Genomic DNA, 55,713 nt, shown 5'->3' with positions numbered 1-55,713 from the left:
CCCCGCTCGTCACCGGCATCGCGCTGGCGGCCACCGTGGGCTGCGGCTTCACCGCGCAGCTCGGCGCCATGCGGATCTCCGAGGAGGTCGACGCCCTCGAGGTGATGGCGATCCGCTCCCTGCCCTACCTGGTCGGGACCCGGGTGATCGCCGGGCTGATCGCGGTGATCCCGCTCTACGTCGCGGGCCTGCTGTCGTCGTACGCCGCCACCCGGCTGACGGTGACCCTGGCCTACGGGCAGAGCAGCGGCACCTACGACCACTACTTCACGCTGTTCCTGCCACCGGCCGACATCGCGTGGTCGTTCGTCAAGGTGCTGGTCTTCGCCGTCGTGGTGATCCTGGTGCACTGCTACTACGGCTACACCGCGACCGGCGGCCCGGTCGGGGTCGGCGTCGCCGTCGGCCGCGCCGTGCGGACCTCGATCGTCGCGATCAACGTCATCGACCTGCTGCTGTCGATGGCCATCTGGGGGACCACCACCACCGTCCGGCTGGCGGGCTGATGGCGCGCGTCGCGCTGCACCAGCGCACCGGCGTGGTGCGCACCTGCGGCATCGTCTTCCTCGCCCTCATCGTGGCGGTCCTCTGGCTGACCCACGCCGTGTTCACCAAGAGGTTCAGCAACGACGTGCCGGTGACGGTGGTCAGCGAGCGGGTCGGGCTCGCCCTGAGCAAGAACGCGGACGTCAAGCTGCGCGGCGTGATCGTCGGCCGGGTGGAGGCGATCGCGGTCGACGGGGGCGCCGCCGAGATCGACCTGCGGCTCGACCCGGACCTCGCCGCCACCATCCCGGCCCAGGTCGAGGCGTTCATCGTGCCGAAGACCCTGTTCGGGGAGAAGTACGTCGACCTGCGCCCGGTGTCGGGGGCCGGCGGCCGGGCCATCGCCGCCGGTGACCGGATCAGGCAGGGCACGATCCCGGCCGAGGTCGAGCGGCTGCTCGACGACGCGTACCCGCTGCTCACCGCCGTCCAGCCGGCCCAGCTCTCGGCGACGTTGACGGCGCTCTCCGAGGCGCTCGACGGCCAGGGCGCCGAGCTGGGCGCCTCCCTCGACGAGCTCGAGGCCTACCTCGTGAAGCTGGAGCCGCTCAGCGACGAGCTCGTGGAGGACATCGTCGCGCTCGGGCAGGCCTCGCAGATCTACGGCGACGCGATGCCCGAGATCGGCGACCTGCTCGCCGACGCCGTCGTCACCGGCGACACCGTGGTCGCCAAGCAGCAGCAGATCGCGAAGCTGTTCGCCGGCGTCGACCGGCTGGCCGACACCGCCGACGCGTTCCTCGACGAGTACGGCGACCAGGTGATCACCCTCGCCGACGAGTCGCAGGCGACCCTCGACCTGCTGGCGCGCTACGCGCCGACGCTGAGCTGCGTGCTGAACGGCATCGAGGGCCTGATGCCCCGTCTCGACGACGCCTTCCGCGACCGGCGCGCGCATGTCTCGATCGAGTTCGGCCCGCGCCTCGCGACCGGGTACGCCGCCGGCGAGGAGCCGAGGTATCCGGCGGTCGGCCGGGCCCCGGGCCCGGGCTGCCGGACCCTGCCGAGCCCGCCGTACGACGGCGACAAGCCCGCCCCGGGGGCGTCGGCGGACGTCCTGGCCCTGTTCGGCATCGCGGACCACCGGCGCAGCCTGGTCACCGCGCTGGTCGCCGGGGCGGCGGGTGTGGACCCGCGCGAGGTCCCCGACCTGGCCACCGACCTGGCGGCACCCGCCCTGGAGGGTGCGGAGGTGAGCGTCCGGTGAACCGTTGGGACCGGTCCAGCGTGGGGGCGCTGGTCAAGCTGCTGAGCTTCCTCGTCGCGACCGCCCTGATGACGACCGCCATCGCGATGGTGATCGGCAACGCCTCGTTCGACGAGCGCACCGAGTACCGCGCGGTGTTCTCCGACGCCACCAGCCTGGTGACCGGCGACGACGTCCGGATCGCGGGCGTCCGGGTCGGCCGGGTCACCGACATCGACGTCCGCGGCGGCACCCAGGCCGTGGTCGGCTTCTCGGTGGACTCCTCGCTCACCCTCACCGACGCGACGGTGGCCGCGCTGCGCTACCGCAACATGGTGGGCCAGCGCTACCTGGCGCTGAGCCCGGGCATCGAGGGTCGCGGGCGTCCGCTGCGCGCGGGCGGGACGATCCCGATCGCGCGGACCACCCCCGCCCTCGACCTGACGGCCCTGTTCGCCGGCTTCAAGCCGCTCTTCCGGGCCCTCGACCCGGAGCAGACCAACCAGCTCGCCTTCGAGCTGATCCAGGTCTTCCAGGGTGAGAGCGGGACGGTGACGTCCCTGCTCGACCGGACCGCGTCGCTGACCGGCACCCTCGCCGATCGCGACCGGCTGATCGGTGACCTGATCGGCAACCTCACCGCCGTCCTCACCACCTTCAACGACCGCGACACCGAGCTGTCCGACACCATCTCCACCCTGCAGCAGCTGATCAGCGGCCTGGCCGCGGACCGGGGGAAGCTGCTCGGCGGGCTCGACCCGATCGCGGACCTGGCCGGCTCCACGGCGGACCTCCTCGGCGACATCCGGGAGCCGCTGGCCGACGACCTCGCCGGGCTCGCGACGCTCAGCGCGAGCCTGGACACCCCCTCGGCGCGGACCCGACTCGACCAGACCGTGAAGGTGCTGCCCATCAAGCTCGACCGGCTCACCAGCGCCATGGCGTACGGCTCCTTCTTCAACTTCTACGTCTGCGAGATCGGCGTGCGCGGGTCGCTGCCGGCCCTGCCGACGGTCCAGGGCTGGCAGCAGCGCCGCGACTTCTTCACCACGACGCGCGTGAAGGTCCAAGGAGAGGGCGTGGAGCGATGCCGATGAAGCCCGTGCGCGACCGCAACCCCACCGTCGTGGGCGTCATCGGTGTCGCGATCCTGGTCCTGGGGCTGGCGCTCGCCCTCAACGTCAAGCGGCTGCCGCTCATCGGGGACGGCGAGACCTACCGCGCCCAGTTCACCGAGGTGGGCGGGCTGAAGAAGGGCGACGACGTCCGGATGGCCGGCGTCCGGGTCGGCAAGGTCACCGCGCTCGACCTCGACGGCGCCACCGTGACGGTGTCGTTCACGATGAGCAGCCACGCCGACGATCTCCGCTCGGACACCGAGGCCGCGATCCGGATCAAGACCCTGCTCGGGACGATGTACGTCGCCCTCGAGCCGAAGGGCACGGGACGCCTCGACGCCGGCGACACGATCCCGACCGCGCGGACGACCCCGCCGTACGACGTCGTGGCGGCGTTCTCCGACCTGGCGACCACCACCCAGCAGATCGACACCGACCAGCTGGCACACGCGATGGACGTGCTGGCCGACGCCAGCGAGCACACCCCGGAGGGCTTCCGCGGCACGGTCGACGGGATCACCCGGCTCTCGCGGAACCTGGTCAAGCGCGACGAGCAGATCGACGCCCTGCTGAAGAACCTGTCCGGGGTGGCCGACACCCTCGACGCCCGCAAGGGTGAGCTCGCCCGGCTGTTCCGCGACGGCGGCACGCTGTTCGCCGCGCTGACGGCGCGCCGCGACGCCGTCCACGACCTGCTCGTCGCCGTGCGCGACCTGAGCACGCAGCTGCGCGGCCTGGTGCGCGACACCAGCGCGGCGCTGAAGCCGACCCTGGTGCACCTCGACAGCGTGCTCGACGTCCTCGAGGCCAACGAGAAGAACATCGATGCCGCACTCGAGAAGCTGCCCGCCTTCTACGACGGGGTCAACAGCGCGACCGGCAACGGGCCGTGGATCGACGGCTTCATCTACAACCTGATGAGCATGTTGGGGGTGCCGGGCCTGTGAGTGCCGTCGAGTCGCGCAGCAGCCGCATCCGTCCCCGAGCGGTGATCGGGGTGGCGACCCTGTTCGCCGTGGTCGTGACGGTCGCGCTGGCCGGAGCCGGCGTGATCCGGCTGTGGCCCGGTGAGCGCCGGCAGCACCTGACCGTCGACTTCAGCCGTACGGTCTCGCTCTACCCGGGCTCGACCGTCCGGATCCTCGGCGTGACGGTCGGGACCGTCGACTCCGTCACCCCGAGGGGGACGAAGGTGCGGGTCAAGCTCTCCTGGGATGCGCGCTACCCCGTGCCCGAGGACGTGCACGCGATCATCGTCTCCCCGGCGATCGTCGGGGACCGGTTCGTGCAGCTGACGCCCGCCTATGAGGGCGGCAGGAAGCTGGCGGACGGCGCCTACCTCGACCAGGCGCGCACCGAGGTCCCCGTCGAGCTCGACGAGACCTATGCGGCCCTCGACCAGCTCGCCACGGCGCTGGGCCCGGACGGCGCCAACCGGGACGGGGCGCTGGCCCGGCTCGTGAGCAACGGGGCGCGCAACCTCGACGGCCAGGGCGCCGCGCTGAACGAGTCCATCACCGCGCTCTCCGAGCTCAGCAGCACCTTCGCCGACAACAAGGACGAGTTCTTCGACGCGATCACCAAGCTCGCCGGCTTCGTGCAGATGCTCGACGCCAACGACGCCGCGGTCCGCGAGTTCAACACCAGCCTGTCCGCCGTGTCCCAGGTCCTCGCCGGCGAGCGCGACGACCTCACGGCCGCGCTGTCGTCCCTCGCCGGGTCGCTCGGCGAGGTCGAGCGGTACGTCGCCCAGAACCGGACCTCGCTCAAGGGGACCGTCAAGGGCCTGTCGAAGGTGGCCGAGACCCTGGCCCGCAACAAGGAGCACCTGGCCGAGGTGCTGGTCGGCGGCCCCGACGCGATCACGCACCTGGTGTCCGCCTACAACCCCGCCACCGGGACCCTGGACACCCGCGGCCTGCTCAAGTCGCCGACCAGCGACGACTTCTCACTGCTCACCCAGCCCGCGGTGGTCGCGGCGTACTGCGGTCTCGCGGCCGAGCAGAACCCCGACCATGCCGACGCCTGCTACGCCGTCGGCAGCGTCCTCCAGCAGCTGGCCGCCGGCGCTGCCGGTACGTCGTCGCGGACTGCGGAGACCGGTGGCATCGACGCGCTGATGGGAGTCGCCCCGTGAACCGCGCCCGCGCCCTGGTCGCCGTACCGGCCGCCCTGTCCCTCGCCGTCACCCTCGCGGCCTGCTCGGGCTCCGTGGGCGACGTCCCGCTCCCCGGCGGCGCCGACGTCGGCGACCGGCCGTACTCGATCACCGTCGACTTCGAGAACGTGCTCGACCTGGTCCCGCAGAGCGCGGTCAAGGTGAACGACGTCTCGGTCGGTCGGGTCACCGACGTCTCCTTGCAGGGATGGCACGCGCGGGTGCGGCTGCTCATCAACGGCGACGTGACGCTGCCCGACGACGCCACGGCGAGCATCCGGCAGACCAGCATCCTCGGGGAGAAGTTCGTCTCCCTCGCCCCGCCACCGGACGGTGGGTCGGGGCGGCTCGGTGACGGCGACGCCATCCCGATCGCCAGCACCGGTCAGAACCCGGAGATCGAGCAGGTGCTGGGGGCGCTGTCGATGGTGCTCAACGGAGGCTCGGTGGCGAAGCTGTCGGCCATCACCAGCGAGCTCAACGACACCATCGAGGGCCGCGAGAGCGACCTGCGCATCCTGCTGCGTCGGCTCGACACGATCGTCGGGACGGCCGACGACTCCAAGCGCGACCTGGTCGAGGCGCTGCGCCAGATCGACCGTCTGGCCGCGGCCACCCGCGGCCAGACCACCGCGATCGAGTCCGCCCTCGACCGTCTCCCGGCCGCGCTGCGGGTCCTCGACTCCCAGCGCGACGACCTGGTCGCGATGATCTCGTCCCTCACCTCGTTGAGCGACGTGGCGACCGAGGTGATCGACAAGTCCCACGCGGCGACGGTCCGCGACCTGCAGCGCCTGGCGCCGATCGTGGCCCAGCTGGCCCGCAGCGGGGACGCCCTGGTCGACGCCCTGCGGGTGCTGCCGACGTTCCCCTTCCCCGACGCGGTGGTCGGCAACTCGCCCGAGCAGGCGGCACAGGCCGCGACGGGCGACTACCTGAACACGGTCCTGGACTTCACCACCGACTTCAAGAAGACCTTCGCCGCGATGACTCCGGCCGAGCGCGACGCGATGGTCGCCTGGCTGCAGTCCCAGGACGGCGTGGCGTCGGTCGTGGCCGGGAGCGCGGTCCAGTGAGGCCGACGTTGCGCACCCAGCTCGTCGTGCTGCTGGTGATCGCCGTCGCCGGGTCCACCTGGATCGGTGCCCGGTACGCCGACGTGGGCCGGCTCTTCGGGCGCAGCGGCTACACCGTGACGGTGCACCTCGCCGACTCGGGCGGCATCTTCGCCGGCGCCGACGCGACGTACCGCGGCGTGAGCATCGGCCGGGTGCGGACGATGACGCTCACCGCGGGGGGTGTCGACGCGCAGGTGGAGATCGAGCGCTCGGCGCGGATCCCCGTCGACACCGTCGCCGTGGTCGCCAACAAGTCGGCGGTCGGTGAGCAGTACCTCGACTTCCAGCCCAGCAGCGACGGCGGGCCGTTCCTGCGGGACGGCTCCGAGATCGCCCGCGGCGCGACGAAGATCCCGGTGCGCACCGACGCGCTGCTCACCAACCTGGACGCGCTTGTGGCGTCGGTGTCCACCGACGACCTGCGCACGGTGGTCGACGAGCTCGGCGTCGCCTTCACCGGCACCGGCCCCCAGCTGCGTCGGCTGATCGAGACCTCCTCGGAGGTGATCGCCACGGCGCAGGAGAAGTACGACGTCACGGCCCAGCTGATCCGTGACTCGCGGGTCGCGCTCCAGGCCCAGGTCGACCACGGCGACAACATCCGCACCTTCGTGCACAACCTCGCCCTGCTCTCCGAGGCGATCCGGTCCGCCGACCCCGACCTGCGACAGGTCATCGACAAGGGCGCGTCGGCCGCCCGCACGGTGGAGGCCGTGATCGCGGAGAACGCCAAGCCGTTGGGGCGCCTGGTCGAGAAGATGGTGACGACCAACCGCGTGGTGCGGGCGCACCTGCCCGGGATCCAAGGAGTGCTGGTGCTGGCGCCCTACGGGCTGGAGGGCGCGTACTCGATCCTCGCCAAGGACCCGGTGACCGGGAAGTACGCCGCCCGCTTCAGCCTCTCGATGCAGCCGAGCCCGGGCATCTGCACCAACAACACGCCGGTCCGTCCGCCGTTCGACACCTCGGCCGGCTCCCCGGAGCGGGCCGCGACGGCGGGCCGGTGCGCCACGCCGCGGATCGTGGCCACCTATGACGAGACGACGAAGCGGCTGCTGCCGGGGGCGGGCGTCCCCGAGTCGGCGGCGCAGGACGAGGGAGGTGAGTCGTGGCGATCGCTGGTGGTCGGGGCGGCGGTGCAGGAGTGAGCGCGCCGGACGAGCGTTGGGCCGCCGCGCGGCCGGTCGCGCTGGTGCTGGGCCTGGTGCTGGTCGCCGGCGTCGCCCTCGGGGTCTGGGCCCTGGTGCGTCCGGTGTCCACGCAGCAGGAGCAGGCCGACGCACGGGCCGACGCCGTCGCCGCGGCGTCCCGCTTCGCGTCCAGCGTCAACACCTATGACGTCACGGACGTGGCGGCGTACACCGACCGGGTCGCCTCCCTGCTGACCGAGCCGTTCGCCGAGCAGTTCCGGGCCTCGACCGACGGCCTGCTGGCCGCCTACGCCGAGACCGGCCTGAAGAGCCGGGGGAAGGTCCGTCAGGCCGCGGTCGACAGCATCGACTCCGACTCCGCCCAGGTGCTGGTCGCCGTCGACGCCGAGACGACGCCGGCGGGCCTGCTGGCCAACCCGCCGCGGTTGCGCTGGGAGGTGTCGCTGGTGCGGGAGAAGGGACGCTGGCTGGTCGACGACTTCCGTGCCGTCGAGGCCGCGTCGGCCACCCCGTCGGCCACCCCGACGCAGCCCGGCACCCCCGAGGACGAGGAGGCCGGCAAGTGAGCATCCGCCAGCCGAGACGAGCCACCGCCGCGCCCCGGCGCCGCCCCCGCGTCGCCGGCCAGGCCGTCGGCCAGGCCGTCGGCGTACGGACCGCGGACGAACCGCAGCCGACCCAGCCGACCCAGCCGGCCCAGCCGAGTTCGACCGGGGACGACGCCGTCCCGGCCGAGCCTGCCGCGGGCAGGGCCCGCCGCAGGCTGCAGGTGCCCCGACGCAGCTGGCGTTGGCTGGCCCCGCTGCTGGCGGCGAGCCTGGCCGGCGCCGCCTTCGGCACCGTGACCACGCTGGAGCGGGCCGAGCGCGATGCGCAGGTCGCCGACCAGGCGGCCGCCCAGGACGCGGCGGCCGCGGCCGCCGCCGGCGCGGCGGAGGAGATCCTCAGCTACGCCCACGACACCGTCGCCGAGGACCTCGAGGCCGCCCAGGAGCGGATGACCCCGGCCTTCGCCAAGGACTTCGCCGAGGTCGTCCCCACCGTGACCTCGCTGGCCGAGCAGCGCCAGCTGGTCGTGACGGCGACGGTGCGCGACGTCGCCGTCGTCGAGTGCGGCGAGGAGTGCTCCACCTCGACGGTGCGGGTGCTGCTCTTCGTCGACCAGGAGCGGACGGGGGAGGGCAAGCCCCTCGACCCGATCGAGGTCCGCACCGTGCTGACCATGACCCGCTCGGGCGACGGCTGGCTGGTCAGCGACTCGGTCTCCCTCTGATCCCGGCCCGGCCCTCCCAGCCCTCCGGGGGCCGGGGTCAGAGGTGAGTGCTCGAGACGAGGTGGCCGTGGACGATCGAGCGGTCCTCGGTCGTGGTCAGGTCGGCGCAGGTCACCAACGTGATCAGCGCCCGATCCGGGACCGCCCCGGGGCGCCCGGGCACCGGACGGATCACGCTGGTGTCGCTCGCCGGCACCTCGATGTCGGTGCCGTCGTCGTCGAGCACGTAGGTGTACAGGTGGGTGCGGGTCTCCACCGTGACCTCGTCGCCCGCGCGCAGCGAGGGGAAGTCGGCGAAGGGCTGCCCACGGGTGACCCGGTGGCCGGCGACGGCGAAGTTGCCGACCTGGCCGGGCCGCGCGGTGTCGGAGAAGTGGCCGACGCCGGAGGCGAGGTCGTCCTCGCTCACGCCCTGGATGACCGGCACCTCGAAGTCCTCGCCGAAGCGGGGGACCCGGAGCACGGCGAAGCCCTCGCCCAGGCGCAGTGGATCGCTCGTGGCGTCGCCGCCGCGGTCACCCCATTCGTCCTGGAGGGCCCCGACGACCCCGCGTTGGCGGTGCTCGGCAGCGACGTTGGTGCCCCACAGCTGCCAGCCCAGCCAGGCGAGCAGGCAGACGATGAGCACGCTGAGCAGCGTGGACAGGAGCCGCCCCGACGGACGCCGGGAGGTCGGGATGCGATCGGACATGGCCTCGTGGGGGAAATGGCGAAACCCGGCGGGGCGTCGGATGACGCCCCGCCGGGGTCGCGGGCTCAGTGGCTACTTGACGACCTTGACCTTGACGGTCTTGGTCGCGCCGGTGGAGTTGGCGTCCCCGGCGTAGGTGACGGTCAGCGACTGCTTGCCGGCCTTCTTGAACTTCTTGAGCTTGATCGTGGCGGTTCCGTTGGCGAGGGTGCCGGTGCCGACGGTCTTGCCCTTGAGGGTGACGGTGACGGCGCCCGTCGTGCCGGCAGGCGCGGCGACGGCGACGGTCAGCTTCGCCGCCTTCTTGGCCTTGACCTTCTTGGGTGCGACCTTCGCGGAGGTGATCGACGCCGTCGCCTTGCCGACGGTGACGCTCGTGGTCGCGGAGCTGGCGAGGAAGCCCCAGGCCTCCGGGTAGCGCACGGTCAGGTTGTGGGTGCCGACCGCGAGGTTCGCCGGGAGCGGCACCGTTCCGGTGCCGTTGGTGACGGCGCCTCGGGCCAGCACGGCGCCGTTCTCCACGACCTCGACCGGGCCGGTGGCCGCGCCGGAGACGTTCACGGCGACCTTCGAGGAGGAGCCGTAGACCGAGGGGGCGGTCGTGGCGCTCAGCGTGGTGGCCGTGGGCTCCTGGATCGGCACCGGGGCCTCGAGCAGGGTGTCGTCCGGCTGGTCGAGCACGCAGGTCATGTCGGTCTTGACGTTCTGGTAGTCCTTCACGCCGTCGCCGTTGTCGAGCCAGCCGCCCTTGATCAGCGCGTCGGCGGTGAACTGCTGGGGCATGTGCAAGGTGATCTCCTTGCCCGCGGCGTCGGCCGGGATGGGGATGGCGCGCACCGTGCCCGAGGTGGGGATCAGCCAGGGCTCGGGCGGGGTCCAGACGTCCTCGGCGGCGACGGGGATCGGGGCGTTGGTCACGCTGAGGCCGTCGATCGGGACCCAGGAGGGCGCTGCACCGTCGATCGACATGCCGAGCGTCGAGTCGTCGGAGGAGCCGTCGACCGCGTTCGCGACGTGGGTCAGCACCTTGTTGGCCAACCAGAGGTTGTTCGACATGTGCAGGGTGATCGTGGTGGGCGTGGCGGCGAGCGTCTGGCCCGCGTAGGCGACCGAGGGGATCGTGGACTGGGCCTGGACCTGGATCGGGTGGTGCCCCAGGGTCTCGGAGTCGGGGCCGATGGTGACGATCGGCTCGCAGTCGTAGGTGAACTGCTTGTCGATGGTGATCACGCTGTCCGCGGCATGGGCCGGCGCCGCGCCGAAGGAGGCGGCGGTGAGCGCCGCCGAGGCCAGACCGCCGGCGGTCAGGGCGGCAAGACGACGGGACGAAGCGATAAACATCAATGTTCCTCTCGGGGGTATAAACGTTGCTGTTTCTCGCTAGTGTTACAGGTCACACCATGTCGCGACAAGCAATTTGCGAGGTTTCGGTAACCCAAAGTTGCACATCGAGTTGCCCTTGCCCGGCCCTCTCCACCGACCACGGGGCCCGGGCCGCAGCGGCGCGCGCTCGTAGAATCGGGCCATGGGGGCCGAACATCTACCGACCGGAAGACACGGACTGACGCCCGAGGAGGTCCGGGAGGACCAGCGGCGCCGACTGCTCTCCGCGACGGCGCTGTGCATGACCGAGCAGGGCTATGCCGACACCTCGGTGGCCGACATCATCAAGCGGGCGGGGGTCTCCCGCAAGACCTTCTACGAGATCTTCACCGACAAGGCCGATGCCTTCTCCGCGGCGTACGAGACCGGGGTCGCGGCGCTGACCCATGACATCTCCGCTGCGATCGATCCCGACGCCAGCTGGCACGACCGCGTCGTGCGGTGCATGACCGCACTGGCCGAGTCGGCGGCCCGCAGCCCGGCCTTCACGACCCTGTGCATCATGGAGGTCTGGGCCGCCGGCGACGCGGCCCGCCGCCGCCACTTCGAGGTGCTGGTCGGGTTCCGGGCCCTCCTCGACGAGCTCTCGGACGAGGTCAGCGGGCCGGTCTTCAGCGGCATCGTGGGCGCGCTGTCGACCATGCTCTACCACGAGATCGAGGAGGGCCGCCTCGAGCAGCTCGCCGACATCGTGCCCGACATGGCGGCCTTCGTGGAGCTGCCCCTCGCGGCGGTCCGGGCCCGTGCGGCCGGGGAGCACCCTCAGCCGCGGGAGGCCGCTCCGCCTCCGGTAGCCACCACTCGGTAGCGCACGAACGACGGCACCGCGAGCGCCGTCACGACCACCAGGACGACGACGAGCACGCCGCCACCGGCAGCCGCGGTCGCCGTACCGACCATGGCGGCGCTCGCGCCGTGCGCGACGTCGGCGATCCGCGGGCCGCCGGCGACGACCACGATGAAGATGCCCTGCAGCCGGCCGCGGACCTCGTCGGCGGCCGCGCTCTGCAGCATCGAGGTGCGGAAGGCGGCCGAGGCCATGTCGGCGGCGCCGCCGACGACGAGCATGAGGACGGCGACCACCAGCCAGGCGTGGGCCGACCCCGGCAGGGAGTCCGCGCCGACGACGGCCAGGCCGAAGCCGACCATCGCCAGGCCCCACACGACGATGCACCACACCACCGCGCGGCCCTGGGCCGAGACCCGTGACACCCAGCCGGAGAACACGCCACCCAGGACGGCGCCGGCGGGGATGCCGGCGAACAGCAGCGCGAAGGCCAGGCCGCCCTCGTCGGGGCCGAGGAAGCTCTCGTGCGCGATCTCCGGGAACAGCGCCCGCGGCATGCCGAAGACCATCGCGATGACGTCGACGACGAAGGACATCATCAGCACCGGCTGCCCGCGCAGGTAGGCGATGCCCTCGACCACCGAGCGCAGCCCGGGCGTCCCGGCCCCCGCGCCCTCGACCGGGAGCGCGGGCAGCCGGACGACCGCCCACAGGGTGGCGAGCAGCGAGACCGCGTCGCCGGCGTAGAGCCAGGCGAAGCCGGTGAACGGGATCAGGATGCCCGCGATCAGCGGCCCGCCGATCGCACCCGCCTGCATCACCGTCATGTTGAGGGAGTTGGCCGCGGGCAGCATCTCCTCCCCGAGCAGCCGCGGCAGCACGGCCGAGCGGGTCGGCTGGTTGACCGCGAAGAACGCCTGCTGCACGGAGAACAGCCCGAGCAGCACCCACACGTTGCCCACCCCCAGCGCCGCCTGCAGCCAGAACAGCGCGGCGGTGCCGACCAGACCGCAGGTGGTGACGAGCAGCATCGTGCGGCGGTCGAAGTGGTCGGCGAGGGCCCCGCCCCACAGTCCGAACACGACGAGGGGCACCAGGCCGAACACCCCGGTCAGGCCGACGTACGCCGACGAGCCGGTCTCGGCGTAGATCTGGGCCGGGACCGCGACGACCGTGAGCTGGGCGCCGACGACGGTGACGATGTTGGCCGACCACAGCCGGCGGAAGTGCGGGTCCCGCAGCGGCCGGGTGTCGGCCAGCATCGCGCGAAGACTCACCGGAGAAGGCTACGGACCGCCCGCCGAGCCGGTGAACTCGGCACCGAAGTCGTGGAAGGCTGTCGTACCGAGCATCCCTCGTTCGTGGAGGGGGTTAGGGGCGGTCATCGGGGCCGTCCGCACCGACCGAGACCAGGAGATTCCCATGACGCAGTACCTGCTGGCCGTGCACGGCGACGAGGCCGGCTACGCGCAGATCACCGCCGAGCAGATGCAGCAGATGTTCGCGGACACCGAGCGCTTCAACCAGCAGCTCCAGGCGGACGGGGTCTGGGTGTTCGCGGGCGGCCTCGAGACCGTGGGCTCCGCGTCGGTCGTCGACGGCACCGGCGACGCGCCCGTCGTCACCGACGGTCCCTACCTGGAGACCAAGGAGCACATCGGCGGCTTCTGGATCATCGACGTGCCCGACCACGACGCCGCGATGAGGTACGCCGCCGCGGGCTCCAAGGCCTGCCAGGGCAAGGTCGAGGTCCGTCCCTTCCAGGCCGAATGAGCGGTCCCGACGCTCGCTCCGCTCGCACCTCGCCCACCGCCGAGGCTGTCGAACGGATCTTCCGTGACGAGTACGGCCGGCTGATCGCCTCGCTGGTACGCCGCTTCGGCGACATCGACCTCGCCGAGGACGCGGCGGGGGAGGCGCTGGTCACCGCGCTCGAGAAGTGGCCGGTGTCCGGCGTACCGCCCAACCCCGGTGCGTGGCTCACCACCACCGCCGGGAACCGGGCGATCGACCGCCTCCGCCGCGAGAAGCACCGGATGAGCAAGCACCAGGCGGCCGTCATGATCGAGGACGACACACCCCACGAGCCGACCGGCGTCATCGAGGACGACCGGCTCCGGCTGATCTTCACCTGCTGCCACCCGGCGCTCGCGCCGGAGGCACGCATCGCGCTCACCCTGCGCCTGCTCGGCGGGCTCACCGTCGCCGAGATCGCCAGCGCCTTCCTCGTCCAGGAGACGACGATGGCGCAGCGGATCACCCGCGCCAAGGCGAAGATCAAGGGCGCCAACATCCCCTACCGGGTGCCGGAGCAGGACGACCTGCCGGCGCGGGTCGGCGCCGTGCTCGCCGTCCTCCTGCTGATCTTCAACGAGGGCTACCTGTCCTCCGGCGACGGCGACCCGATCCGCGAGGAGCTCACCGGCGAGGCGATCCGGCTGGCCCGGACCCTCCACGAGCTGCTCCCCGACGACCTCGAGGTCACCGGACTGCTGGCGATGCTGCTGCTCACCGAGGCCCGCCGTACGGCTCGGGTGCGGGGTGGCGAGCTGGTCCCGCTCGAGGAGCAGGACCGGGGCGGCTGGGACCGGGCGCTCATCGCCGAGGGCCACGCGCTGGTCCGCAGCTGTCTGGCCGTCAACCGGCCCGGCCGCTACCAGATCCTGGCCGCGCTCAACGCCGTCCACACCGACGCCCCGACCGCCGCCGCGACCGACTGGTCCCAGGTGGTCGCGCTCTACGACCAGCTCGCGCGGATCGACCCGTCGCCGATCGTCGCGCTCAACCGCGCGGTCGCGATCGCCGAGCTGGACGGGCCCGAGGTGGCCCTGGCGATCGTCGAGCGACTGCCGCTCGACGGCTACCACGCCTGGCACGCCACCCGCGCCGAGCTGTTGCGCCGGCTGGGCCGCAGCGCCGAGTCCCGGGAGCAGTACGACGCCGCGCTGGCCGTGTGCGACAACGTGGCCGAGCGCGCGTTCCTGCTCAGGAAGCGGGGGCAACTGGCAGGCTGACCGCATGACGTGTGACCCGCTCGCCCTGCCCTCGTCCGCCGCCGACTGGCCCGCCTGGTTCCGGGCCCGCACGGCGTCGGAGCTGGCGCGGGCCACCGAGCTGGTCGACGCGCTGCGGTCCGCCCCGCCGGCCGACCCGGTCGCCGTACTGCGTCAGTGGGACCGGGCCGCCGGCCACCTCGGCAACGCGGCCGCCGCCGGCTCGCTGTTCGGCAACGTGCACCCCTTGGACGAGGTCCGCGACCTCGCCGACGCCGCGGAGCAGGAGGCGCAGCGGATCGGCACGGCCTGGGGTCTGGACCGGGAGCTGTACGACGTGTTCGCGACGATCGACGACGGCGCGGTCGCCCACGACCCGCTGGCCGCGCGAGTGCTGGCGAAGGTGCGCAACGACTTCCGGCGTTCCGGCGTCGACAAGGACGAGGCCACCCGGACTCGGATCGCCGAGATCCACGAGCGGCTCACCGAGCTCGACCAGGAGTTCAGCCGGGTGATCCGCGACGACGTCCGCACCGTGCGGGTCACGCCGGAGCAGCTGGCCGGGATGCCGGACGACTGGCTGGCCGCTCACCCCGTCGACGCCGAGGGGATGGTCACCGTCACCACCGACTACCCCGACTCGGTGCCGGTGCGGATGTTCGCCCGCGACCAGGACGTTCGCCGCCAGGTCACCGTCGCGTTCCTCGACCGGGGCTGGCCCACCACCGAGCCGTTGCTCACCGAGCTGTTCGCGCTGCGCCACGAGCTCGCCACGACCGTCGGGTACGCCGACTGGCCGTCGTACGACGCCGACGTGAAGATGATCGGACGATCGAACCCGGTTGCTGAGGAGGCGAGGAACGAGCCGTCGCGAAGCATCCCCGCGTTCATCGAGCGGATCGTCGCGGCGGCCGAGGAGCCGATGCGCCGCGACCTGGCCCAGCTGCTCGAGCGCTACCGCCGCGACTTCCCCGACGCCACCGAGGTCCCCGGCTACGACTACAACCACTACGCCGAGCTGGTCCGCGCCGAGAGGTACGACGTCGACTCCCAGCGGGTGCGCGCCTACTTCGACTTCGCCAAGGTGCGGACCGGCCTGCTCGAGGTCACCGGCCGGCTGTTCGGGCTGCGCTACGAGCAGGTCGACGTACCCGTGTGGCACGAGGACGTCACGTCGTACGACGTGTTCGCGACCCAGCCGGTGGTTGAGGTGCGAGGCGCCCCGGCGCCGAGCCTCGAAACCCGGATCGGTCGGATCCACCTCGACCTGCACCCGCGTGAGGGCAAGTACAAGCACGCCGCGCAGTTCACGCTCACCGACGGCGTCGCCGGCGAGCAGCTGCCCGAGGGCGTGCTGGTCTGCAACTTCTCCCGCGGCCTGATGGAGCACGACCACGTCGTCACGCTCTTCCACGAGTTCGGCCACCTGCTCCACCACGTGCTCGGCGGGCACGGCGCGTGGTACCGCTTCGCCGGCGTCGCCACCGAGTGGGACTTCGTCGAGGCCCCGAGCCAGATGCTCGAGGAGTGGGCCTGGCACGCCGACGTGCTGCGCACCTTCGCCACCGACGCCGCCGGCGAGCCGATCCCCGGCGACCTGGTCGCCGCGATGCGCGCCGCCGACGACTACGGCAAGGGCATCTACGCCCGCACCCAGATGTTCTACGCCGCCATGTCGTACTGGTTCCACGCCGACCGGGTCCACGGCGCGGACGCCCCCGACCTGACCTCGCGCATGGTCGAGCTGCAGCGCAGGTACGCCGCGCTGCCGTACCTCCCCGGCACCCACATGTTCGCCAGCTTCGGTCACCTCGGCGGCTACAGCTCGGGCTACTACACCTACATGTGGTCGCTGGTGATCGCCAAGGACATGTGGAGCGCCTTCGACGAGGCCGACCCGTTCGCGCCCGAGGTCGCCCAGCGCTACCGCGACCGGGTGCTGGTCCCCGGCGGTGCAGCCGACGCCGCCGACCTGGTCGCCGACTTCCTCGGTCGGCCGTTCTCGTTCGACGCGTACGCCGCTTGGCTGGACCGCTGACCCGTCCGCTTGTAACTAAGTGTTACAGCACGGTTTTCCACCACATGAGCCTCACTAGCCCCAAATTCGTGCTGTAACACTTAGTTACAAGCGAGCTCGCCCCTTGCGTGGCGGGTCGAGCCGACGTACGGTTGCGATATATCGCGATACGAACACGAACTGTTCCCGCGATATCCCCGAGACCCGATGGGGCTCACGAGGCCCCCGCAACTGAAGGAGGTCCCGTCATGGGACACCACGAGAACGCGTACGACGACCGCGACCCCTGGGGTCGCCCCGAGCCCCTTGGGTTCCAGCGCCGCAACCGCGGCGGGGGCCCCGGCCCCTGGGGTGGCTGGGGTGGCTGGGCGGGCTGGGACCAGTGGGGGGAGCCCGGCCGCGGCCGCGGCCGCCACGGTGGTCCGGGCTTCGGCCCGGGCGGTCCCGGTGGTCCCGGTGGACCGGGCATGCCGCCGCCGTGGCTCGCCGGCCTGTTCGGCATGGGCCGCCCCGAGCCGAGCCGTGGCCCGCGGGTGCGCCGCGGCGACGTCCGCTCGGCCATCCTCGACGTGCTCCGCGACGCCAACCAGCGCGAGGAGTCGCCCAACGGCTACCAGGTCATCCAGGCGATCACCGACCGCAGTGGCGGGGTCTGGAAGCCGAGCCCCGGCTCGGTCTACCCGACCGTCCAGCAGCTCCAGGACGAGGAGCTCGTCGAGATCGACGAGGCGCGTGGGCGCCGCGCCATGCGGCTGACCGCCAGGGGCGCGGTCTGGTGCGAGGAGCACGCCGCCGAGCTCGCCGCCGTCTGGGTGCCCTTCGACCGCACGCGGGAGAAGGCGCAGGCCGGTCCCGCCGACCAGGGCCACGCCGACCTCAAGGCCGAGATCGGCCAGGTCATGAGTGCGATCTGGCAGATCGTCACCGCCGGCTCCGACGCCCAGCGCCGGGCCGCGGTCGACGTCCTGGTCGAGGCCCGACGCAGCCTCTACGGCATCCTCGCCGACGGCCCGACCCGGGACGCCGACCCCGAGGACCCGGCCGACCCGACCGACCCGAGTGACCCGGCCGACCCGGCCGACGCCTGAGTCCACAACGACGAGACCCGCTGGAGCCGATCGGCTCCAGCGGGTCTCGTGCGTGCGGGCGGCGTCAGCCCACGTAGTACTCGTCCGCCACGTCGAGCGCCTCGTCGAGGATCGCGAGCCCCACGAGCAGCTCCTCCCGCGTGGTGGTGCACGGCGGCGCCACGTGGGTGCGGTTGAAGTGCACGAACGGCCACAGCCCCCGCTCCTTGCAGGCGGCGGTGAACCGGGCCATCGGCTCGGCGTCCGGACCGGCGGCGTTGAACGGCACCAGCGGCTCGCGGGTCGTGCGGTCGCGGACCAGCTCGATGGCCCAGAACATCCCCAGGCCGCGGACCTCGCCCACCGACGGGTGCTTCGCGGCGAGCTCGGCGAGCCGCGGCCCGATCACGTCGGCGCCCATCGTCCGCACGTGGTCCAAGACGCCGTCCGACATCACCTTGATCGACGCGACCGCGGCCGCGCAGGCCAGCGGGTGGCCGGAGTAGGTGAGGCCGCCGGGGTAGGCGCGCTCTCGGAAGGTGTCGAAGATCGGCTCCGAGATCACGACGCCGCCGAGCGGCACGTACCCGGAGTTCACGCCCTTCGCGAAGGTGATCAGGTCCGGTACGACGCCCCAGTGGTCGATCGCGAACCACTCGCCGCAGCGGCCGAAGCCGGCCATCACCTCGTCGGCGATCAGCACGATGCCGTGCCGGTCGCACAGCTCCCGTACGCCGGCCAGGTAGCCCGGCGGCGGCACCAGGATGCCGTTCGTCCCGACCACGGTCTCGAGGATGATCGCGGCGATCGTCGCGGGGCCCTCGACCATGATCGTGTCGGCGAGGTGCTGCAGGGCGCGGGCGCCCTCCTCCGCCTCGGACGTCGAGTGGAAGGCCGAGCGGTAGGCGTAGGGCCCCCAGAAGTGCACCGAGCCGGGGATCGACGGCTCCGAGGGCCAGCGGCGCGGGTCGCCGGTCAGCGCGATCGCGCCGGCGGTGGCGCCGTGGTAGCTGCGGTAGGTCGACAGCACCTTGTGCCTGCCGGTGTGCAGCCGCGCCATCCGGATCGCGTTCTCGTTGGCCTCGGCGCCGCCGTTGGTGAAGAAGACGTGGTTCAGGTCGCCGGGCGAGCGCTCGGCGATCAGGCGGGCTGCCTCGCCGCGTACGTCGTTGGCGAAGGCCGGTTGCACCATGCACAGGCGGGCGGCCTGCTCCTGGATCGCGGCGACCAGCGCCGGGTGCTGGTAGCCGAGGTTGAGGTTGACCAGCTGCGAGGAGAAGTCGAGGTACTTCTTGCCCTCGTAGTCCCAGAACCGGGACCCCTCGCCGCCGGCGACCGGCAGCGGGCTGATCTTGTCCTGGGCCGACCACGAGTGGAAGACGTGCGCGCGGTCGTCGGCGACGACGGTGGCGGCGAGCGAGTCGGCCGGCGAGTTGGCCGAGGAGCTGGCCGAGGAGCTGGTGGCGGGGTCGAGGAGGGTCATCGCGCTCACCGGTTCCGGGGGAAGCCGAGGTCGACCGTCGAGGTCGCCGGGTCGGGCCAGCGCGAGGTGACGACCTTCGCGCGGGTGAAGAACGCCAGGCCCTCGGGGCCGTACATGTGGTGCGAGCCGAACAGCGAGTTCTTCCAGCCACCGAAGGAGTGGTGCGCGACGGGGACCGGGATCGGCACGTTGACGCCGACCATCCCGACCTCGATGTCACGCTCGAACTGCCGGGCGGCGCCACCGTCGCGGGTGAACAGGGCGACGCCGTTGGCGTACTCGTTGCGGTTGACCAGCGCGATCGCCTCGTCGAAGGTGTCGACCCGGACGACCGACAGCACCGGGCCGAAGATCTCGTCGCGGTAGACCGACATCTCCTCCGAGACGTGGTCGATGAGGGAGGGGCCGAGGAAGAAGCCGGACGCGGGGAGCTCGGACCGGCGGCCGTCGAGGACGACGGTCGCGCCGGCCGCGGCGCCGGCGTCGACGTACCCGGCGACCCGGTCGCGGTGCGCCTCGGTGATCAGCGGGCCCATGCCGGTGCCGGCCACGGTGCCGTCGCCGATGACGATGTCGTTGGCACGAACGGTGATCTCCTTGATCAGCTGGTCGGCCACGTCGCCGACCGCGACCAGCACGGAGACGGCCATGCAGCGCTCGCCGGCCGAGCCGTACGCCGCCGAGACGGCCGCGTCCGCCGCCATGCCGAGGTCGGCGTCGGGCAGGACGACCATGTGGTTCTTGGCGCCGCCGAGGGCCTGGACCCGCTTGCCGGCGCGGGTGCCCGACTCGTAGACGGACTTCGCGACCGGGGTGGAGCCGACGAAGCTGACGGCCGCGACGTCCGGGTGGTCGATGAGGGCCTGGACGGCGGTCGGGTCGCCCTGGACGACGGTGAAGACGCCGTCGGGCAGGCCGGCCTGCTGCCACAGGTCGGCGAGCAGCAGGGACGCCGAGGGGTCGCGCTCGCTGGGCTTGAGGACGAAGGCGTTGCCGGCGGCGATCGCGGTGGTGCACATCCACAGCGGCACCATGACCGGGAAGTTGAAGGGCGTGATGCCGACGACCACGCCGAGCGCCTCGCGGACGGTGCGCACGTCGATGCCGGTGCTGACCTCGGCGGAGTAGCTGCCCTTGAGGTGCTCGGCGATGCCGACGGCGTAGTCGACGTTGTCGAGGCCGCGGGCGACCTCGCCGGCGGCGTCGTCGAGGACCTTGCCGTGCTCGGCGGTGATCGCGGCGGCGAGCTCGTCGGCGTGGGTGCGGACCAGCTCGCGGAAGGCGAACAGGACCTGCGTACGCCGGGCGAGGCTCGAGCGGCGCCACTCGGCCGCGGCGGCGCTCGCCGAGGCGACGGCGCGGTCGACCAGGGCGGTGTCGGCCAGCTGGAGCTGTCCGGTGACCTCGCCGGTGGCGGGGTTGAAGACGGGCTGGGTGCGGGCGTCGGGGACGGTCACCGCGGCGCCGTCGATCCAGTGGCTGATCGTGCTCATGATGTCGAACGTAGGTGCGACGACGCCCCCCGAGTAGCATCAACGTGTCGCGAGATGTCCCGTCGACGTTACAGAGTGGAAGGAAGCCGATGCTGCCCACGCTCGCCGAGGTGCTGGCCCTCCCGGAGGTCCAGCGCGGCGACCCGGCCGTGCTCGCCGGGGCGGGTCGGCTGCACCGGGCGATCCGCTGGGTGCACGTCGCGGAGCTGGCCGACATCGCCCCCCTGCTGCAGGGCGACGAGCTGCTGCTCAACACCGGCATCCTGCTGCCCTCGACCGATCGCGGGCTGCGCCAGTACGTCGCCGGGCTCGCCGAGGTGGGCCTCGCGGGCCTGGCCATCGAGCTCGGTCGCAGGTTCACCGACCGGCTGCCGGACGCCCTCGTGGAGGCCGCCGAGGAGCACGACCTGCCGCTGATCGCCTTCCGCCGGGAGACGTCGTTCGTCGCCGTCACCCAGGCGGTCCACCAGATCGTGGTCAACGCGCAGATGACCGAGCTGCAGGCCTCGGAGGAGGCGCACCGCGCCTTCACCCGGTTGACCCTCGGCCGGGCCCGGCCGCAGCAGGTCGTCGACCTGGTGGCCGAGATGGCCGACCGGCCGGTGGTCTTCGAGAACCTGGTGCACCACGTCATCGCCTACAACGCCGCCGGTCGGGACCACGACGCCGTGATCGGCGACTGGGAGCGGCGCTCACGCAGCGCCCGGATGCTCGGCACCGACACCGCCGTCGACGTCGGCCCGGAGCCCGGCCGGTTCGGCCGCCTCGTGCTGCTGGCCGACGGCAGCGACACCGCGACCACGCCCCGGCAGCGGATGCTGCTCGAGCGCGGCGCGACCGCGTTGGCGATGGGCCGCCTGATCGACCGCGACGCCCAGAACCTGGAGCTGCAGGCGCACCGGACCCTGCTCACCGAGCTCGCTGCCGGCGTCGACGTCCCCCACCTCGCCTCCCGGCTGACCTCGCTCGGGCTGCGGTGGAAGGGTCGGCACGTCACCGGGCTGGTCGTCCGGCTGCCGGGGCCGGGCAACGCCGACGAGCTGCGAGGGGTGGCCGCCGACCTCCTCGACGAGCTGCGCGTGCGCCGGACCAGCGGGCTGGTCGGGCTCGTCGACGACGAGCGGGTGGTCGCGCTGGTCGCGCACGCGCCGGGCAGCGCCGATGCGGTGACCGACCGGCTCGTGGAGCGCCTGGCCCGGACCGGGGCCCGCCTGGTCGTCGGCGTCGGCTCGCCCGTCGACGACGTCGCCGGGGCCGGCGGCAGCGTCCGCGAGGCCCTCGTCGTCGCCGACTCGGCCGCCCCCACCACCCCACCCCGCGCGGTCCGCCTCTACGACCTGCGCCTGCGCGGACTGCTCCACCTGCTCCGCAGCGACCCCCGCGTCCAGCAGTACGTCGAGCGCGAGCTCGGCACGCTCCTGGCCCACGACGCCCGGACCGGTGAGCAGCTCACGGCCACGCTGGCGGCGTACTGCCGCACGGGCGGCAACAAGGTCCGCACCGCCGAGCTGTGCCACATCTCGCGCCCGGCGCTGTACGCCCGGCTGCAGCGCATCGGCCAGGTCGTCGACATCGACCTGGCCGACCCGGAGAACGTGCTCGCCCTCCACGTCGCCCTGCTCGCGCGCGAGGTGATGTCCGATCAGCCCCGGCCGCAGTACTCGTAGCCGGCGCAGACCTCAGGCCAGCCGGATCGCCCGGTGCACCCAGGTGGCAGCGGTCCGCATCCCGACCAGCTCGTAGAGGCCGAGGGCGCCGGTGCGCGAGTCGGTGGACAGCGACGAGGAGGTCGCGCCGTGCTCGCGCCCCGCCGCGAACGCGGCGACCAGCAGCGCCTGGGCCAGACCGCGGCCGCGGTGCGCGCGGGCCACGGCCAGCTTGGAGACGTAGGTGTCGGTGCCGGCGTTCCAGGCGTGCGCGACGGCCACGACGGCGCCGTCGGGGCCGGTGACGACCGGGAGGTGCCAGGGCTCGGAGCCGGGACGCCCCCACACCTGGGCGCCGAAGTCCTCGAGGCTGGCCCGCTCGCGGACGGACCACTCGAGGAAGGCGTCCTCGGTGACGGTCCAGACCTGCTCGTGGTCGGCCGGCGTCGCCACGCGCAGCCGGTAGCCCTCGGGCAGCGGTCGCTCGGCGATCCGGGCGCCCTCGGGCAGCCGGAGCACCCAGCTGGTCCAGCGCACCTCGTAGCCGAGCGCGGTCAGCAGCCGGTCGCCGTCCGATCCCTCGGGCACCGGCATCCCGACGATCGTGACGCCCCGGCTGCGGGCCAGCTGCTGGATCCAGCCGGCCAGCCAGGTCCCGATCCCCCGCCCCCGGTACGACGGCGCCACGGCCGCGTCGTACCTCTCCTCGCCGAGATGCTCGGCGTAGGCCACGATCCGCTCGCCGTCGAGGACCGCGACCGAGCTCGCCCCCAGGTCGTACGACGGCCGGCCCCAGTCGGCGAGCAGGTCCGCCTCCTCGACCTCGACGGTGCCGGTGTCGTGCCGCTCCTGCTCGGCGACGACCGCGAAGACGGCCGCCGCGTCGGCGAGGGCGAGCGGGCGGGAGGTCAGCCCCGAGGGCAGCGAAATGGCGGACACCCGGGTGAGTCTGGACGACTCACCCGGGTGTCCGCGCGCGATTTATGCGGGAACGATCAGGCGTTCTTGATGGCCGAGATGTCGAACTCGAGCTTGATCTTCTCCGACACCAGCACGCCGCCGGTCTCGAGCGCGGCGTTCCAGGTCAGGCCCCAGTCCTTGCGGTTGATGGTGACATCGCCCTCGAACCCGACGCGGACGTTGCCGAACGGGTCCTTCGCGGAGCCGTTCTCCTCGAACTCGATGGTGACCGGCTTCGTGACGCCCTTGATGGTCAGGTCGCCGGTGATGGTCCACTCGTCGCCGTCACGCGAGACGTCGGTGGAGACGAACTTCCACTCCGGGAACGCGGCGGTGTCGAAGAAGTCGGGGGAGACCAGGTGGCCGTCGCGGTCCGCGGAGCCGGTGGACACGCTGGCCGGGTTGATGGAGACGGTGACCGACGAGGCCGCGGGGTTGGCGGTGTCGATGTGGGCGGTGGCGTTCCAGTCGGTGAACTGGCCGCGCACCTTGGTGACCACGGCGTGCCGGGCGACGAAGCCGAGGCGGCTGTGCGCGGTGTCGAGGGTGTAGTCGCCGGTGATGTCGGTGAGGGCGGTGGACTCGCTCATGGTGCTGGCTCCTGGGGTGGTGGTTTGTTTGAACTTTCAAAGACCGTAACCAATGGTGACACGGCAACCATTCCAGGGCAAGGCGTGATCCGGGTCACGCGCGGGTGGCCGGCCGGTGAAGTCCCGGCGGCGGCCCCCGGGTCCCGGGAAGTGCGCGCCGGGAAATGCAGGAAGCCGCTCCCCGGTTCGGGGAGCGGCTTCCTGAAGACGGACGAGCGTCAGGCTGCGTGCGCGTGAGCGGCCGCGGGCTGGCCGACCTCGACCCAGACGGCCTCCATTCGGGTGCGTCCGTCGGTGGCGGTCACGGGCAGCCAGCGCATCTCGAGATGCGGCGTGGTCATGTTCGTGTCGGTCATGGGTCACCTCCTGTTCACCTTGTGTTCACCAAGGTAGCACGTCCTCCACCCGGTCGTCCCGTTTCGCTCCATTTCCACTCCCGCGCTCCACTGTGGGGGACTGTGGCCGGTCGCGGAAGCCCCCTGCGCTCCACCTGTGCTTGGCGACAGCCGGGACGGCCGAATGCGCCGGTTCCTGCCCGATTCCGGGCAAGAACTTGAGATATGACTGCGATGGGTGCACGCTCGCCGGGTGCACGTCGATCCGCGGCTCCTGCGGCACGTCCAGGACAGCACCGGCCTGGGCCCCGCGGAGGCGACCCGCCTGGTCCAAGACGTCCTCGCCTTCCACGACGAGACGGTCGAGGGCTGGGTCCGGCGGCGGCACGCCGAGCTCAGGCTGCTCGGCGCGAGGAACGACGACATCTTCGCCCGGCTCCGCGAGGAGCTGCGGACCACGGTGGTCGCGGCTCCCGACCTGTCGGAACGCCAGCTCCGCCGGATCATCTACGGCTAGGTCCCCACCCGGGCCGGTCAGAAGGAACAGGGAGACACACATGTGCGGGATCGTCGGCTACATCGGCACCCAGCAGGCGGCGCCGCTGCTGCTGGAGGGACTGACCCGGCTCGAGCACCGCGGGTACGACTCCGCGGGCCTCGCCGTCCTCGGCGGCAGTGGGCTCAAGGTGGCCAAGCAGGCCGGCCGGGTCCGTGACCTCGCCGACGGGTTGCCCAAGCGGTTCGGCGGCAAGATCGGGATCGGCCACACCCGCTGGGCGACCCACGGCCCCGCCACCGACGCCAACGCACATCCCCACACCGACGAGGCCGGCCGGGTCGCGGTCGTGCACAACGGCATCATCGACAACGCCGCCGCGCTGCGCGCCGAGCTCACCGCCGAGGGCGTCGTCCTCGCCTCCGACACCGACACCGAGGTGCTCGCCCACCTGGTCGCCCGCTCGAGCGCGAAGACCCTCGAGCAGCGCATCGCCGAGGCGCTCGGCCGGATCGAGGGCACCTACGGCATCGCGGTCGCCCACGCCGACTTCCCCGACCGACTGGTCGTCGCCCGCAACGGCAGCCCGCTGATCATCGGCGTCGGCGACCACGAGATGCACGTCGCCTCCGACCTCGCGGCGCTCGTGCGGTACACGACCACGCTCGCCCACCTCGACGACGGTGAGATGGCCACGATCACCGCCGGCGGCTTCACGACGTACGCGCTGGGGAGCATCGAGGGCACCGGCCGCCCCGGTCTCACGGCCACCGACCGCCGCGCCAAGGAGGTCGACATCGACCCCGAGGCGTACGACGCCGGCGAGCACGACTCGTTCATGCACAAGGAGCTGCTCGAGCAGCCGGCGTGCGCCGAGGCCGTGCTGCGTGGTCGCCTCGACGAGCGCTTCGGCACCGGCCACCTCGGTGGCCTCAACCTCGACGCACGCGAGCTGCGCGCGATCCGCCGGGTCAAGATCCTGGGCTGCGGATCGGCGTACTACGTCGGCCAGATGGGCGCCTCGCTCATCGAGGAGCTGGCGCGGATCCCCGCCGACGCCGAGGCCGCGAGCGAGTTCCGCTATCGCAACCCGATCGTGGAGCCCGACACCCTCTACGTCGCCGTGAGCCAGTCCGGCGAGACCATCGACACGCTGCTGGCCGTGCAGGAGATCCAGCGCAAGGGCGGCCGGGTGATCGGGCTGGTCAACGTGGTCGGCTCGGCGATCGCGCGCCAGGTCGACGGCGGCATCTACCTGCACTCGGGCCCCGAGGTCGCCGTCGCCTCGACCAAGGCGCTGACCAACATGTTCCTCGCGTTCGGCATGCTCGCCGTCCAGCTCGGCCGGGTCCGCGACCTGTCCATCGCCGACGGCAAGCGGCTGATCGCCGGCCTGACCCGGATCCCCGAGCAGATCGACCAGGTGCTCGCCACCGAGGCCGACCTGGCCCTGGTCGCCAAGCGGCTCGCGGAGGCGGAGAGCCTGTTCTTCATCGGCCGGGTCCGCGGCTTCCCGGTCGCGCGCGAGGGCGCGCAGAAGTTCAAGGAGATCACCTACCGCCACGCGGAGGCCTACCAGACCAGCGAGCTCAAGCACGGCCCGCTCGCGTTGATCTCGCCCGAGGTGCCGACGGTCGCCATCGTCCCCGACGACGAGCTGGTCGAGCGCAACGTCGCGGCGCTGCACGAGATCGCGGCCCGGGGCGGCCCGCTCGTCGTGATCACCCACGAGAGCGTGGATCTCGGCGACCTCGAGGGCATCGTGGCCGGGCGGATCGACGTCCCCCGCAACGAGCGCGAGCTCGACCCGATCCTGCTGACCATCCCGCTGCAGGTGCTCGCCTACCACGCCGCCCTGGAGCTGGGTCACGACATCGACAAGCCGCGCAACCTGGCGAAGTCCGTCACCGTGGAGTGAGCGCACCCCATGCGAACTGGTCGTTGATTCGCCGTTTCAGCGACCAGTTCGCATGGGGCTCGGTGCAGGGTCAGGGGATCTCGACCGTCACCCGGACAGGGGAGTGGTCGGAGAGCTGGATTCCGCCGCCGATGGGCTGCTCCATCCGCCAACTGGTGACGCGGGCCGCCGGCGGCGCGAAGATCCGGTCCACGTGCTCACCCCAGCGCCAGGACTGCGGGGGCGGGTTGCGCCAGCCGTTCCACGAGTTGAGGTAGGGCAACGTGGCCCACGTTTCAGCGACGTCGTAGGCGTCGTCATGGAGGGCGGAGTTCAGCACCTCGCGGGGCGCGTCCCTTTTGTTGTTTCGGGTGGAGTTGAAGTCGCCTGCGACCAAGATCGGGAGGCCGCCGGCATAGGCGCTGACGGCGGCCCAGAACAGGTCCATCTCGTCCCGGCGCATGGCGTCGGAGCCGGAACCGTTGTTCCAGCCGGGGTTGACCAGGTGGATGCTTGCGAGAACAACCTCCTTCTGCGTAGTGGAGTCCTTGACCTTCGCCCAGCAGCCTCCGTGGGTCACGTTCGGGAACCGCAGGCCGCCAGGGGTGCCGGTGACCGTGAACTTGTCGTCACGAACGAACAGCGTCTGATTGCGCCAGTCCTTGCCGTAACCGTCCCCGACCTTGCAGGCGCGGCTGTATTCAGGGCTCGGCTCCAGGTTGTCGTACTCGACGTTGGGAGCCTCCTGGATCGCGACCGCGTCCGGGTGCAGCTCGTTGATCCGGTCCCGGATGAGGGACTCGCGGACGTCCCATCCGTCGCACACGTTGGCACACACGTTCCAGGTCATCATGTCCGCCGTGACCGCGCCGCCGGTCCGTCCGAGCGGCGTCGTGTACTTGCAGCCCGCGGTGCCGAACGCCCCCACGCCCCGCGGACCGGAGGGGCGGACCTGGAAGCAGTAGATCCGCCCCGGGTCGAAGCCGCCGAGGGTCAGACTGGCAACGCCGCTGCCGGTTCCCCGCACGGTGACCCGCTTCGTGTTCTTCGCGCCCTGGATCGGGTTCTCGTTGCCGAGGTAGTCGAAGTCGTAGGACGTCGCGCCGGGAACCTCGTTCCAGCGGAACGTCAGCGCCACCGTCGCCCCCTGGGCCTGCTGCCGGTCGACCCATACCGGCTGCACCTGGGCGAGCTGCGCCGTCGTACGGCACCGGTTCTTGGACCACTTGCCCTTGCGCTTGCCGTTGTAGGCACGCACCTTCACGCAGTAGTCGGTGCCCTGCGCGAGCCCCTTGATCGTCAGCGACGTGAGGCGGGTGCGGTCCTTGTGGGCCTTGCCGCCGGGGGCCTTCCACTTCACCTTGTACGACGTCGCGCGGGACGCGCGCTTCCACTTCACCTTGAACGACGCGGTCGTGCCGTCGACGCGAGGCTTGGTGAGCTTGACGCCCTTCACCCTCGCCGGCTTGGGCGCGGCGCTCGCGGGCTCGGCGAACCCGGCGACGAGGCCGGTGGTGCACAGGAGGACGGCGATCGCCGCGAGCAGCAGCCGCCGCAGGCGGCGGGGAGTGGTGTCGGGTGTCATGGGGAGCTTTCTCGTCGCGGAGCATGACCGTATGCCGAGGTGACAGCGGTTGACGACCTTGCGGCATTACAGGCCGTCCTTACCAGATTGCGGGTCGTTCAATCCGCCGTGACCCAGCGCACCGCGACGAGGATCACGCCCTGCGCGCTTGACGGCACTAGTCTTGACGGGTGAGTGACCTTGCCAGTGACGCCGCGGACCAGCCCGCCACCTTCGCCGACCTCGGTCTCGGTGACCGCATCCTCAAGGCCCTCAAGGACATCGGCTACGAGTCGCCGTCCGCGATCCAGGCCGAGACCATCCCGCACCTGCTCGAGGGTCGCGACGTGATGGGCCTGGCCCAGACCGGCACCGGCAAGACCGCGGCGTTCGCGCTGCCGATCCTCGACCAGCTCGACCTGTCGCAGAAGACGCCGCAGGCGCTGGTCCTCGCGCCGACCCGCGAGCTCGCGCTCCAGGTGTGCGAGGCGTTCGAGAAGTACGCCGCCAACCTGCGCGGCGTCCACGTGCTCCCCGTCTACGGCGGCCAGGGGTACGGCGTCCAGCTGTCTGCCCTGCGGCGCGGTGTCCACGTCGTCGTCGGTACCCCGGGCCGGATCATGGACCACCTGGAGAAGGGCACGCTCGACCTCACCGAGCTGCGCTTCCTGGTCCTCGACGAGGCCGACGAGATGCTCAACATGGGCTTCGCGGAGGACGTCGAGACGATCCTCGCCGACACCCCGGCCGGCAAGCAGGTGGCGCTGTTCTCGGCGACCATGCCGAAGCAGATCAAGTCGCTGTCGGCGCAGTACCTGAAGAACCCGGTCGAGATCGCGATCGAGCGCAAGACCCGGACCGCCGAGAACATCAAGCAGCGCTACCTGATGGTCAGCTACCCGCAGAAGGTCGACGCGCTGACCCGGATCCTCGAGGTCGAGAACTTCGAGGGCGCGATCGTCTTCGTGCGCACCAAGAACGAGACCGAGACGCTGGCCGAGAAGCTGCGTGCCCGTGGCTACAGCGCCGCCGCGATCAACGGCGACATCGTCCAGGCGCAGCGCGAGCGGACCGTCAACCAGCTCAAGGACGGCAAGCTCGACATCCTGGTCGCCACCGACGTCGCGGCCCGCGGCATCGACGTGCCCCGGATCAGCCACGTCTTCAACTACGACATCCCCACCGACACCGAGGCCTACGTGCACCGGATCGGCCGCACCGGCCGCGCCGGGCGCAGCGGTGACGCGGTCTCCTTCATCACCCCGCGCGAGCGCTACCTCCTCAAGCACATCGAGAAGGCCACCCGCTCCACGCTGGAGCAGATGCAGCTGCCCAACGTCGAGGCGATCAACGAGTCGCGGCTCAGCCGCTTCGACGACCGGATCACCGCGGCGCTCGAGTCGCCGCAGATCGACTTCTTCCGCGACGTCGTCGGTCACTACGTCCGCGAGCACGACGTGCCCGAGGCCGACGTCGCCGCCGCGCTCGCCATCGCACTGCAGGGCGACACCCCGCTGCTGCTCGAGGAGGAGCCGGAGCCGGAGCGTCGTCCCCGTCGCGAGTACGACGACCGGGGCGACCGCGGTGACCGGGGCGAGCGCCGGGGTGGCGACCGCGACCGGGGCGAGCGGGGCGGTCGCGACCGGGCGCCGCGCTCGGGCGGCAGCTTCGCGTCGTACAAGATCCAGGTCGGCAAGCGGCACCGCGTCGAGCCGCGCCAGATCGTCGGCGCCCTCGCCAACGAGGGTGGCCTCGACCGCCGCGACTTCGGCAAGATCACGATCCGGCCCGACTACTCGATCGTCGAGCTGCCCGCGCAGCTGACCGCCGACCAGTGGGAGCGGCTCAAGGCGACCCGGATCAGCGGCAAGCTGATCGAGCTGGCCAAGGACTTCGGCCCGCCGAGCCGCTCGCGCAAGCCCCGCGACTGACCTACCCTCGATCCCCATGGGGGGTGGGCTTCGCTGGGCGGTGGCCGCTGCACTGGCAGCGGGCGCGCTGCTGCTGAGCGCCTGCGGCAGCACGCCGGCGCCGGCTGCCGAGCCGGCCGTCACCACCTCGGCGACGCCCACGCCGAGCCCGCGCGGGGTCGAGCCCTCGCGCTCGGGCGCCCGGGTCGACGTACCGACGCCCGAGATCATGGCGGCGCTGGCCCGGCGGGCCGAGCGGATCGCGAAGAGGCTGCCGCCGGTGATCGTGCCCACCGAGGTCGACCCGGCGTCGAACCGCGGCCTCGGGTACCGCGAGCTGATCGAGTTCGGCTTCCCCGCCGACCAGTGGCCCTACCTCGACGCGCTGTGGCAGCGCGAGTCCGGCTGGAACCACCTCGCCGAGAACCGCAGCTCCGGCGCCTACGGCATCCCGCAGTCGCTGCCCGGCGCCAAGATGGCGGTCGTCGGCAGCGACTGGCGCACCAACCCCGAGACCCAGATCCGGTGGGGCCTGGCCTACATCGCCGCGCGCTACGGCAACGTGCAGAAGGCGTGGGAGCACTCCGAGCGCACCGGCTGGTACTGAGCTCGATGGCGCGAGCGCGTCGCTCGTTCCTCGCGCCGCGCTGCCGCGCACGCAGTTGCCTCGATGAGATGGTCACGTTCGCGTGGCGGCAAGACGGGCGGCTCGCGGAAAGTCTCGGCTCCTCCGCTCCGGTCGCTCGTTCCTCGCTCTCTGCGCTCCGTCGCCCTCGCTTCCCGCGACGGCCGCCCTGCCGTGGTCAGGAGAGCCGGGCGAGGGCCGCGTCCTGCACGCACGCCGCGGCCGCCATCATCCCGGCGGCTGCGGCGACGAGCACCGACGCCATCGGCATCGGGAGCCCGGGCCCCTGGGCGAGGTCGCCGGCGGCGTAGACGCCCGGGACGCTGGTGCGGCCGAACGCGTCGACCACCACGGCCCCCACGTCCGACAGCTCCAACCCGAGCTGGCCGACGAAGGGCGCTGCCTGCTTCCACTCGGTCTTCACGAGCAGCCCGCCCAGCGCGAGCTCCGCGCCCCCGGCCAGGGCCACGACGAGTCCCGCACACTCCTCGCGTACGGCGACCAGCGGGTCCGTGACGACCCTGGCGCCCAGTGCGGCCAGGTGGCCGGCGGTGGCCTCGTCGAGCGCCTCGCCGTTGGTCAGCACCACCCGGTCCTCGGCGATCGGCTGGAGCATCGACGCCATCGCGGCGACGTGCGGCGCGGAGCCGAGGATGCCGACCCGGGTGCCGGCGTACTCGTGGCCGTGGCAGAACGGGCAGTGCGCCACGAGGGCCCCGAAGCTCTCGGCGATCCCCGGGACGTCGGGGAGGGTGTCGCGGACGCCGGTGGCGAGCAGCACCCGCCGCGCACGGACCGGCTCCTCGCGCTCGACCTCGAGGAGGAAGTCGCCGAGCCCGCCGGTGATCCGGGTGACGCCGGCGCCGACGGCGTCGAGGAAGCGCACGTCGTCGTACGCCTCGGCGTCCTTGCGGGCCGCGAGCCGCAGCTCGGCCGGCGGGGCGCCGTCGTGGCCGAGGAAGTTGTGCATGTGGCCGGTCGGGTCGTTGCGGTAGCGGTCGGTGCCGATGACGACGGTCGAGCGGTGCATCCGGCCGAGGGTCTGGGCGGCCTGGAGACCGGCGGACCCGGCACCGACCACGGCGACGTCGTACGGCTTCGAGGAGGGGTGGGAGTTGATCATGCGCCCAGCCTGTGACTTCATGTGAACATGAAGTCAAGTACCCGGAACATCCGGTGGTCCGTGGGAGAGCTGGCCGCACGCTTCGAGCTCGAGACCCACGTGCTGCGGCACTGGGAGGACAAGGGGCTGCTGCACCCGGAGCGCGACTCCGCGGGCCGCCGGGTCTACGGCGAGGACGACGCCTACCGGGTCGCCGCGATCCTCGCCAGCAAGGCGTCGGGGATGAGCCTGGACCAGATCCGCACCCTCGTCGACGCCTCGGTGGAGGGTCGCCGGGACGCGCTGCGCGCCCATCTCGACGAGCTCGACCGGCGCCAGGCCGAGCTGGAGCGGTCGCGGCACATGACGAAGCACGCGCTGGAGTGCCGCGCCCACGACATCACCACCTGCCCGGGCTTCCAGGCCCACGTCTCCGACATCGTGGACGGTACGACGCAGGGCATCCGCTTCCTCGCCGGACACTGAGTCGTGGCCCCGCGGCGAGCGGGGAGTGACGGAGCCGGCTGGTAGAACCTTTCCCATGCGGCGGACCTCGGCAGCCCTCATCACCTTGCTCGTGCTGGGCGGTGCCCTCAGCGCGTGCTCGGGCAGCGACGCGACCGACGAGGCCGACGCCGCGGCGCGGAAGCTGGAGAAGGCGCTGGTCGCGGCCGCCACGACGAAGGACGGTCCGAACCCGTTCGCCGGCCTCGCCTTCAGCAGCGAGACCCCCGACGAGGTGCTCGAGGACTACCGCTCGATCGTCGCCGGCATGGACGGCCTCGCGCCGGCGGTGACGATCGGCGAGGCCTCCGAGAGCAAGGACCTCTACACCGCCCAGGTCACCTGGTCCTGGCCCGTCGTCGAGGGCGAGAAGCCCTGGATCTACGAGACCACCGCCGAGTTCCACCCCGCCAGCACCCTCGACGAGGGGGCGACCCAGGTCGTCTTCAGGCCCGACCTCGTCGCGCCCGACCTCGCCGACGGCGAGGTCCTCGACGCGGTCACCGAGGCCACCGACCGCGGCGACATCACCGGCGCCGGCGGCGCGGTGCTGGTGACCGAGCGGGCCGTGGTCCGGGTCGGCATCGACCGTTCGAAGGTCGACGCCGCGAGGGCCGCCGACTCCGCCCGCGCCCTGGCCCAGCTGGTCGGGATCGACGTGAAGCCCTACGTGAAGGCCGTCACCGGGGCGGGCCCGCGCGCCTTCGTCGAGGCGATCACCTACCGCGTCGGCGAGGAGCCCGCCGGGTTCGACGCGGCCCTGGCCGCCATCGAGGGCGGTCACACGGTCGACGCCGAGCTCGCCCTGGCGCCCAGCCGCGACTTCGCCGCTCCGATCCTGGGCCGGGTCGGCCCGGTGACCGCCGAGATGGTCGAGAAGGACCCGGAGAAGTACCGCTCCGGCGACATCGCCGGCGTCTCCGGTCTCCAGGCACGCTACGACGACCAGCTGCGCGGCAGCGTCGGCCGAGTGGTCTACGCGGTCCCCACCGCCGACAAGGCGGCCGATGACGCCCGCCGCGAGCTCTACCGGCACGACGCCGCCCCGGGCCGGCCGCTCGCGATCACGCTCGACGAGCGCCTGCAGGGCCTGGCCGAGCGGGTCCTGGCGAACACCGCGCCGGGCGCCGCGCTCGTCGCGCTGCGCCCCAGCGACGGCGCGATCCTCGCCGCTGCCAACGACGCGGCCACCGGCGGGCAGAACTACGCTACCTTCGGGCAGTTCGCGCCGGGCTCGACGTTCAAGATCGTCACCTCGCTGGCCCTGCTCCGCGCCGGGCTCACGCCCGAGAGCCCGGTCGAGTGCACGCCGACGGTGAGCGTCAACGGCAAGGAGTTCAAGAACTACTCCGACTACCCGTCCTCCGCGCTCGGACGGATCCCCCTGCGCGAGGCGGTCGCCCAGTCGTGCAACACCGCGCTCATCGGGCAGCGCGAAGCGCTCGGGAAGGGCGACCTGGCGTCGGCGGCCGCCACGCTGGGCCTCGGCATCGACCACGACCTCGGCTTCCCGGCGTACTTCGGCGAGGTCCCCGACCCCGCCAGCGAGACCGAGGCCGCGGCGTCCCTGATCGGTCAGGGCAAGGTGCTCGCCTCGCCGATGGCGATGGCCACCGTGATCGGCAGCGTCCAGGCCGGCAAGACCGTCGTCCCGCGTCTCGTCGAGCAGGTCGACGTCTCCGTCCCGTCCGAGGCGACGCCGCTCGCCGCCGGCGAGGCCGAGGCGCTGCGGGCCATCCTGCGCCAGGTCGTCACCGAGGGCAGCGGGCGCGGTCTGGCCGACGTCCCCGGACCCCCGGTGATCGCCAAGACCGGGACCGCCGAGTACGCCGACGGCGGCGCCGTCCGTACCCACGCCTGGATGGTCGCGGCCCAGGGCGACCTGGCCGTCGCGGTCTTCGTGCAGACCGGCGAGTCCGGCTCGCAGACCGCCGGACCGCTCCTCGAGGCCTTCCTCCGCGGCGCCCGGTGACCGTTCCTGGTCGTTCCTGACCGATCGGGCTATGCACGCGGGACCAAGGTCCCAGGAGTCGGGGGACGACCGGAGGAAAACTCTGCGGGAGGGCTTGTCCCTCGCCACGGGCGCGCTAGAGTTGTGTCAGTCGTACTTCGGAGGGAGCACCGATACGACTGAGCCCCTCGTTGACCCCATGCAATGAGGGGCTCTCTCCTTTTTCGCAGCCGGCCGCCTCAGGGCTTCTGGCGGCCGGCGTGCAGTGCCACAGTGGGCGCATGACCTTCCGCGAACGCCTTGCCCACCTGCTCCCGGAGTCGCGTCGCCAGCTGTACGTCGGCGGCGCCTGGGTCCCCTCGGGCAGCGGTGCCCGGATCGACGTGCTCGACCCCGCCGACGGCTCGGTGCTGACCGACGTCGCCGACGGGACGCTCGACGACGCCCGCGCGGCGCTGGACGCGGCCGCCGGCGTCCAGGAGTCGTGGGCGGCGACCCCGCCGCGCGAGCGCGGCGAGATCCTGCGGCGGGCGTTCGAGCTGGTGACCGAGCACGCCGACGACCTCGCACTCGTGATGAGCCTGGAGATGGGCAAGCCGATCGCCGAGGCGAAGGGCGAGGTGACCTACGGTGCGGAGTTCCTGCGCTGGTTCTCCGAGGAGGCGGTCCGGATCCACGGCCGCTGGATGCAGAACCCGGCGGGCGGCAGCCGGCTGCTGACGGTGCGCAAGCCGGTCGGTCCCTGCCTGTTCATCACCCCGTGGAACTTCCCGCTCGCGATGGGCACCCGCAAGATCGGCCCGGCCGTCGCGGCCGGGTGCACGATGGTGGTCAAGCCGGCGTCGCAGACCCCGCTGACCATGCTGCTGCTCGCGGCCCTGCTGGCCGAGGCGGGCCTGCCGGCCGGCGTACTCAACGTCGTGACGACGTCCGACTCCGGCGGGCTGAGCAAGACCCTGCAGGCGGACCCGCGGCTGCGGAAGGTGAGCTTCACCGGCTCGACCGCCGTCGGCAGGTCGCTCGTCGAGCAGTCGGCGGGACAGCTGCAGCGGATGTCGATGGAGCTCGGCGGCAACGCCCCCTTCCTCGTCTTCGCCGACGCCGACCTCGACGCTGCCGTCGACGGCGCGATGATCGCCAAGATGCGCAACATGGGCGAGGCGTGCACCTCGGCCAACCGGTTCCTCGTCGAGGTGCCGGTCGCGGACGAGTTCGGTGCCCGGCTCGCCGAGCGGATGGGTGGCCTGCGGGTCGGCCGCGGCCAGGACGTCGGCGTCCAGGTCGGTCCGCTCATCGACGCGAAGGCCGTCGCCTCGGTCTCCGCGCTCGTCGACGACGCGGTCGACCGCGGCGCCCGCCTGCTTGCGGGCGGCAAGGCACCCGGCGGCGACGGCTTCTTCTACCCGCCGACCGTGCTGGCCGACGTGCCGCCCGACGCGGAGGCGGTCCGCAACGAGATCTTCGGCCCGGTCGCCCCGATCACGCCGTTCACCAGCGAGGACGAGGCGATCCGGCTGGCCAACTCCACCGAGTACGGCCTCGTCGCGTACGCCTTCACCCGTGACCTCGCCCGCACCATCCGGCTCGCCGAGCGCCTCGAGACCGGCATGCTCGGCATCAACACCGGCCTGGTCTCCAACCCGGCGGCCCCTTTCGGCGGCGTGAAGGCCAGCGGGTTCGGCCGCGAGGGTGGGTTCGAGGGGATCGAGGAGTACCTCGACACGACGTACGTCGCCCTGCCGGTGACCTGAGCCGCTCTCAGCCGATGTCGAGGTCGTCGAGGACCTCGACGTGGTGGCGGTACCCGAAGGCCTCGTAGCCGATGACCGTCACCCAGGGGGCGAACGAGAGGACCAGCAGGCACCAGACGAGGCCGGTGCCGCCCATCGCCATCAGCACCGCCGCGGCGATCACGACCGCGGTCAGCGCCAGCAGCACGACGTGGAAGACGTCGAAGGTCCGCGTCATCACGGCGTACCCGGCGTAGAAGACGAGGGTGGCGGCGACCACGGGAACGGCGACGGTGAGCAGCGTGCCGGTCTGCGTGAGGTGGGCCTCGCCGTCGAGGTAGTAGGCGGCGACGTGGAGGCCCGCGCCGATGGCGACGATGGCGCCGAAGAGCGGGATGTGGCCGTAGCCGAACGCGAAGGACCGCTCCCGGTGGGCGTGCAGGACCTCGGCGGACGGGACCGCGAAGTAGCCCCACCACAGGCCGAAGGTGAGGGCCGTGCCGGCGAGGGCGAGCAGCCCGATGTCCGCGGTGATCCCTTCCTCGGCCAGGACGTTGATGGAGGCCATCGTGCCGATCATCCCTTCGCCGAGGGCGATGATGACCATCAGGCCGTAGCGCTCGGCGATGTGGTGGGCGTGCCACGGTGTGCCGCCGCGTTGCCGCTCGGCGTACGCCGGGCCGCCGATCTCGACCAGGAACGGGATGACGATGAGGGCGAAGGTGGTGCCGACCGGCAGGTCGACGAGCGCCAGCGCGCACCACAGCACCTGGGCGACGGCGATCGAGACGATGTAGGTGCGGCACGCGCCGCGGCGACTCGGGTCGTGCTGTCCGGCGCGCCACCACTGCACCAGCATCGCCACACGCATCACCACGTAGCCCCAGACCATGACGTCGTTGTCGAGCGTCTCGCCGTGGTCGTAGACGGAGGTGAACATGGGGTGCAGGCCGAGCGCGAACACCAGCACGCCGACCATCTGCACCATCGTGGTCAGCCGGTACACCCAGTCGTCGGTGTCGTAGGCGGAGGCGAACCAGGTGAAGTTGACCCACGCCCAGGAGACGCCGAAGGTGGCGAAGCAGAAGGCGACGATGCCGGCGCCCACGTGGTCCTCCGCCAGCGCGTGGGCGAGCTCGTTGGCCGCCGTGCCGAACGCGACGACGAAGGTCAGGTCGAACAGCAGCTCCAGGGGCGTCGCGGTGCGGTGCTGCTCATGGGGATCGCGGCCGGTCATGCGACGGGTGCGGTGGCGGACCGCGGACTCGCGGCCGTGGTCCTCGGCCTGCGCTGCGTGCTGCTCCGACATGCGCGGCAGTCTAGGAGCAGTCTCCTCGGGCACGCGGAGGCGACGAGCGCCGTCCCAGCAGGGCCAGCACGTGCAGCCCGGCGGGCGCCTCGACAGCCACCGGCAGCGGTGGCGCGAACCGGTCGTCGCCGGCGAGCGCGATCTGCAGCGCGGAGGGGAGCAGGGCGACGGCGAGCGGTTCGGGCAGCGGTGCTCCGCACCCGGTGGCCTGGCCCACGTCCCAGCCGTGGACGGCGATCTCGAGCGCCGCGATCCGGGCGATCGCGTCGATGGCGAGCGGGCGCCCGCCGACCTCGACCGTCGGCCGGTCGGCCCGCAGCCACGCGGCGAGCAGAGCACAGGCCTTGTGCTGGAGGGCCTGGACCCGGGCCTCGAGGGGCGTCGGGGCGGCGCTGCTCAGCCCGACCGCGCCGTCCGCGGCCTCCGCGAACGCGTCGAGGGCGTCCTCCATGTGGGCCAGCAGGTCGGCGAGGTTCCAGCCGGCGCAGGGCGTCGGACGGTCGACGTCGGCGCAGGTGATCGTGCCGAGCGCGTCGCGGGTGTAGTCGAGCGCGCGCTGCAGCAGGTCCAGGCCCGCGACCATCCCGTCCGGAGCGGTGGCGGCGGTCATCGCGGACCGGCCTCAGGCCGGGACGTAGTCGGCGGGCAACCGCTCCGGCAGCCCGAACCGCGCGAACAGCCGGGCGTCGAAGAACGCCGTCACGTGCTCCACGCGCAGGTCGTCGGCCGCGCCGGTCAGCTGCAGGACCTGCAGGTGGAACGGCTCGAAGTGCCCGTCGGGCTGGCGCATGTAGAGGCCGAAGGCCGGCTGCCCGTTGGCGATCGTCTCCACCATCGGCATGTCGTTGCAGCCGCCGGGGCACTTGGTGCCGATGAGCTGGCCGATCGCGTCGATGCCGCGGTAGTGGTTGAGGAAGGGCGGCATGTCCCAGGTGGCGTCGTACTTGAGCAGCTGGACGATCTGGTCGATGTCCTTGCGCCAGAACGCCTGCAGGTAGGCGTCGAGCAGGGTGCGCTGCGCCTGGTCGAGGTCGGGTTCGACGGTGTCGGGGGACAGGCCGCGCTCGGCGAGCTGGGCGTGGGCGCGTTGCAGGGCGGAGTTCACGGCAGCCGTCGTCGTGTCGAGCGCGGTCGCGGTCTCGGCCGCCGACCAGCGCAGCACGTCGCGCAGGATGAGCACCGCGCGCTGGCGGGCCGGCAGGTGCTGCAGCGCGGCCACGAAGGCGAGCCGGATCGTGTCGCGCTCGGCGACCTCGACCGCCGCGTCGGGGATCGGCTCGAGCCAGGGCACCTCGTGGTCCTCGAGCAGCTCGTCGGAGGGCGCGGAGTCCGCCGTGCCGAGACCGGTCGGCAGCGGCCGCCGCGGCTTGGCCTCGAGGTTGGTCAGGCACACGTTGGTGGCGATCTTGTAGAGCCAGGTGCGCACCGAGCTGCGGCCCTGGAAGCTCGCCGAGGCCTTCCAGGCGCGCAGGAAGGTCTCCTGCACGAGGTCCTCGGCCTCGTGCACCGACCCGCTCATCCGGTAGCAGTGCGCCATCAGCTCGCGCTGGTAGCGCCCCGTCAGGGTGTCGAAGTCGGCCAGCTCGTCACTCGCCGCCGCTGCCTGCTCGGTCGTCTGCCCGGTCGTCGTCGCCTCGGTCACCGTTGCGCTTCCCATCGCTACCCCCGTGGTCTCGCCAGTCTGCCTGATGGGGGTGACCGGGGTCGACGGGAAAACTCATCGGTCGGCGTGCAGGATCTCCAGGACCTTCTCGGCGGCGGGTACGGCGAGCGCCCGGTCGGCCGGCACCAGCCCGATCCGGGTGCGCCGGTCGAGCAGGTCGGCGACGTCGGCCGCGCCCTCGTGGGTGACGCCGAAGAACAGCTCGGCCCAGAGGGTCGACAAGGTGTCGGCGACCGGTGCGAGCAGCTCCTGCTGCGTCCAGCCGCTGGCCTCGACCGCGGCGGTGAGGACGAGGTCCGCGTCGGCGCCGTACCGCCGGACCAGGCGGCCCGCGCCCCGATGGCCGGCCTTGGCGGCCCGGTCGGCGAGCGCCTCGCGCGGCGCGGCGCCGGCGAGCGGGAGGCTCGCGGTGATGCACGGCCCGGCGGTGAGCCGGGCGTGGGCGACGGCCGCGTCGACGGCGTCCTCGGCCATCCGCCGGTAGGTCGTGAGCTTGCCGCCGACGATGGTGACGACACCGGTCGGCGAGATGAGCACGGCGTGCTTGCGCGAGAGGTCGGCCGTCGCGTCGTCGCCGCCGTCGAGCAGGGGACGCAGGCCGGCGAAGGCGCCGACCACGTCGGTGCGGCGCAGTGGGCGAGCGAACGACGCGGAGACCACGTCGAGCAGGAAGCCGATCTCGACCTCGGTCGGCTCGGCCACGTCGGGGACCGGGCCCTCGACCGGCTCGTCGGTGAGGCCGACGTAGAACTGCCCGTCGGGCTGGGGCAGGACGAGCACGAAGCGGTTGGTCTCGCCGGGGATCGGAGCGAACACGGCGACGTCGAGGCCGGGCAGGGTGCCGGCTCGCAGCACCAGGTGGGTGCCGCGCGAGGGGCGCAGCCGGACGTCGTCGACCAGGTCGCCGGCCCACACGCCGGCCGCGTTGATGACGCTGCGGGTGGTGACGCTGACGGTCTCGCCGGTGAGCTCGTCGCGCAGGTCCACCGCGCGGCCGGTGGCCGCGACGACCCGGGCGTGGGTGCGCACGTGGGCACCGCGCTCTGCCGCGGTCCGCGCGATCGTGGTGACCAGCCGGGCGTCGTCCTCGAGCTGGCCGTCCCAGCCGAGGTAGGCGCCGCGCAGCCCGTCGGTGCGCAGCGGCGGCGCGATCCGGCGGGTCTCGGCGGCGCTCAGCCGGCGCGGCCGGGGAAGGGTGTCGCCACTGGTCCCGGCGGCCCGGCGGAGCAGGTCGCCGCCCAGGAAGCCGGCCCCGGCGAGGGCGCCCATCGGACGGCTGACGCCGGCCGCCAGCGGGATGATCGAGGGCAGCGGCCGGGTCAGGTGCGGCGCGGTGGTCTCCATCAGGATCCCGCGCTCGACGGCGCTCTCGTGGGCGATGCCGACCTGGCCGGAGGCGAGGTAGCGCAGGCCACCGTGCACGAGCTTCGAGGAGAACCGCGACGTACCGAAGGCCAGGTCGTGGGCGTCGACGGCCAGGACCGTCAACCCGCGCGAGACCGCGTCGAGGGCGACGCCGGCGCCGGTGACGCCGAGGCCGACCACGAGGACGTCGACCTCGGTGGGGACGGCGGCCAGGCCGGGCGTGATCCGGGTGGGGGAGGCGGTCATGGCGCGAGGCTCCGGGAGATGAGGGCGTGCAGCTCGTCGTCGAGCGCGGACTGGTCGACCGCGTCGTCGACCATGGTGTGGGCGGAGAGGACGAAGCCGTGTGCGGCGAGGACCAGGCCGCGGGCCACGGCCTGCGGGTCGCCGTCGGTGATCGTGCCGGCCTCCTGCCCGGCCGCGATCGCGGCGGCGAGCACCTGGAGGATCAGCTCCTGCGAGCGGCCGCGGCGCGAGAGCAGGTAGGGCAGGATCAGCTCGGGGTCGAGCTCGACGATCCGGGTGAACAGCTCGTTCTCGCGCAGCGCGTTGACGGTCGTGACCACGGCGTCGGCGATCGCGTCGGGCGTGGGTGACGCGGCGACATCGACCCCGGAGGCGACGAGCGTCCCCCACTCGCGGGTCATCAGGTCGCCGAGCAGCGCCGGCATGTCCGACCACGCGCGGTAGATCGTCATCCGCGAGACGCCGGCCCGACGGGCGACCTCGGTGAGCGTCGTACGCCGCCAGCCCACGTCGAGGATGCACTCGCGGGCCGCGTCGAGGTAGGTGTCCCGCGGATCGGTGTTGTGACGATGTGACGTCATGTGTAACACTGTAACACATGACGACCGAGCGTCCCTCCGTCCTGCAGCCCGAGATGCCCCCGACCCGCTGGGGCGACCCGGCCCACGAGACCGGCCTCCCGGACGGAGTCCGCGACCTCGTCGGGCTGGCGTTCCCGATCCAGGACACTCCTGCTCGTGCCGACGTCGCCGTTCCCGCGCCGCGGCTCGGCGACGCCCAGCTCGCCGGGCTGCGCGCGATCGTCGGCGACGACCACGTCGTCCTCGACGACGCGCTGCGCCGCCAGCGCACCCGCGGCAAGTCCACCCCCGACCTGCTCCGCCAGCGCGCCGGGGACCTGGGCGACGCGCCCGACGTCGTCGTCCGCCCGGCCGGCCACGACGAGGTCGTCGCGGTGCTGGCCTACGCGCAGGAGCAGCGGATCGCCGTCGTCCCCTTCGGCGGCGGTACGGCGGTCACCGGCGGTCTCGTCGCCGACCCGGCCGGGCTCGGCGGCGTCCTCTCCCTCGACCTGGGCCGGATGCGCGGCCTGCTCGCGCTCGACCCGGTCTCCTCGACCGCGACCCTCGAGCCCGGCCTGCGCGGCCCCGAGGCCGAGGCGCTGCTCGCGGCGCACGGGATGATGCTCGGCCACTTCCCGCAGTCCTTCGAGTACGCCACGATCGGCGGCTTCGCCGCGACCCGGTCGAGCGGCCAGTCCAGCGCCGGGTACGGCCGCTTCGACGCGATGGTCGTCGGCCTGCGGGTCGCCACCCCCGTCGGCGAGGTGCGCCTCGGCAGCGCCCCGGCCAACGCGTCCGGCCCCGACCTCCGCGAGCTCTTCCTCGGCTCCGAGGGCGCCTTCGGCGTGATCACCGAGGTCACGCTCCGGGTCCGCCCGCTGCCCGAGGTCAAGGAGTACGAGGGCTGGCGCTGGGCGAGCTTCGCCGACGGGGCCGACGCGATGCGCGCGCTCGCCCAGTCCGACCTGCTGCCCACCGTCATCCGGCTCTCGGACGAGAACGAGACCGCGATCAACCTCGCGGACCCGGAGTCCATCGGCGGCGAGGGGAACGCCGGCTGCCTGATGATCGTCGGCCACGAGGGCACGCCGGCCGCGGTCGCCGCCAAGAGGGCTGCGGTCACCGAGGCGCTGACCGCGCTCGGCGGTACCCCCCAGGGCTCGGGTCCGGGCGAGGCGTGGGCGCACGGCCGCTTCAACGCGCCGTACCTGCGCGACAGCCTGCTCGACGTCGGCGTCCTCGTCGAGACCCTCGAGACCGCCACCTTCTGGAGCAACCGCGAGAACCTCTACGCGCGGGTCAAGGCTGCGCTCGAGGAGAGCCTGGGTGAGGGCACGATGGTGCTCTGCCACATCTCGCACGTGTACCCGACCGGCTGCTCGCTCTACTTCACCGTCGCCGCCCCGGCGGGCGACGACCCGCTCGGGCGTTGGCTGCCCGCCAAGGCCGCGGCCTGCGAGGCGATCGTCGCCGCCGGCGCCGCGATCACCCACCACCACGCGGTCGGCACCGACCACAAGCCGTACCTCACCGCGGAGATCGGTGAGATCGGCGTCGAGGTGCTGCGCGCGGTGAAGAGGGCCGTCGACCCCGCCGGCATCCTCAACCCCGGGGTGCTGATCCCGTGACGCCGGGCAGCCGCAGGGCGTTCGCCTTCCTCGTGAACCCGGCCTCCGGCGGGGGCGCGGCGCCCAAGGTCGTCGTTCCGCTCGCCCGGGCGCTGCGCGAGGCCGGTGCCGAGGTCGAGGTCACCTACACGGCCTCGGCGGCGGAGACGCCTGCGCTGGTCGAGGCGGCAGTCGCCCGCGGCGCCGTCGTGGTGTCGGTCGGCGGCGACGGGATGCTCTCGTCGGTCGCCGGCGCGGTGGCCGAGCGCGAAGGCGTGCTCGCCGTCGTCCCGGCCGGTCGCGGCAACGACTTCGCCCGGATGCTCGAGGTGCCCACCGACACCGCCGCCCAGGCGCGACTCCTGCTGGACGGCGCCCCGCGGCGCATCGACCTCCTCCGGGTGACCGGGGGCGACGGCACGACGTCCGTCGTGGCGGGGTCGGTCTATGCCGGCGTCGACGCCCGCGCCGCCGAGATCGTCGACCGCTCGCGCTGGCTGCCCTCGAAGCTGCAGTACCCCTACGCCGCCGTCCGCGCCCTCGCGACCTACCGCCCCGTCGAGTGCGTGCTCGAGGTGGACGGCGTCCGCAGCACCCACCAGGCCGCGACCGTCGTCATCGCCAACTCGCGCTTCTACGGCAAGGGCATGGCGATCGCGCCGGCCGCCTCCCTCGACGACGGCCTGCTCGACGTCATCGTCATCGAGGCGGCCTCCCACCTCGACCTGATCCGCGCCCTCCCCAAGGTGTACGACGGCAGCCACGTCGACCTCGCCGAGGTGACCGTGCGGACCGGCCGCCGGGTCAGGCTCTCCGGGCAGCACCGTGGGGGCGGCGCCGTACCCGTGGGTGCCGACGGCGAGGCCCTCGGAGCCCTCCCTGCCGACGATGCGGCGCCGCTGACCGTCGAGCTGCTGCCCGCCGCGGGTCGGGTGCTGGCCTGAAATGAGTTTCACCGGCCGGCCGGTGAAACTGGCGCTTGGACGAGGAAACTTCCTCGTCCAAGCGCCAGTTTTGTCGTCCAACCCCCCGGCAGTTCCACCAGCCGGCCGGTGAAACTGTCTCGGGCGCCGCCCGGCTCAGGAAGGAGCCGGCAGCGACCGCGCGATGATCTCCTTCATGATCTCGCTGGTGCCGGCGTAGATCTGCGAGACCCGGAGGTCGGCCCAGACGCGGGCGATGGGGTACTCGTTCATGTAGCCGTAGCCGCCGTGCAGCTGCAGGCACTTGTCGGCGACCTTCTGGGCGCGCTCGGAGCACCACAGCTTGGCCATCGCGACGGTGGGGATGTCGAGCTTGCCCTCGATGTGGAGGCCGATGCACTCGTCGACGAAGGAGCGGGCGACGCGGGCCTCGGTGGCGACCTCGGCCATCTTGAACTTGGTGTTCTGGAAGCCCCAGATCGGCCGGTTGAAGGCGTGCCGGTCGTGCACGTAGCGCAGGGTCTCCTCAAGGCAGAACTCCATGGCGGCCACGTTGGCGAGGGCGACGATCAGTCGTTCCTGCGGCAGCTGCTCCATCAGCTGGATGAAGCCCTGGCCCTCCTCGGTGCCGAGCAGGTTGGTGACCGGGACCCGGACGTCGACGAAGCTGAGCTCGGAGGTGTCCTGGCCCTTCATGCCGACCTTGTCGAGCACCCGGCCCCGCGAGAAGCCCGGGGTGTCGGTCGGCACGATGATCAGCGAGATGCCGGCGGCGGCCTCCTCGGGGTTGGTCTTGGCGACCACGATCACCACGTCGGCCTGGGCGCCGTTGGTGATGAAGGTCTTGGCGCCGTTGACGACGTACTCGTCGCCCTCGCGGATCGCCTTGGTCTTCACGTTCTGCAGGTCCGAGCCGGTGCCGGGCTCGGTCATCGCGATGGCGCCGACCGCCTCGCCGCTGGCGAGCTTGGGCAGCCAGGCGTGCTTCTGCTCCTCGGTGCCGTAGTTGAGGATGTAGTGGGCGACGATGCCGTTGTGGAGCGAGGCGCCCCACGAGCTGTCGCCGACGCGGGCCTGCTCCTCGATGAGGATCGCCTCGTGGGCGAACGTGCCGCCCCCGCCGCCGTACTCCTCGGGGACCGAGAGGCACAGCAGGCCGACCTCGCCGGCCTTGTTCCACAGGTCGCGGTCGACCTGCTTGTTGGCGATGTAGGTCTCGATGTTGGGCTTGATCTCCTTCTCGCAGAAGGTCCGGGCGAGATCGCGGACGTCGTCGAGGTCGGAGTCCATCCAGGGTGAGCGGCGCATGGGTACAGGGTGTATCACGTCGGGCCCTGCGGATACAAGGTGTATCCGGAAGTCCGCGCGCGATAGCGTCGGCGCCATGGTCGACGTGGCGGACGTGGCGAAGTGGGTCGACTCGACCGTGCGCCGGCGCAGCGCCAAGGAGGCGCTCGAGGGCGACGCGCGCCGGGCCCAGGTCGTCCAGGCCGCCGTCGACGCGATCGAGGAGGGTGGCGCGCAGGTCGGGATGGGCCAGATCGCCGAGCGCGCCGGCATCCCGCGACCCAACGTCTACCGCCACTTCGCGAGCAAGGAGCAGCTCGACGCGGAGGTCGCCCGGTTCGCCGCGGCCGAGCTGCTGCGCCGGGTGCGGCCCCACCTGTCGACACCGGGTACGCCGGTCGAGATCGTCCGCGGTCTGATCGCGCCGTGCGTCGCCTGGGCCGCCGAGCACCCGCACCTGTTCCGCTTCCTCGCCGCCCAGCAGCAGACCAAGGCGCTGCACCGCGCGCGCGTGGGCCGGACCCGGCTGCTGAGCGAGATCGCGGACGCCGCCCGCGCGTACCTCAGCGAGACGCCGCTGTCCGCCGACCCGCCCGAGGGCGTCCTCGTCGGGGTGATGGGCATGGTCGACGCAAGCATCATCTGGTGGTTCGACCACCACGACGAGACCCAGGACCAGCTCGTCGACCGCCTCACCCGCCAGGTCGTCGCGGTGCTGGTCGACACCCTGGCGCAGTACGGCCTCGTCGTCCCCGACGGCCTCGTGTTCCGGCCGGTCCCCGCGAGGTCGGAGGACTGAGCCGGGAATACCCGCGCCGGCGGCCGCCTTGTGGCACCATCATTTCAAGTTTGAAATAATGGAGCGACCATGACGACCTGCCCCACCCGCGCCCGACGCGCACCCCGCGTCGGCGCCGCCACCGGCATCGCTGATCCCGCCGGCCCCGCCGATCTCGCCGACGTCCCCGCGGCCGCGGTGCGCACCCGGGTCGTCGTCCCGCTGCGCTTCCCGGACGGCTACGAGACGACCGCCGACGTCGTCACCTTCGAGGGGCTGGTCGACGGCAAGGAGCACCTGCTGCTCGGTCTCGGCGCGTGGCGCGAGCGCCTCGACGACCTGGTCCACGGCGGCCCGGCACCGCTGGTCCGCCCGCACAGCGAGTGCCTGACCGGCGACGTGTTCGGCTCGCAGCGATGCGACTGCGGACCCCAGCTGCGCGAGGCCGTGGAGCGGATCGCCGACGAGGGCGGCTTCCTGCTCTACCTGCGCCAGGAGGGCCGTGGCATCGGCCTGTACGCCAAGCTCGACGCCTACGCCCTGCAGGACGCCGGACTCGACACCTACGAGGCCAACGTCGCGCTCGGCCGCGGCGAGGACGAGCGCGACTACCGCGCGGCCGCCCAGATGCTCCGTGCGATCGGCGCCGACCGGATCCGGTTGCTCAGCAACAACCCCGACAAGGCCCGCCAGCTCGGGGAGTACGGCGTCGCGGTCGGCGAGCGGGTCCCGACCGGGGTGCACCTGTCGGCGGCCAACGAGCGCTACCTCACCGTGAAGCGCGACCACACCGCCCACACCCTCGACCTCGACGGGCTCTCGGCATGAACCGCCCCACTCCGTTCTCCGCTCTCCCGCTCCGCTCCTCCGCGAACAACGGACCGGGGACCCGATGAGCGAGATCCGCTGGCTCGACGAGGAGGAGATGGCGGCCTGGCTGCCGCTCGTCCGGCTGGTCCACGAGCTCCCGCAGGCGATCGACCGGCGGCTGCGTGAGGAGGCCGGCATCACGCATACCTACTACGCGATGCTCGCCAACCTCTCCGCAGCGCCGGACCGGATGCTGACGATGGGCGAGCTGGCGCGGCTGACCGTGACCAGTCCCTCGCGGCTCACCCACGCGATCGCCGTCCTCGAGGAGCGCGGCTGGGTCACCAAGGCGCACTGCCCCAGCGACCGCCGCAGCCAGTTCGCGGTCCTCACCGACGACGGCCAGGCGCTCCTCGACCGGATCGCCCCCCACCACCTCGCCCAGGTCCGCTCACTGGTCTTCGACCGGCTCACCCCGGCGCAGGTGCGCAGCCTCGCCGAGATCGCCACCGCCCTCGTCGACCCCGTCGAGGCCTTCGGCGAGGCCTGACCCACGCCGCCGGGGTCAGCCGAACGACCAGACCAGGATCTCGGTCGGCACCCCCGCCGTCACCTCGTACGACGGCCCGTCGCTCACGCACAGCGCGTCGCCCGCCGACAGCGGCTCGGCCAGCGACGAGCGGAGCAGCGCGCCCGTCGTCAGGAAGGCGTGCACCCGCGGCGCGGCGGGCAGGGCGACGGTCTCGCCGGCGCCGAGGCGGACCACGTCGAGACTCGCGCCGGCGACACCGACCGTCAGCGGCCCGCCGGGGCCGACCAGGCGGACCAGCCCGGCGCCGGGTCCGGCCGCCACCGATGCCCGCGCGTAGCCGGGTGGGGCGTCGGGGTCGTCGGGCCGCAGCCAGACCTGCACGAACCGCGCCGGCCCGTCGGGGCCGGCGACCTCCGCGTGCCGCACGCCGGCGCCCGCCGACAGCACTGCGCAGTCCCCGGCCGCCAGGGTCTCCTCGGCGCCCGTGGCGTCACGGTGCACGACCGCGCCGGACACCACCCAGGTGATGATCTCCAGCCCCTCGTGCGGGTGCTCCTCGAACCCGGTTCCGCGCCCGAGGACGTGGTCGTCGTGGCACACCATCGGGCCGAAGGACAGGCGGTCGGGGTCGAGGTGCGGACCGAAGGAGAACCCGTGGCGGCTCAGCCGCCCGGGCTCCCGTTCGAGGAACCGGTCCGTTCCCCTGCGGATCTCCACGTTCACGTGACAGATTGTGCCGGGAGGGAATCGAGGAGCTCCCGGCGCTCCGGCCGTCGCGCGTGGGCGTGTCGTCGGCCGGCACAGGAAGCGGTCGTGGAAAGGTCCTGTTTGCGATGGTCGGGCCGACGGGGGACAGGGTGGGAGATCTCGCCGGCCGTTTTCCGGCCGACTTCCGCTTCGGCACCAGCACGGCGTCGTACCAGATCGAGGGCGCGGTCGACGAGGACGGACGCGGCCGGTCGATCTGGGACACGTTCAGCGCCGAGCCCGGCCGGATCGTCGACGGCTCGAGCGGCGCGGTCGCCTGCGACCACTACCACCGCTGGCCCGAGGACATCGCCCTCATGCGCGGCCTCGGCGCCTCCGGCTACCGGTTCTCGATCGCCTGGCCGCGGATCCAGCCGACCGGTTCCGGCCCGGTCAACCAGGCCGGTCTCGACTTCTACGACCGCCTCGTTGACGGCCTGCTCGAGGCCGGGATCAAGCCGATGGCGACCCTTTACCACTGGGACCTCCCGCAGGGCCTCGAGGACGACGGCGGCTGGCTCAACCGCGCGACCATCGACCGGTTCGCCGACTACGCCGCGATCGTCGGCGAGCGTCTCGCCGACCGGGTCACCGACTGGGTGCCGGTCAACGAGCCCAACGTCGTGACCCTGATGGGGTACGCCGTCGCGATGCACGCCCCGGGCAAGGCGCTCATGTTCGACGCGCTCCCCGCCGGCCACCACCTGCTCGTCGCCCACGGCCGCGCCGCGATCGCGCTGCGCGCCGCGGGCGCCACCAGCGTCGGCTGCGCCAACAACCACGCCCCCATCTGGCCGGCCAGCGACGACCCCGCCGACGTGGGTACCGCGAAGCTCTTCGACACGCTGTGGAACGCCCACTACCTGGAGGGCATGCTGCTCGGCCGCTACGCCGACGACCTGATGACGCTGCTCGAGCCGCACGTGCGCGACGGCGACTTCGCGACGATGCGCCAGCCGCTCGACTTCTACGGCGTCAACTACTACAACCCGATGCGGATCGCGGCGGCCGACGAGAGCGCCGAGCTGCCGTTCGAGTTCCGCGAGGTGCTCGGCTACCCGATGACCGACTTCGGCTGGCCGGTCGTGCCGGACGCGCTGCGCGAGTGGCTGATCACCCTCCGCGCGCGGTTCCGGGCCGCCGTCCCCCCGATCGTGATCACCGAGTCCGGCTGCTCCTACAACGTCGGACCCGACGAGCACGGCGTCGTCGACGACCACCTGCGCATCGACTACCACGCGCTGCACCTGGGCGCGGTGGCCGAGGCGATCGAGCGCGGCGTCGACGTCCGCGGCTACTACGCCTGGTCGCTCATCGACAACTTCGAGTGGTCCGAGGGCTACACCCAGCGGTTCGGCCTCGTGCACGTCGACTTCGAGACCCAGAAGCGCACCCCCAAGCGCTCCTACAGCTGGTACGCCGACCTCGTGGCCGAGCACGCCCGGCGGTCGGCCGGAGCCTAGGGAGTACTAGCCTCTCGAGGCATGCGCGCAGTCCAGGTCGTCACCACCACGGGTCCCGCCGACGTCGTCGTCCGGGAGGTGCCGGATCCGACGCCCGGACCCGAGGACGTGCTGGTCGAGGTGCACACCGTCGGGGTGTCGTTCCCTGACCTGCTGCTCAGCCGCGGCCAGTACCAGCTGCGTCCCGAGCCGCCGTTCACCCTCGGCGTCGACTACGCCGGCGTCGTCGTGTCCGGCCCGGGCTTCGAGCCGGGGCAGCGGGTCGTGGGTGTCGGGGGGTACGGCGGCGCCGGCGAGCTGGTCGCCGGGCCGCGCCAGTCGATCTTCGCGCTGCCCGACGGGGTCACGTTCGACGAGGCCGTCGCCCTGCCGATGAACTACCTCACCGCGCTGTTCGCGCTCGACGAGCGGGCCGGCCTGCGTCCCGGCGAGACCGTTCTCGTCCACGGCGCGGCCGGTGGCGTCGGCACCGCCACGATCCAGGTGGCCAAGGGCCTGGGCGCGCGCACCATCGCGGTCACCAGCACGGCGGAGAAGGCGGCGTACGCGCGGGCGGGGGGTGCCGACGAGGCCGTGCTGTTCGACGGCTTCAAGGACGCCGTCATGGAGCTGACCGGAGGCAAGGGCGTCGACGTCGTGCTCGACGTCGTGGGCGGCGACGCGTTCACCGACTCGCTGCGGGTCCTCGCCCCGCAGGGCCGGCTGATGGTCGTCGGGTTCGCCGCCGGTGCCGGCATCCCCGAGGTCAAGGTCAACCGGCTCCTGCTCAACAACATCGACGTCCGCGGCGTCGGCTGGGGCGCCTACGCCTTCACCCGCCCCGACTACCTCCAGCAGCAGTGGGCCCAGCTGGTCCCGATGATCGAGTCGGGCGTGGTCAAGCCGCCGATCGGCAAGGTGTACCCGATGGCGGAGTTCGGCCGGGCCCTGGCCGACATGGACGAGCGCGCCGCGTTCGGCAAGCTCGTGGTGCGCCTGCGCGACTGAGCGGTCAGCAGCGGACCAGGTCGACCGTCCACCACAGCTGCTCGCCGACCGACTCGACGCCGAGGCCGACCAGCCGCAGCCGGCAGTCGAGCAGCACCGCGCGGTGCGGCGGGCTGTCCAGCCACCGGTCGAGGGCGCTGCGGGCGCTCGTCGGCCCCCTCGCGATGACCTCGCCCATCCTCGCGGCGTTGCGGAAGCCGGCCGCAGCGACCCGGTCGCGCAGCACGGGCTCGCCGGGCAGCTGGTGGGACAGGGTGCCGGTCGCCCCCATCGCCGCCGAGTGCGCGGCGGCGGCCCCGTGGAGCCCGGCCTTGGGGCGGAGCCGGCGACAGCCCGCCTGGCGTCGTACGACGTTGACCCGGTCGAGGAGCTGGACCTCGACCCGGGCGGTGTCGATCCGGGGCGCCGGACGCGGCGCGGGGGCAGGGTGCGACGAGGCGGGCGCCATGGTCAGCACGACCGTCGCGAGGACGGCGCCGGGGAGGAGTACCGAGCGCACGGGGAGCATCATGGCGGTCCCCGGCCGGTTTGTCAGCGGCGGCCGAAGTCCTGGGTCCACCACAGGTGGTCGCCCTGCGCGATGACGCCGACTCCGATCTGGCGCAGGCGGCAGTCGAGGATGTTCTTGCGGTGGCTCGGGCTGGCCATCCACGCCTGCATCACGTCGCGCGGCGACGCGAAGCCGGAGGCGATGTTCTCGGCCAGTCGCCGCCAGCCGCGGTAGCCGGCGTACGTGATCCGTTCGCCCAGCCCGGCCTCGCCGGGGAGGAAGTGGACCATGGTGCGGTACTGCGCCATGCCCACGCTGTGGGTGCGCGCCGAGGTCCGCAGCCTCGCGTTGGGGCGCAGCGTGCGGCAGCCGGCACGGGCGCGCCGCTTGTTGACCAGCCGGACCACGCGGTCCTCGAACGCGACGTTGATCGACATCGGCGTCGGCGCCTGGGCCGCGGTGCCGGGCGCCGCCGGCTGCGGGGACGGTGCGCTCTGCTGCCCGCCGAGCAGCGCGGCCAGCAGGCCGGCGAGCAGGTCGGTCAGGGTGCCGGTGGGCGGCGGCGTGTCCGACGCCGTGAGGGTCGTCCCCGCCGGCGCCGCCGAGGCGGAGGTGGCCGACAGCGTGACGGGCAGCGCGGTCAGGACCGCGAGGGTGGCCGCCAGCGCGAGGGAGCGGGAGCGGCGGAGCAGCATGACATCGATGGTGCGCTGTGCGGCGCTCTCGCCGCGTCGGCACTCCGTGTCGCGTTCGCTGGCCCCGAAGGGCTAGGCAAAAGGCGGCGGCTAGTCCTGAAGGGCTAGCAAGAAGCAGCGGAGGTCAGCGGACGCCGAAGTCCTGGGTCCACCACAGCTGGTCGCCCTCGAGCACGACGCCGACGCCGAGCTCGCGCAGCCGGCAGTTGAGGATGTTGTGCCGGTGGCTCGGGCTGTTCATCCACGCGGTCGTCACCGCCTCCGGCGAGCTGAACCCGCGGGCGATGTTCTCGGCGACCAGGCTCCAGCCGCGGTACCCCGCCCGGGTGATCCGGGCGGAGAACTTCGCCTCGCCCGGCAGCTGGTGGGACATCACGCGGGCCTGGGCCATGCTGATGGTGTGCCGACGGGCCGCCTTGCGCAGCTGGTTCGACGCCTTGAGCGGGCGGCAGCCGTTGCTCCTGCGCTGCTCGTTGGTGAGCTGGAGGACCCGGTCCTCCATCGCCCGCTGCACCAGCATCCGGGCGGGGACCAGCCGCGGACCCGGCGTCGGTACGACGGCCGCGGCCGTCGTACCCGTCCCGGTGTCGGCGGAGGCGGGCCCGAGCAGGCCGAGGCCGAGGCCGAGCACGAGGCACGGCACCAGGGCGAGCGAGCGGGTCATGCCCGGTCGATCGGTGACCGCGCGGGCGTCCTGAGCGCGACCGCGGAAATCAGGACCTACGTCCCCGGGGCGCCCATCCGAGCGGACCCCCGGGGACCGCTCTCGTGCCCGCGCGGATGCGCGACGTGCCGAGCAACGACTACTCGTCCGGGTCTAGTCTCGGCGCGTGAGCATCCTCGACGACGCCCGCCCGGGCATGGACCTCGACATCCGCCCGCAGGACGACCTCTTCGGCCACGTCAACGGCACCTGGCTGACCGAGTCCGAGATCCCCGCCGACCGGTCCAGCTGGGGACCGTTCGTCCAGCTCGCCGACCAGGCGGAGGAGGACGTGAAGGCGATCATCACCGAGCTCGCGGCCCGTCCGTCCGGCGACGACGACGCCCGCAAGATCGCCGACCTGTTCAACTCCTTCATGGACACCGACCGGGTCGAGGCCGCGGGCCTCGCGCCGGCCCAGCCGCTGGTCGACGCCGTCGCCGCGCTGCGCGACGTCCGCGACGTCGCCGCCTTCCTCGGCGAGTTCGAGCGGATCGGTGGCTACGGCCTGTTCGGGTCCTACGTCGACACCGACAGCAAGCAGTCCGACCGCTACCTGTTCCACGTCGTCCAGGGCGGTCTCGGCCTGCCCGACGAGTCCTACTACCGCGACGACAAGTTCGCCGAGATCCGCACGGCGTACGTCGCCTACCTGGCCCGGCTGCTCACCCTCGGCGGCCACGCCGACCCCGAGGCCGCCGCACAGCGGATCCTCGCCCTCGACACCGAGCTCGCCAAGGGGCACTGGGAGCGCGCCGAGACGCGCGACGTCCAGAAGACCTACAACCTGATGAGCGCCGAGGAGCTCAAGGCGCTGTGCCCGGCGTTCGACTGGGACGCCTACGTCACCAACCTCGGCGGACAGCTCACCGGCCCGCACGCGACCATCGCCGAGGTCGTGGTCAAGCAGCCGTCGTACCTCGAGCACCTCTCGGGCGTCTTGGAGTCCGAGCCGATCGAGGCCTGGCGCGACTGGTTCCTCTCGCGGGTGCTGCGCTCCGCGGCGCCGTACCTGTCCGAGGAGTTCGTGCAGACCAACTTCGACTTCTACGGCCGCACCCTGTCCGGCACCCCCGAGCTGCGGGCCCGCTGGAAGCGCGCGGTCGCCTTCGTCGAGGGCGCGATCGGCGAGGCCGTCGGCAAGGAGTACGTCGCCCGCCACTTCCCGCCGGCCAGCAAGGCGATGATGGACGAGCTGGTCGCCAACCTGCTCGCCGCCTACCGCCAGTCGATCAGCAAGCTCGACTGGATGACCGAGGAGACGAAGGAGCGGGCCTACGAGAAGCTCGCGACCTTCCGGCCCAAGATCGGCTACCCGGAGAAGTTCCGCGACTACAGCGCGCTGGTCGTCGTACCGGACGACCTGGTGGCCAACGCCCAGGCCGCCGCCGGCTTCGAGACCGACCGGCAGCTCGCCAAGATCGGCTCGCCGGTCGACCGCGACGAGTGGTTCATGCTCCCGCAGACGGTCAACGCCTACTACAACCCCGGCACCAACGAGATCTGCTTCCCCGCGGGCATCCTGCAGAAGCCGTTCTTCAGCCCCGACGCGCTCGAGGCCGAGAACTACGGTGGCATCGGCGCGGTGATCGGGCACGAGGTGGGCCACGGCTTCGACGACCAGGGCGCGCAGTACGACGGTGAGGGCAACCTCAACGACTGGTGGACCGTCGACGACAAGGCCGCCTTCGAGGTGAAGTCGAAGGCCCTGATCGCCCAGTACGACGCCTTCTCGCCGCGCAACCTGCCCGGCGAGCACGTCAACGGCGCGCTCACCGTCGGTGAGAACATCGGGGACCTCGGCGGCCTCACCATCGCCCACACCGCGTTCCAGATCGCCCAGGGTGGCGCCGCGTCGGTCGAGGACCGCGCCAAGCTCTTCCTCAACTGGGCCTACGTGTGGCGCACCAAGCGCCGGCTCGAGCAGGAGCAGCAGTACCTCACCATCGACCCGCACAGCCCGCCGGAGTTCCGCGCCAACATCGTGCGCAACCTCGACGAGTTCCACGAGGTCTTCGGCACCGCCCCCGGGGACGGGCTGTGGCTCGACCCCGAGGACCGGGTCCGGATCTGGTGAAGGACGAGGCACCCCGCGAACGCTCGGGCGATCCGGGACGGTGGCCTCGCTATCTCGAGCCCGATGAACGGCTCGGCGAGCATCTCGACACCGACGGCCTGCCGTTGCCGTCGGCGGACGGCGGGCACGACGCCGTCACGGCGTGGGAGTCGCGCCGGTCCAGGGCGCGGCGGTCGCGCAAGTGGCTCCGGCTGGGTGTGGTCGTCGCCGTGGTCTCGACCTGGGGCGCGGTGAGCCGCGCTGGTGGGGGTGAGCAGGAGCCGGAGCCATACCCGGCCGAGGCCGGGTACCAGCCGATCGCGACCGCTGGGAGCTTCGCCGCGCTCGCGGAGGCGCTGACGGTGCAGACCGGGGGCACGGACATCCTCGAGCTGCGCGGCTACGGCCCCGACGAGATGCAGGTGACGGTCCCGCCCGCGCAGCCGGACGACCTCGCCGAGGTGTGGCGCTGGGACGGCTCCCGCCTGGAGAAGTGGATGGGCGAGCAGGCCGGCGACCGGGCGCCGTTCGACCTCGCCGACGTCAAGCCCGCGGTCCTGGTCGCCGTCGACGAGGAGGCCCGCAGCCGCAGCGACGGGCGCCTCAGCGACAGCCGGTACGGCGTCGAGAAGCCCGTCGACGCGGCCGACCACTGGATCTACGTCAGCGTCACGGAGGTCGACCACGGCGGCGTCTCCTTGTGGGCCGACCTCGACGGCGACGTCGAGTCCGAGCTCGTCAACAAGAGCTGGCGCGACGACTGAGCGACCCGCTTCCGGGGCCGGGCCGCCCGATCGGGCTCAGTTGATCTGGAACAGGAGGCCCTCGTCGGTCTGCGCGATGGTGCTGGGGTTGCGCTCGTAGGTCACCACCGCGAACCCGCCCGGGCAGAGCAGCTCGAGCTGGTGGACTTCGTGGATCCGGCGGACCTGGACGCCGTTCTCGGCTGCGTGGAGCAGCTGCGCCGCGGTGGCGTCCGAGAGGCCCGAGATCATGGGTCGATTCTGCTCGAACACACGTTCGTACGCCATGGCTGTCGAGGACCTTCCCCTTGTTGCTAGCGGGTTCTCGCGTTTGCTCATCGCGGCTGCGCTGTCGCGGCGGGGACCGTGAGCCGACCGCCGAGCCGGGGCCCTACGCCCCTTCCTCGTTGCTGCCTTTCGGGACGGTGCCGGCTACGTGACCGAAGCGCGGTGGACAGTTCCGGCAGCGCGGCGGGTGGTTTCGAGGCTCGTCGCTGGCGCTCCTCACACCTCAACCACCGAGGGGCTCGTCGCTGGCGCTCCTCACACCTCAACCACCGAGGGGCTCGTCGCTGGCGCTCCTCATGCCCAACCACCGGGAGGGCCGTGGGCCGACGGCGGAACCCGTCCTCCTGGGTCCCTTCCACGTCGCCGCCTTCGGAACATGTGGCAACTCAACCGAGAGGAAGCGGCAACTCAACGGCGAGGAAGTGGCAACTCAACGACCACGCGACCGGCCGCCCGCCGGAGAGCCCGGGAAATAGGTGCAGCCGCTGGCGTCTCGGGTCACCAGCGGCTGCAAGAGACACTCTACGGGGTGGGTGGTCGGGCCGTCTCGCGATCGGCGAGGTTCGGTCGTTAAAGATTCGTCACACCGGGAGCGGTCCGCCTGTGGATGCCCGGTCGGTCGTGTCGGGCGCCGCTGGTAGACACGGGGCATGGACACCCAGGCCCCCGCCGACGCCGCCGTCC

At 72.4% G+C, this 55,713-nt stretch carries 53 protein-coding genes (2 of these 53 cut by a window edge); 32 read left to right on the top strand and 21 right to left on the bottom strand.

The genetic code is table 11. The features are described 5' to 3' along the window. The 9 genes in view from KU893_RS12785 to KU893_RS12745 are tightly spaced (at most 8 nt apart) and all read left to right on the top strand, a layout consistent with a single transcriptional unit that may run on beyond the window. Positions 1-506 carry the 3' portion of an ABC transporter permease gene (locus tag KU893_RS12785; protein ID WP_218234752.1) on the top strand. It extends 322 nt beyond the left edge of the window, so 506 of the gene's 828 nt are visible here — the last part of the coding sequence; the start codon falls outside the window, past its left edge; the stop codon is at positions 504-506. Continuing rightward, the gene (locus tag KU893_RS12780) at positions 506-1,753 is read left to right on the top strand and encodes an MCE family protein (protein WP_218234751.1); all 1,248 of its coding nucleotides are present in this window, start codon (positions 506-508) and stop codon (positions 1,751-1,753) included. The genes KU893_RS12785 and KU893_RS12780 overlap by 1 nt, the downstream gene beginning before the upstream one ends. Then, the gene (locus KU893_RS12775; protein WP_218234750.1) at positions 1,750-2,829 is read left to right on the top strand and encodes an MCE family protein; all 1,080 of its coding nucleotides are present in this window, start codon (positions 1,750-1,752) and stop codon (positions 2,827-2,829) included. Before KU893_RS12780 ends, KU893_RS12775 begins: the two co-directional genes overlap by 4 nt. Next, a complete protein-coding gene (locus KU893_RS12770) occupies positions 2,820-3,797 on the top strand; it encodes an MCE family protein (protein WP_218234749.1) in 978 nt (325 codons plus the stop codon). The genes KU893_RS12775 and KU893_RS12770 overlap by 10 nt, the downstream gene beginning before the upstream one ends. Next, positions 3,794-4,987 carry an MCE family protein gene (locus tag KU893_RS12765; RefSeq protein ID WP_218234748.1) on the top strand — a complete coding sequence of 398 codons (1,194 nt, stop codon included), beginning with the start codon at positions 3,794-3,796 and terminating at the stop codon, positions 4,985-4,987. The genes KU893_RS12770 and KU893_RS12765 overlap by 4 nt, the downstream gene beginning before the upstream one ends. Further along, positions 4,984-6,084, top strand: coding sequence for an MCE family protein (locus KU893_RS12760; protein WP_218234747.1), 1,101 nt, complete (start codon positions 4,984-4,986; stop codon positions 6,082-6,084). Before KU893_RS12765 ends, KU893_RS12760 begins: the two co-directional genes overlap by 4 nt. 8 nt (positions 6,085-6,092) lie before the next feature. Continuing rightward, complete coding sequence (locus KU893_RS12755; RefSeq protein ID WP_218234746.1) at positions 6,093-7,274, top strand: MCE family protein; 1,182 nt, start codon at positions 6,093-6,095, stop codon at positions 7,272-7,274. Next, on the top strand, positions 7,271-7,843 hold the full coding sequence (locus KU893_RS12750) for an Rv1363c family protein (RefSeq protein WP_218234745.1): 573 nt from the start codon (positions 7,271-7,273) through the stop codon (positions 7,841-7,843). The genes KU893_RS12755 and KU893_RS12750 overlap by 4 nt, the downstream gene beginning before the upstream one ends. Next, positions 7,840-8,550: a hypothetical protein gene (locus KU893_RS12745; RefSeq protein WP_218234744.1), complete on the top strand. Its 711-nt coding sequence runs from the start codon at positions 7,840-7,842 to the stop codon at positions 8,548-8,550. The genes KU893_RS12750 and KU893_RS12745 overlap by 4 nt, the downstream gene beginning before the upstream one ends. A gap of 37 nt (positions 8,551-8,587) precedes the next feature. Here KU893_RS12745 and KU893_RS12740 read toward each other — a convergent pair whose 3' ends face one another. Further along, positions 8,588-9,241, bottom strand: a complete 654-nt coding sequence (locus KU893_RS12740; RefSeq protein WP_218234743.1) for a class E sortase — start codon at positions 9,239-9,241, stop codon at positions 8,588-8,590. A gap of 72 nt (positions 9,242-9,313) precedes the next feature. After that, positions 9,314-10,582: an Ig-like domain-containing protein gene (locus KU893_RS12735; protein ID WP_218234742.1), complete on the bottom strand. Its 1,269-nt coding sequence runs from the start codon at positions 10,580-10,582 to the stop codon at positions 9,314-9,316. A 184-nt stretch (positions 10,583-10,766) separates the two neighbouring features. Here KU893_RS12735 and KU893_RS12730 point away from each other — a divergent pair, with 184 nt between their 5' ends. Then, positions 10,767-11,432: a TetR/AcrR family transcriptional regulator gene (locus tag KU893_RS12730; protein WP_218234741.1), complete on the top strand. Its 666-nt coding sequence runs from the start codon at positions 10,767-10,769 to the stop codon at positions 11,430-11,432. Here the strand turns inward: KU893_RS12730 and KU893_RS12725 are convergent. After that, positions 11,387-12,688 (bottom strand): MFS transporter, encoded by a 1,302-nt coding sequence (locus KU893_RS12725; RefSeq protein ID WP_257441409.1) that lies wholly within the window; start codon positions 12,686-12,688, stop codon positions 11,387-11,389. The two genes, KU893_RS12730 and KU893_RS12725, sit on opposite strands and share 46 nt — an antisense overlap. Before the next feature lie 145 nt (positions 12,689-12,833). Between KU893_RS12725 and KU893_RS12720 the strand changes: the two genes are divergently transcribed. From KU893_RS12720 to KU893_RS12705, 4 genes are all read left to right on the top strand, one after another. Beyond that, complete coding sequence (locus KU893_RS12720; protein ID WP_218234740.1) at positions 12,834-13,184, top strand: YciI family protein; 351 nt, start codon at positions 12,834-12,836, stop codon at positions 13,182-13,184. Further along, entirely contained in the window at positions 13,181-14,425 is a 1,245-nt protein-coding gene (locus KU893_RS12715) for an RNA polymerase sigma factor (protein WP_218234739.1), read from the top strand. The genes KU893_RS12720 and KU893_RS12715 overlap by 4 nt, the downstream gene beginning before the upstream one ends. Before the next feature lie 4 nt (positions 14,426-14,429). After that, positions 14,430-16,442 (top strand): M3 family metallopeptidase, encoded by a 2,013-nt coding sequence (locus KU893_RS12710; protein ID WP_218234738.1) that lies wholly within the window; start codon positions 14,430-14,432, stop codon positions 16,440-16,442. Positions 16,443-16,669: 227 nt separating this feature from the next. After that, positions 16,670-17,509 carry a PadR family transcriptional regulator gene (locus KU893_RS12705; protein ID WP_218234737.1) on the top strand — a complete coding sequence of 280 codons (840 nt, stop codon included), beginning with the start codon at positions 16,670-16,672 and terminating at the stop codon, positions 17,507-17,509. A 64-nt stretch (positions 17,510-17,573) separates the two neighbouring features. Here the strand turns inward: KU893_RS12705 and KU893_RS12700 are convergent, their stop codons facing one another. Beyond that, positions 17,574-18,971 (bottom strand): aspartate aminotransferase family protein, encoded by a 1,398-nt coding sequence (locus KU893_RS12700; protein ID WP_218234736.1) that lies wholly within the window; start codon positions 18,969-18,971, stop codon positions 17,574-17,576. A gap of 5 nt (positions 18,972-18,976) precedes the next feature. Then, positions 18,977-20,464, bottom strand: a complete 1,488-nt coding sequence (locus tag KU893_RS12695; RefSeq protein ID WP_218234735.1) for a CoA-acylating methylmalonate-semialdehyde dehydrogenase — start codon at positions 20,462-20,464, stop codon at positions 18,977-18,979. 89 nt (positions 20,465-20,553) lie between these two features. On the opposite strand from KU893_RS12695, the gene KU893_RS12690 reads away from it, so the two are divergent. Next, a complete protein-coding gene (locus KU893_RS12690) occupies positions 20,554-22,131 on the top strand; it encodes a PucR family transcriptional regulator (RefSeq protein ID WP_218234734.1) in 1,578 nt (525 codons plus the stop codon). Between the two features lie 12 nt (positions 22,132-22,143). On the opposite strand, the gene KU893_RS12685 is transcribed toward KU893_RS12690, so the two are convergent. The 3 genes from KU893_RS12685 to KU893_RS12675 form a co-directional block, all read right to left on the bottom strand. Further along, a complete protein-coding gene (locus KU893_RS12685; protein WP_257441408.1) occupies positions 22,144-23,049 on the bottom strand; it encodes a GNAT family N-acetyltransferase in 906 nt (301 codons plus the stop codon). A 56-nt stretch (positions 23,050-23,105) separates the two neighbouring features. Further along, positions 23,106-23,660, bottom strand: coding sequence for a YceI family protein (locus KU893_RS12680; RefSeq protein WP_218234733.1), 555 nt, complete (start codon positions 23,658-23,660; stop codon positions 23,106-23,108). Positions 23,661-23,878: 218 nt separating this feature from the next. After that, a complete protein-coding gene (locus KU893_RS12675) occupies positions 23,879-24,016 on the bottom strand; it encodes a hypothetical protein (protein ID WP_218234732.1) in 138 nt (45 codons plus the stop codon). 232 nt (positions 24,017-24,248) lie between these two features. On the opposite strand from KU893_RS12675, the gene KU893_RS12670 reads away from it, so the two are divergent. Together KU893_RS12670 and glmS are read left to right on the top strand one after the other, a co-directional pair. Then, positions 24,249-24,512 (top strand): hypothetical protein, encoded by a 264-nt coding sequence (locus tag KU893_RS12670; protein WP_218234731.1) that lies wholly within the window; start codon positions 24,249-24,251, stop codon positions 24,510-24,512. Positions 24,513-24,552: 40 nt separating this feature from the next. Then, positions 24,553-26,409: a glutamine--fructose-6-phosphate transaminase (isomerizing) gene (gene glmS / locus KU893_RS12665; RefSeq protein ID WP_218234730.1), complete on the top strand. Its 1,857-nt coding sequence runs from the start codon at positions 24,553-24,555 to the stop codon at positions 26,407-26,409. A 70-nt stretch (positions 26,410-26,479) separates the two neighbouring features. Here glmS and KU893_RS12660 read toward each other — a convergent pair whose 3' ends face one another. Beyond that, positions 26,480-27,973: a fibronectin type III domain-containing protein gene (locus KU893_RS12660; protein ID WP_218234729.1), complete on the bottom strand. Its 1,494-nt coding sequence runs from the start codon at positions 27,971-27,973 to the stop codon at positions 26,480-26,482. Positions 27,974-28,143: 170 nt separating this feature from the next. Between KU893_RS12660 and KU893_RS23620 the strand changes: the two genes are divergently transcribed. Together KU893_RS23620 and KU893_RS12650 are read left to right on the top strand one after the other, a co-directional pair. Then, positions 28,144-29,883: a DEAD/DEAH box helicase gene (locus tag KU893_RS23620; RefSeq protein ID WP_218234728.1), complete on the top strand. Its 1,740-nt coding sequence runs from the start codon at positions 28,144-28,146 to the stop codon at positions 29,881-29,883. Between the two features lie 16 nt (positions 29,884-29,899). Beyond that, positions 29,900-30,469, top strand: coding sequence for an aggregation-promoting factor C-terminal-like domain-containing protein (locus KU893_RS12650; RefSeq protein WP_218234727.1), 570 nt, complete (start codon positions 29,900-29,902; stop codon positions 30,467-30,469). Positions 30,470-30,665: 196 nt separating this feature from the next. Here KU893_RS12650 and KU893_RS12645 read toward each other — a convergent pair whose 3' ends face one another. Further along, positions 30,666-31,610, bottom strand: a complete 945-nt coding sequence (locus KU893_RS12645) for an NAD(P)/FAD-dependent oxidoreductase (RefSeq protein ID WP_218234726.1) — start codon at positions 31,608-31,610, stop codon at positions 30,666-30,668. Positions 31,611-31,637: 27 nt separating this feature from the next. On the opposite strand from KU893_RS12645, the gene KU893_RS12640 reads away from it, so the two are divergent. The 3 genes from KU893_RS12640 to KU893_RS12630 all read left to right on the top strand — a co-directional run bounded on the left by KU893_RS12640 (position 31,638) and on the right by KU893_RS12630 (position 35,795). Beyond that, a complete protein-coding gene (locus KU893_RS12640; RefSeq protein WP_218234725.1) occupies positions 31,638-32,075 on the top strand; it encodes a MerR family transcriptional regulator in 438 nt (145 codons plus the stop codon). A gap of 55 nt (positions 32,076-32,130) precedes the next feature. After that, positions 32,131-34,065, top strand: a complete 1,935-nt coding sequence (locus KU893_RS12635; protein ID WP_218234724.1) for a penicillin-binding transpeptidase domain-containing protein — start codon at positions 32,131-32,133, stop codon at positions 34,063-34,065. 260 nt (positions 34,066-34,325) lie between these two features. Beyond that, positions 34,326-35,795 carry an NAD-dependent succinate-semialdehyde dehydrogenase gene (locus KU893_RS12630; protein ID WP_218234723.1) on the top strand — a complete coding sequence of 490 codons (1,470 nt, stop codon included), beginning with the start codon at positions 34,326-34,328 and terminating at the stop codon, positions 35,793-35,795. A gap of 7 nt (positions 35,796-35,802) precedes the next feature. Here the strand turns inward: KU893_RS12630 and KU893_RS12625 are convergent, their stop codons facing one another. The 5 genes from KU893_RS12625 to KU893_RS12605 are packed head-to-tail and all read right to left on the bottom strand — an operon-like array spanning position 35,803 to position 40,938. Next, positions 35,803-37,083, bottom strand: coding sequence for a low temperature requirement protein A (locus KU893_RS12625; protein WP_218234722.1), 1,281 nt, complete (start codon positions 37,081-37,083; stop codon positions 35,803-35,805). A gap of 10 nt (positions 37,084-37,093) precedes the next feature. Beyond that, the gene (locus KU893_RS12620) at positions 37,094-37,693 is read right to left on the bottom strand and encodes a TIGR03086 family metal-binding protein (protein WP_218234721.1); all 600 of its coding nucleotides are present in this window, start codon (positions 37,691-37,693) and stop codon (positions 37,094-37,096) included. A gap of 12 nt (positions 37,694-37,705) precedes the next feature. Then, positions 37,706-38,740: a sigma-70 family RNA polymerase sigma factor gene (locus tag KU893_RS12615; RefSeq protein ID WP_218234720.1), complete on the bottom strand. Its 1,035-nt coding sequence runs from the start codon at positions 38,738-38,740 to the stop codon at positions 37,706-37,708. A gap of 60 nt (positions 38,741-38,800) precedes the next feature. Further along, positions 38,801-40,357 (bottom strand): glycerol-3-phosphate dehydrogenase/oxidase, encoded by a 1,557-nt coding sequence (locus KU893_RS12610; protein ID WP_218234719.1) that lies wholly within the window; start codon positions 40,355-40,357, stop codon positions 38,801-38,803. Next, positions 40,354-40,938, bottom strand: a complete 585-nt coding sequence (locus KU893_RS12605) for a TetR/AcrR family transcriptional regulator (protein WP_218234718.1) — start codon at positions 40,936-40,938, stop codon at positions 40,354-40,356. Before KU893_RS12605 ends, KU893_RS12610 begins: the two co-directional genes overlap by 4 nt. Positions 40,939-40,955: 17 nt before the next feature. Between KU893_RS12605 and KU893_RS12600 the strand changes: the two genes are divergently transcribed. Then, positions 40,956-42,548, top strand: a complete 1,593-nt coding sequence (locus KU893_RS12600) for an FAD-binding oxidoreductase (RefSeq protein WP_281426740.1) — start codon at positions 40,956-40,958, stop codon at positions 42,546-42,548. After that, positions 42,545-43,471, top strand: a complete 927-nt coding sequence (locus KU893_RS23615) for a diacylglycerol/lipid kinase family protein (RefSeq protein WP_218234717.1) — start codon at positions 42,545-42,547, stop codon at positions 43,469-43,471. The genes KU893_RS12600 and KU893_RS23615 overlap by 4 nt, the downstream gene beginning before the upstream one ends. A 135-nt stretch (positions 43,472-43,606) precedes the next feature. Here the strand turns inward: KU893_RS23615 and KU893_RS12590 are convergent, their stop codons facing one another. Then, entirely contained in the window at positions 43,607-44,758 is a 1,152-nt protein-coding gene (locus KU893_RS12590; protein ID WP_218234716.1) for an acyl-CoA dehydrogenase family protein, read from the bottom strand. A 76-nt stretch (positions 44,759-44,834) separates the two neighbouring features. Between KU893_RS12590 and KU893_RS12585 the strand changes: the two genes are divergently transcribed. The 3 genes from KU893_RS12585 to KU893_RS12575 all read left to right on the top strand — a co-directional run bounded on the left by KU893_RS12585 (position 44,835) and on the right by KU893_RS12575 (position 46,875). After that, entirely contained in the window at positions 44,835-45,536 is a 702-nt protein-coding gene (locus tag KU893_RS12585; RefSeq protein WP_246592559.1) for a TetR/AcrR family transcriptional regulator, read from the top strand. Between the two features lie 69 nt (positions 45,537-45,605). After that, on the top strand, positions 45,606-46,343 hold the full coding sequence (locus KU893_RS12580; protein WP_218234715.1) for a GTP cyclohydrolase II: 738 nt from the start codon (positions 45,606-45,608) through the stop codon (positions 46,341-46,343). 64 nt (positions 46,344-46,407) lie between these two features. Continuing rightward, complete coding sequence (locus tag KU893_RS12575; protein ID WP_218234714.1) at positions 46,408-46,875, top strand: MarR family winged helix-turn-helix transcriptional regulator; 468 nt, start codon at positions 46,408-46,410, stop codon at positions 46,873-46,875. A 15-nt stretch (positions 46,876-46,890) separates the two neighbouring features. On the opposite strand, the gene KU893_RS12570 is transcribed toward KU893_RS12575, so the two are convergent. Further along, positions 46,891-47,580, bottom strand: a complete 690-nt coding sequence (locus KU893_RS12570) for a pirin family protein (RefSeq protein WP_218234713.1) — start codon at positions 47,578-47,580, stop codon at positions 46,891-46,893. A 134-nt stretch (positions 47,581-47,714) separates the two neighbouring features. Between KU893_RS12570 and KU893_RS12565 the strand changes: the two genes are divergently transcribed. Together KU893_RS12565 and KU893_RS12560 are read left to right on the top strand one after the other, a co-directional pair. After that, positions 47,715-49,067, top strand: a complete 1,353-nt coding sequence (locus KU893_RS12565; RefSeq protein WP_257440805.1) for a GH1 family beta-glucosidase — start codon at positions 47,715-47,717, stop codon at positions 49,065-49,067. Positions 49,068-49,088: 21 nt separating this feature from the next. Beyond that, a complete protein-coding gene (locus KU893_RS12560; protein ID WP_218234711.1) occupies positions 49,089-50,054 on the top strand; it encodes an NADPH:quinone oxidoreductase family protein in 966 nt (321 codons plus the stop codon). A gap of 4 nt (positions 50,055-50,058) precedes the next feature. On the opposite strand, the gene KU893_RS12555 is transcribed toward KU893_RS12560, so the two are convergent. The 3 genes from KU893_RS12555 to KU893_RS12545 form a co-directional block, all read right to left on the bottom strand. Further along, complete coding sequence (locus KU893_RS12555) at positions 50,059-50,553, bottom strand: CAP domain-containing protein (RefSeq protein WP_218234710.1); 495 nt, start codon at positions 50,551-50,553, stop codon at positions 50,059-50,061. Between the two features lie 32 nt (positions 50,554-50,585). After that, positions 50,586-51,239, bottom strand: a complete 654-nt coding sequence (locus tag KU893_RS12550) for a CAP domain-containing protein (RefSeq protein WP_218234709.1) — start codon at positions 51,237-51,239, stop codon at positions 50,586-50,588. A 124-nt stretch (positions 51,240-51,363) separates the two neighbouring features. Beyond that, positions 51,364-51,903: a CAP domain-containing protein gene (locus KU893_RS12545; protein ID WP_218234708.1), complete on the bottom strand. Its 540-nt coding sequence runs from the start codon at positions 51,901-51,903 to the stop codon at positions 51,364-51,366. Positions 51,904-52,069: 166 nt separating this feature from the next. Here KU893_RS12545 and KU893_RS12540 point away from each other — a divergent pair, with 166 nt between their 5' ends. Together KU893_RS12540 and KU893_RS12535 are read left to right on the top strand one after the other, a co-directional pair. After that, positions 52,070-54,019 (top strand): M13 family metallopeptidase, encoded by a 1,950-nt coding sequence (locus KU893_RS12540; protein ID WP_308167221.1) that lies wholly within the window; start codon positions 52,070-52,072, stop codon positions 54,017-54,019. Further along, positions 54,016-54,762: a hypothetical protein gene (locus KU893_RS12535; RefSeq protein ID WP_218234707.1), complete on the top strand. Its 747-nt coding sequence runs from the start codon at positions 54,016-54,018 to the stop codon at positions 54,760-54,762. Before KU893_RS12540 ends, KU893_RS12535 begins: the two co-directional genes overlap by 4 nt. Before the next feature lie 36 nt (positions 54,763-54,798). Here the strand turns inward: KU893_RS12535 and KU893_RS12530 are convergent, their stop codons facing one another. Next, positions 54,799-54,993: a hypothetical protein gene (locus tag KU893_RS12530; protein ID WP_218234706.1), complete on the bottom strand. Its 195-nt coding sequence runs from the start codon at positions 54,991-54,993 to the stop codon at positions 54,799-54,801. 686 nt (positions 54,994-55,679) lie between these two features. On the opposite strand from KU893_RS12530, the gene KU893_RS12525 reads away from it, so the two are divergent. Further along, positions 55,680-55,713, top strand: the 5' portion of a protein-coding gene (locus KU893_RS12525; protein ID WP_218234705.1) for a RecQ family ATP-dependent DNA helicase. The gene runs 2,123 nt beyond the window's last position; the window shows 34 of its 2,157 coding nt (coding positions 1-34); the start codon lies at positions 55,680-55,682; its stop codon lies beyond the right edge, outside the window.

Origin of the sequence: Nocardioides daeguensis (assembly GCF_019192965.1) — a bacterium.
Taxonomy (GTDB): Bacteria; Actinomycetota; Actinomycetes; order Propionibacteriales; family Nocardioidaceae; genus Nocardioides; species Nocardioides daeguensis.
The sequence above is the reverse complement of the archived record's forward strand: the minus strand, read 5'-3'. Positions and strand labels throughout refer to the sequence as shown.

Excerpts from the sequence above, each read along its gene's own strand:
- KU893_RS12580 (WP_218234715.1), top strand. The coding sequence starts at position 45,606 with ATGACGACCTGCCCCACCCGCGCCCGACGCGCACCCCGCGTCGGCGCC.
- KU893_RS12600 (WP_281426740.1), top strand. The coding sequence starts at position 40,956 with ATGACGACCGAGCGTCCCTCCGTCCTGCAGCCCGAGATGCCCCCGACC.
- KU893_RS12610 (WP_218234719.1), bottom strand. The coding sequence starts at position 40,357 with ATGACCGCCTCCCCCACCCGGATCACGCCCGGCCTGGCCGCCGTCCCC.
- KU893_RS12705 (WP_218234737.1), top strand. The coding sequence starts at position 16,670 with ATGGGACACCACGAGAACGCGTACGACGACCGCGACCCCTGGGGTCGC.
- KU893_RS12740 (WP_218234743.1), bottom strand. The coding sequence starts at position 9,241 with ATGTCCGATCGCATCCCGACCTCCCGGCGTCCGTCGGGGCGGCTCCTG.
- KU893_RS12605 (WP_218234718.1), bottom strand. The coding sequence starts at position 40,938 with ATGACGTCACATCGTCACAACACCGATCCGCGGGACACCTACCTCGAC.
- KU893_RS12770 (WP_218234749.1), top strand. The coding sequence starts at position 2,820 with ATGCCGATGAAGCCCGTGCGCGACCGCAACCCCACCGTCGTGGGCGTC.
- KU893_RS12640 (WP_218234725.1), top strand. The coding sequence starts at position 31,638 with ATGAAGTCAAGTACCCGGAACATCCGGTGGTCCGTGGGAGAGCTGGCC.
- KU893_RS12630 (WP_218234723.1), top strand. The coding sequence starts at position 34,326 with ATGACCTTCCGCGAACGCCTTGCCCACCTGCTCCCGGAGTCGCGTCGC.
- KU893_RS12720 (WP_218234740.1), top strand. The coding sequence starts at position 12,834 with ATGACGCAGTACCTGCTGGCCGTGCACGGCGACGAGGCCGGCTACGCG.
- KU893_RS12690 (WP_218234734.1), top strand. The coding sequence starts at position 20,554 with ATGCTGCCCACGCTCGCCGAGGTGCTGGCCCTCCCGGAGGTCCAGCGC.
- KU893_RS12615 (WP_218234720.1), bottom strand. The coding sequence starts at position 38,740 with ATGGGAAGCGCAACGGTGACCGAGGCGACGACGACCGGGCAGACGACC.
- KU893_RS12735 (WP_218234742.1), bottom strand. The coding sequence starts at position 10,582 with ATGTTTATCGCTTCGTCCCGTCGTCTTGCCGCCCTGACCGCCGGCGGT.
- KU893_RS12635 (WP_218234724.1), top strand. The coding sequence starts at position 32,131 with ATGCGGCGGACCTCGGCAGCCCTCATCACCTTGCTCGTGCTGGGCGGT.
- glmS (WP_218234730.1), top strand. The coding sequence starts at position 24,553 with ATGTGCGGGATCGTCGGCTACATCGGCACCCAGCAGGCGGCGCCGCTG.
- KU893_RS12660 (WP_218234729.1), bottom strand. The coding sequence starts at position 27,973 with ATGACACCCGACACCACTCCCCGCCGCCTGCGGCGGCTGCTGCTCGCG.
- KU893_RS12695 (WP_218234735.1), bottom strand. The coding sequence starts at position 20,464 with ATGAGCACGATCAGCCACTGGATCGACGGCGCCGCGGTGACCGTCCCC.
- KU893_RS12625 (WP_218234722.1), bottom strand. The coding sequence starts at position 37,083 with ATGTCGGAGCAGCACGCAGCGCAGGCCGAGGACCACGGCCGCGAGTCC.
- KU893_RS12620 (WP_218234721.1), bottom strand. The coding sequence starts at position 37,693 with ATGACCGCCGCCACCGCTCCGGACGGGATGGTCGCGGGCCTGGACCTG.
- KU893_RS12715 (WP_218234739.1), top strand. The coding sequence starts at position 13,181 with ATGAGCGGTCCCGACGCTCGCTCCGCTCGCACCTCGCCCACCGCCGAG.
- KU893_RS12550 (WP_218234709.1), bottom strand. The coding sequence starts at position 51,239 with ATGCTGCTCCGCCGCTCCCGCTCCCTCGCGCTGGCGGCCACCCTCGCG.
- KU893_RS12650 (WP_218234727.1), top strand. The coding sequence starts at position 29,900 with ATGGGGGGTGGGCTTCGCTGGGCGGTGGCCGCTGCACTGGCAGCGGGC.
- KU893_RS12780 (WP_218234751.1), top strand. The coding sequence starts at position 506 with ATGGCGCGCGTCGCGCTGCACCAGCGCACCGGCGTGGTGCGCACCTGC.
- KU893_RS12700 (WP_218234736.1), bottom strand. The coding sequence starts at position 18,971 with ATGACCCTCCTCGACCCCGCCACCAGCTCCTCGGCCAGCTCCTCGGCC.
- KU893_RS12590 (WP_218234716.1), bottom strand. The coding sequence starts at position 44,758 with ATGCGCCGCTCACCCTGGATGGACTCCGACCTCGACGACGTCCGCGAT.
- KU893_RS12710 (WP_218234738.1), top strand. The coding sequence starts at position 14,430 with ATGACGTGTGACCCGCTCGCCCTGCCCTCGTCCGCCGCCGACTGGCCC.
- KU893_RS12680 (WP_218234733.1), bottom strand. The coding sequence starts at position 23,660 with ATGAGCGAGTCCACCGCCCTCACCGACATCACCGGCGACTACACCCTC.
- KU893_RS12675 (WP_218234732.1), bottom strand. The coding sequence starts at position 24,016 with ATGACCGACACGAACATGACCACGCCGCATCTCGAGATGCGCTGGCTG.
- KU893_RS12585 (WP_246592559.1), top strand. The coding sequence starts at position 44,835 with ATGGTCGACGTGGCGGACGTGGCGAAGTGGGTCGACTCGACCGTGCGC.
- KU893_RS12545 (WP_218234708.1), bottom strand. The coding sequence starts at position 51,903 with ATGACCCGCTCGCTCGCCCTGGTGCCGTGCCTCGTGCTCGGCCTCGGC.
- KU893_RS12730 (WP_218234741.1), top strand. The coding sequence starts at position 10,767 with ATGGGGGCCGAACATCTACCGACCGGAAGACACGGACTGACGCCCGAG.
- KU893_RS12645 (WP_218234726.1), bottom strand. The coding sequence starts at position 31,610 with ATGATCAACTCCCACCCCTCCTCGAAGCCGTACGACGTCGCCGTGGTC.
- KU893_RS12530 (WP_218234706.1), bottom strand. The coding sequence starts at position 54,993 with ATGATCTCGGGCCTCTCGGACGCCACCGCGGCGCAGCTGCTCCACGCA.
- KU893_RS12575 (WP_218234714.1), top strand. The coding sequence starts at position 46,408 with ATGAGCGAGATCCGCTGGCTCGACGAGGAGGAGATGGCGGCCTGGCTG.
- KU893_RS12560 (WP_218234711.1), top strand. The coding sequence starts at position 49,089 with ATGCGCGCAGTCCAGGTCGTCACCACCACGGGTCCCGCCGACGTCGTC.